Genomic DNA, 56,710 nt, shown 5'->3' on the forward strand with positions numbered 1-56,710 from the left:
TCGCCGGCCCCCCGATCCCCCAGCCACCCCCGGGGCGGGGGGGGGCCCCGGTGGCCCCGGCCCCCCCCCACCCCCCCCCCCCCGGCGGGGGGGCGGCCGGGCCCGGGTCGCGACCCGGGCCCGGCGGCCGACACGCTGGTGCCCGGCACGCCTGCAGCGCACCGGGCACCAGTTTCGACAGTGACGCCGCCGGTCCGCACCGGCAGCGCCGTTCACACCTCGGCTACCGAAGGGCCGGAACCGATCAGGCCTGGGGCGCGCCCGGGCCGGGACCGATCGGGCTCGGGGCGCCGGGGCCGGGGCCGATCGCCACCGCCACGCCCGGGCCGGGACCGATCGGGCTCGGGGCGCCGGGGCCGGGACCGATCGCCGAGACCGTCGCGGCCACGCCGCCGAGACCGAGGGCCAGCCCGACCAGGGCCAGCGCACCGGCCGCCATCGTCTTCCGAACGCTCATCTCTGCTCTCCCCGTGAGTAGGAATCGATGAGATGAGCCTAGGAAGACGGATAATTCGACAAAACCGCCGTTTAGTTACATAAATGTGCGTAAATGCCTCTTGCCCGCCCCGTGCGGCTCGTGCATTGTCTCGGAAATCCGTCCACGGCACTGCCCCGTCCCCGTACGGACGGTGCCGTCAGTGCGTGGACCAGGCGGGGCGCTGGAGCAGCCCGACGAACTCGACGAGCAGGCGCTCCCGCAGCGCCGGCGACACGTTGTCGAGCAGGGTGTTGACCACCGACATCCGCCCGACCGGCCCCTCGGCGCCCGCCGCCTCAGCATCGGCCGACGCCCCGCCGCCGAGGCCGAGGCCGGCGGCCAGCCCGGCGACCAGGTCCGGGGTGAGTGACTCGGGGGTCAGCGAAGCGGCGAGGGCGCGCAGTTCCTCCGGGAGCCGGACCGGTCCGGCCGCCCGGGTGGCGGCGACGGCCTCGGCCAGGTCCGGGCCGAACCGGGCCACCTGTGGCGCGACCGACGCGGTGACCGTGAGGTGCACGCTCGGCGGCAGGTCGGCGTAGGAGAGCTGCGCCTGGGTGTGCCAGCCCCGGGCGGCCAGCTCGTCGACGAGCACGAAGAGGTCCGGGCCGTCCCCGGTCGCGGTGAAGCAGACCACGGTCGACTCGGGCTCGGCCATCAGCCGCAGGCCGGGGGTCGCCCGCACGGCGTCGGCCAGCCCGGCCACCGCGTCCCGGGTCGCCGCCGCCAACCGCAGGTAGCCGTCCTCGCCGAGGTGGCGCAGGGTGGCGTACGCGGCGGCGATCGGCCCGCCGGAGCGGGTGGAGGCGATCACCGGGTTGACCATCGTGTACCCGGGCCAGTCCGCGTACGCGAAGTACTGCGGGGCTCGTCTCGCCGGGTCGCGGTGCAGCAGGACCGAGACGCCCTTCGGCGCGTACGCGTACTTGTGCAGGTCCACCGAGATCGAGGTGACCCCCGGTACGGCGAAGTCGAACGGCGGGACCGGCTCGCCCAGGCGGCGCAGCCAGGGCAGGGCCCAGCCGCCGAAGCAGGCGTCCACGTGGCAGCGCACCCCGGCGGCGGCGGCCGCCTCGGCGATCGGCGCGACGGGGTCGACCACGCCGTGCGCGTACGAGGGTGCGGAGCAGGCGACCAGCACGGTGTCCGGGCCGATCGCGGCGGCCACGTCGGCCGGGTCGGGGCGCAGCGTGTCCGCGGACACGGGCACGGTGTCCACCGCCACCCGCAGGTAGTGCCCCGCCTTGGCGAACGCCGCGTGGGCGCTGGCGGGCACCACGATGCGGGGCGCGGTGATCTCCGGGTGCGCGTCCCGGGCGGCCTTCACGGCCAGGATCAGCGATTCGGTGCCGCCGCTGGTGACACTGCCGACGACGTCCGGCGCGGCGGTGCCGGGACCGCCGCCGAGCAGCCGGGCGGCGGCGCCGACCAGCGCGTTCTCCATCGCCAGCAGGGACGGGAACGCCGTGGGGTCCAGCCCGTTGACGTGCGCGCTCGCCCCGTGCGCGGCGGCGGTGAGGTCGTCCAGCCCCGGCACCGCCGGGTCGTACACGTACGCGAACAGCCGCCCGCCGTGCGTCGGCCGGTCCCGCTCCCGCAGGGCCCGTACCTCCGCGAGCACCTCGTCGGCGGGCACCCCGTGCACGGGCAGCGCGCTCGTCTCGTCGTCGGTCATGAAGTGGTGGTGCCCCTTCCGTGCGGATGCGCGCCCGCCAGGCGGGCCGGGGTCAGGTCGTACGGGCGGAGCAGGAGGACCGCCGCGCCGACCAGGAGGGCGGGAAGGACGGTGAAGCCGAGGAGGATGCCGAGGCGGGCGGTCCCGGACTGGGTCGCCGCCTCGCCGGTGTCCGAGGAAACGTAGCCGGTCAGCTGGAGCATCAGCCCGAACAGACCCGGCCCGAGGGCGAGACCGAACGTCTCCCCCGCCGTCCACAGTCCGGTGAAGACGCCCGCCTGCCGCCGGCCCGTGCGCGCCGTGTCGTACGCGATGCAGTCCGGCAGCATGGCCAGGGCGAAGACCTGCTGGCCGGCGTACCCGACGCCGATCAGCGCCACCAGCAGGTAGACCGCGACGGCCGGCAGGATCGGAGCGGCGACCAGGGCCAACGCACCCACCGCGAAGATCAGCGACGCGGCGACCAGGCCGGCGAGCTTGCCGTACCGCCGGCCGACCCGGCTCCACAACGGCATCACCAGCAGGGCCGGCGCGACGAAGCAGACGAAGAGGACGGTCGGCCCGCCGTCCGGGTTCCGGAGGATCTGGGTCGCGAAGTAGTCGACTCCGGCGAGGATGGTCGCCACCCCGGCGGACTGCACCACGAAGCACAGCAGCAGTGCCCGGAACGGCCGGTTGCGACCCGCCACCCGCAGCTGGGCGCGCAGCGTCGGCTCACTCTCCCCCACCGTGCCGGTCGGTGCCGAGCGGGTGCCCAGGTAGGCGCCGACGGCACCGAGCACGATCAGCCCGGCCACGAACAACCCCATCCACCGGTGCCCCGGCACGCCACCGCCGCCCGCGTCGCGAACCAGCGGGGCCACCGCGCCGGAGACCAGGATCGCCAGCGCCAGCACCGCGATCCGCCAGGTCATCATCCGCGTACGTTCGGCGTAGTCGCCGGTCAGCTCCGCCGGCATCGCCACGTACGGGACCTGGAAGAACGCGAACGCGGTGGCCGTGGCGAGGAAGGCCAGCGCCACGTACGCGCCGGCGGCCGGACCGGTGCCGAACGGTGCGGCGAAGATGGCCGCGAAGAGCACGGCCAGGGCCAGGCCGGCGCCGAGCAGGTACGGCCGGCGGGCGCCCCGGCGCGAGCGGGTGCGGTCGGAGATCCGCCCGGCGACCGGGTTCACCAGCACGTCCCACGCCTTGGGCAGCAGTACCAGCAGGGCGGCCACGCCGGCGGCGACGCCGAGGGTGTCGGTCAGGTACGGCAGCAGCAACAGCCCCGGCACGGTGCCGAACGCGCCGGTGGCCAGCGATCCGAGCGCGTAGCCCGCGTGGACCCCGCGCGGCAGGCGGTCGGCAGCCGGGCCCACGGTCCTGGGCGGCGTGCCGACGGCGGGCGAGCCGGTTCCAGCCGGCGGCGCGTCCATGGGCCCGAATGTTACTCACGTTATGGCGCCGGTCACATCCCCTCTTCGGGGAGCCAGCTCGCCCTGCGCATGTCCACCCCGGGACCGCGCAGCGGGGTGCCCTCGGCGAGCAGCCGGGCGCGGGCCTCCCGCTCGTGCCCCGGCGGCAGCCGGCCGGACGAGGTCACCACCCGGTGCCAGGGCACCCCGCCCCCGTGCCGCGCCATGATCGAGCCGACCAGCCGGGCGGACGCCCGCCCGGACCGGTCGGCCAGCGCGTCGGCGACCGCCCCGTACGACATCACCCGGCCCGGCGGGATCCGCTCGACCAGCTCCAGCACCGCCTCGACGTACTCCTCAGGTCCCACGACGCGCCACGATATGGGAACGCGGCCGGGCGGCGCGGGACCGACCACGCAGAATGGGCAGGTGCGCGACATGGTCACGACGGCCCGGCGGGTCGTCGTCAAGATCGGATCCTCGTCGTTGACCACCGCCACCGGCGGTCTGGACGACGGGCGGGTCGACGCGCTCGTGGACACCCTCGGCGCGCTCGCCGCCGGCGGCCGGGAGGTCGTGCTGGTCTCGTCCGGCGCTATCGCGGCCGGCCTCGCCCCGCTCGGGCTCCCCCGGCGTCCGCGCGACCTGGCCACCCAGCAGGCCGCCGCCAGCGTCGGGCAGGGCCTGCTGATCGGCCGGTACGCGACCGCCTTCGCCCGGCACCGGCTCACCGTCGGGCAGGTCCTGCTCACCGTCGACGACGTGACCCGGCGGGCGCACTACCGCAACGCGTACCGGACGCTGCGCAAGCTGCTCGACCTGCGCGCGGTGCCGATCGTCAACGAGAACGACACGGTCGCCACCGAGGAGATCCGGTTCGGCGACAACGACCGGCTCGCCGCCCTGGTCGCCGCGCTCGTCGACGCCGACCTGCTGGTGCTGCTCTCCGACGTCGACGCCCTCTGGACCGGCGACCCGACGCGGCCCGGCGCCACCCGGATCACCGAGGTACGCGGCGAGGGCGACCTGGCCGGCATCGACATCGGCGGGGCCGGCCGCGCCGGCGTCGGCACCGGCGGCATGGTCACCAAGGTGGAGGCCGCCCGGATCGCCACCGGCTTCGGCATCCCGGTGGTGCTCACCGCCGCGCCGATGGCCGCCCCCGCCCTGGCCGGCGAGCCGGTCGGCACCCTCTTCCACCCCAGCCGGCAACGCCCGGCCGCCCGGCTCTTCTGGCTGGCCCACGCCACCTCGCCCCGCGGGCGGCTGCACCTCGACCCGGGCGCGGTCGCGGCCGTGGTCGGCCGGCGCAAGTCGCTGCTGCCGGCCGGCATCACCGCCGTCGACGGCGCGTTCACCGCCGGGGACCCGGTCGACCTGGTCGACGCCGAGGGCGCACCGGTCGCCCGGGGGCTGGTCAACTACGACGCGGTGGAGCTGCCCGGACTGCTGGGCCGCTCCACAGGTGAACTCGCCGCGGCGCTCGGCCCGGCGTACGAACGGGAGGTCGTCCACCGCGACGACCTGGTGTTGCTGTAAGCAAGGGCCCCTTCTTAACGCCTGGCGTTGTACAAGGGCCCCTTCCTAACACTTCGAGGAGTGCACGATGAGTGTCGTCGAGCAGGCGCGCCGGGCTCGGGTGGCGGCGGAGACGCTGGCGGTCGCCACGCGTACGGCCAAGGACGCCGCGCTGGTCGCGATGGCCGACGCGCTGGTGGCGCGTACGCCGGAGATCCTGGCCGCGAACGCGACGGACCTGGCGGCGGGTCGCGAGGCCGGACTGAGCGCGGCCGTCCTGGACCGGCTCGCCCTCGACGCGGGGCGCGTGGCGGGCATCGCCGACGCGCTGCGGCAGATGGCCGCGCTGCCCGACCCGGTGGGCGAGGTGGTCCGGGGCTCGACGCTGCCCAACGGGCTGGAACTGCGCCAGGTACGGGTGCCGTTCGGCGTGGTCGGCATCATCTACGAGGCCCGGCCGAACGTGACCGTGGACGCCGCCGGCATCTGCCTGAAGTCGGGCAACGCGGCGCTGCTGCGCGGCTCCTCGTCGGCGGCCCACTCCAACGCCGCGCTGGTCGCGGTGCTCCGCGACGCCGTCGCCGACGCGGGCCTGCCGGCCGACGCCGTGCAACTCCTCGACGCCACCTCCCGCGACTCGGTGAAGGAGCTGATGCGGGCCCGGGGCCTGGTGGACGTGCTGATCCCACGCGGCGGCGCGTCGCTGATCCGGACCGTGGTGGAGGAGTCCACCGTGCCGGTGATCGAGACTGGCGTGGGCAACTGCCACGTCTACGTCGACGCCGCCGCCGACGTGTCCAGGGCCGTCGCGATCACGCTGAACGCCAAGACCCAGCGGCTCTCCACCTGCAACACGGCGGAGTCGCTGCTGGTGCACGCCGCCGCCGCGGACGCCTTCCTGCCCCCGATGCTCGCCGCGTTCGCCGAGGCCGGGGTGACCGTGCACGGCTCTGAGGAGGTCGCCCGGTTCTCGGACGCGGTGGTGCCCGCGACGGACGAGGACTTCGCCACCGAGTACCTGTCGGCGGACATCGCGGTCACCGTCGTGGACTCGCTGGACGCGGCGGTCGCGCACATCCGCCGGTACGGCACCGGGCACACCGAGGCGATCGTCACCGACTCGCAGGCGGCGGCGCGGGAGTTCGTGGCCCGCGTGGATGCGGCGGCGGTGATGGTGAACGCGTCGACCCGGTTCACCGACGGCGGCGAGTTCGGTTTCGGCGCGGAGATCGGCATCTCCACGCAGAAGCTGCACGCCCGGGGCCCGATGGGGCTGCCGGAACTGACCAGCACGAAGTACGTGGTCACCGGCGACGGGCACCTGCGCGCCTGAGGTGCGGGAACGGTCAGCGGCAGCCGCGGATCGCGGCGAGGGTGGTGTGCACGTCGAACTGGTGCCCGTCGTCGCTCTCCCAGCCGCCGTCGCTGCGCTGCGTCTCGGTGAGCCGGCGGCGGGCCCGCACCACCACCCAGTCGTTCTCCTCGACCTCGACGCGGCGCAGGGTGGCGGCCAGCCAGGCCACGTCGCCCGGGGACATGTCCGCGACCCGCTCGGCCAGCGCGACCTGGATGCGGGCCGACTCCTGGAACATGTGCTGCCGGTGCAGGACCGCCGCGCTCAGCCAGCCGGCGGCGAGGAAGGACGGCCAACTGCCGTCCGGGTTGAGCCGGGCCACGAGGGACTGCGCGGCGGCGTGCACGACGCCCGCGTACACCCCACCCACCCGGTGGTCCAGCGGCCCGGCGGCCCGGGCGTCGAGGCCGGCGACGGTCAGCCAGAAGCCGGCGTTGGCGGTCAGGTAGAAGCCGGCCTCCGGATCGCCCGGCCGCGCCCACTCCGGCGCGGTCTCGGCCAGGGCGGCGTCCTCGTGCCAGCCGCCGTCGGGAAGCTGTCGGGAGGCCAGCCAGTCCAGTGCCCGCCGGGCCGCGGGCCGGCCGAGCGCACCCAGGTCGTCCAGCTCCGCCAGCCGGAAGCAGGTGGCGTCCACCGACGCCACCGGCCCGTCGAGGTACGCGGGCCAGCCGCCGTCCGGCGTCTGACCGCCCTCGGCCACGTCGAGCAGGTCCGGCGCCGGAGCCGTGCCGCTGCGCAGCCGGGAGAGCCGCGCACGGTCCACCGCGTCTCCGTGTGCCACGACGAACCCGATCGCGGCGTCCATGTCCACCACGGCGGACACGCTACCGGCGGAAATGCGATCCCGCTTCGCTGAATCGGGTACCGGACCGGCCGAGGCGTTAAGAAGGGGCCCCTCCTCTACGCCAGGCGTTAAGAAGGGGCCCTTGCGAACAAGCCGGCGGCGCCTGCTGCGCCGGAGCGCCCCCGGCTCATTCGTCCTTACAGCTCAGTACGCGGGGAGGGAGGGGTCGATCTGCTTGATCCAGGACAGCACGCCGCCCTGGACGTGGACCGCGTCCCGGAAGCCGGCGGTCTTCAGCGCGGCGAGCGCCTCGGCGGAGCGGACGCCCGACTTGCAGTGCAGCACGATCTGCTTGTCCTGCGGCAGCTTCGACAGCGCATCGCCGGAAATGAACTCGCCCTTGGGGATGAGGGTCGAGCCGGGGATGCGGACGATCTCGTACTCGGCCGGCTCCCGGACGTCGACCAGGAAGACGTCCTTGCCGGCGTCCTGCCACTCCTTCAGCTCCAGCGCGGTGATGGTCGCGTCGACCACCGCCTCCTGGGCCTCCACCGACACGGCGCCGCAGAAGTCCTCGTAGTCCTCCAGCAGGTCGGTGACCGTGGGGTTCTCGCCGCAGAGCACGCAGTTCGGGTCCTTGCGCACCTTGATCTTGCGGTAGGACATCTCCAGGGCGTCGTAGACCATCAGCCGGCCGACCAGCGGCTCACCGATGCCGGCGAGCAGCTTGATCGCCTCGTTGACCTGGATCGAGCCGATGGAGGCGCACAGCACGCCCAGGACGCCGCCCTCGGCGCAGGAGGGGACCATGCCGGGCGGCGGGGGCTCCGGGTAGAGGCAGCGGTAGCACGGGCCGTGCTCGGCCCAGAACACCGACGCCTGGCCGTCGAACCGGTAGATCGACCCCCAGACGTACGGCTTGCCGAGCAGCACCGCGGCGTCGTTGACCATGTACCGGGTGGCGAAGTTGTCGGTGCCGTCGACGATCAGGTCGTACCGGGAGAAGATGTCCCGGACGTTCTCCCGGTCCAGCGCGGTGTTGTGGATCTCCACGTTGACCAGCGGGTTGATCTCGCGGATCGAGGCGGCGGCGGACTCGGCCTTGGACCGGCCGACGTCGGAGACGCCGTGGATGATCTGGCGCTGGAGGTTGGACTCGTCGACGGTGTCGAAGTCGATGATGCCGAGGGTGCCCACCCCGGCGGCGGCGAGATACATCAGGGCCGGCGAGCCGAGGCCACCGGCACCGACGCAGAGCACCCGGGCGTTCTTCAGCCGCTTCTGCCCCTCGACCCCGACATCCGGGATGATCAGGTGGCGCGAGTAGCGGCGGATCTCGTCAACGGTCAGCTCGGCGGCGGGCTCGACGAGCGGGGGCAGCGACACGGTGGACTCCCCGGGATCGGCTGATGGCGAACCGAGCCATTGTCACTCGCCGGCCGCACCTGCGGCCATGAGGAGGGACACGTCGTCCGCACTCCGGGAGCGGGAATAACGGTGGCGCGCTCCGGGACCCCTCCGACACCCGCCCCTACACGCCGTCGACCGGCTCGCCCCCGTACCGGCTGCCGTCGACGAAGGGCCAGGCGTTCGCCTCGCAGCCGTCCAGGCCGTACGTCTGCTGCTGCATGACCGGCGCGGGCTCTCCCGGGCCGGGACAGGCCTCGTGCCCCTCGCCGAACTCGTGCCCGACCTCGTGGTTCACCACGTACTCCCGGTAGACCGCGAGCGGCGCGCCGTAGTCCGGTACCGCCTCCATCCACCGGGCCAGGTTGAGGACGACCTGCCCGGGGAGCCGGCAGGAGGTGTAGCCCTCGGTGCTCAACCCGCCCTCGGCGCACATCTGCTCGGAGGTGCCCGGCGTCGCGAGGTAGACGGTGAAGTCGGCGGCGTCGGCGTCGGACACGCGCTGCACCCGGAGCTCCCCGGTGGCGGTCCAGCCGCGCGGATCGGCCAGGACGGCGTCGACGGTGGCGGCGAAGGCGCCGGCATCCTGACCGGTGCCCGCCTCCACCGCGACCCGGTAGCGCCACAGCGGCCCGTCCACGCCGTGCACCGGGCTGTCCCCGGCCGCCGTGGTGAAGCCGCCCCCGCCGGTGTGCGGGTACCGGGCGGGCACGGCGGCTCCGGCGCCCCCCGTCCCGCGCCGCACCGTCCCGTCGTCACCCGCCCGGGCCAGGGTGACCCCGGCGGTCGCGGCCAGCGCGAGGGCCAGAACGAGTCCGACGGCACCGCGGCGACGGCGACGCACGCGGACCGCGCTCAGCCTCGGGACCAGCGGGGTACGGCCCGTCGGATCGGCGCGGGCGGGGCCGGCGGACGGATCAGGCGGGTCGTAAGGGGACGACGACGTCATGGACCCAGCCTGGCAGATCAATCGGGCATTCCCCGCTTACACCCGCAAAAGTGGGTGTTTCAGAGCGGTGGACCGGCGTAGCGGCGCCCATTCCGGTACGGCCACGGGTTGGCCACACATCCGTTGAGGAACAGCGTCTGCTGCATCATGACCGGCGCCGGTCGGCCCGCCCCCGGGCAGCGCTCGTGCCGGTTGCCCAACTGGTGGCCCACCTCGTGGTTCACCACGTACGTCCGGTAGACCGACAGTGGCACCTTCGCCTCGACGTAGTGCGGCACCGACCGCCGCCACCGGTCCAGGTTGACGATGACCTTGCCGGGAGCCCGGCACGACGTGTACGGCCGACCGCCGATCCGGATGTCGACACCCCCTGCCGCGCACATCCGAGCCGCCGTACGGGCCGTCGCGAGGTAGACCGTGAAGTCGGCGGTCGCACCGGGCCCGACCTGCCGCAACCGCACCCGGCCGCTGTCCACCCAGCTCCCGGGCCCGGTGAGCGCCACCGTGACGGCCGAGGCGAAATCGGCGACGTCCTCGTCCGCGCCCACCTCGACCGCCACCCGGTACGGACGCAACGCGCCCGCCTCGCCCAGCACCGGACCCACCCGGTCGTCGTAGGAGAACGTGCCCTCCCCCGCCGACGGCACCGGCCCCGGCATCAGCAGCACGGGAGGCGTCGACGCGGACGGCGCGGCCGTCAGCGAGGGGGCCACCGACGGCTCCACCGCCGGTGTCACCGGCTCCAGCGCCGGCGCCTCCGGCCCGGTCGCCAACACCTCGGCCCCGACCTGCGCGCCGCGCCGGTCGGTGATCACGGCCACCGCCGCACCGATCGCCAGGACCAGCACGGCCAGCTCGACGATGCGCCGTTTCCCTCGACCGGTACGCCGGTGACGCCCGTGCTCCGAACCGGCCGACCGGCGGTCCGCAGCTACACCGGTCGGCGGGGCGGTCCGTGGGGAGGGGACGGAGGCCCGCGCGGCGGCTCGTCCGGTGCCGTCACCCCGAACGTGCGATCGGTGGCCGAGGGTCGGGTCGTCGGTACGGCGGCGGTACGTGGGCATCGCGCTCAGCCTGCCATGTCAGGCCGCTTCGCGGGGTCCCCCGTTTCGGTGAGCAGGCCCAGCACGGCGCGGGCGACCAGGCGCGGCACCTCCAACTGGGCGACGTGGCCGACGCCGTCGAGCATCATCAGGCGGCTGTCCGGGATCACGCGGGCGGTCTGCGGCGCCACCCGGACGTCCACCAGCCGGTCGTGCCGCCCGCCCACCACCAGGGTCGGGGCCTGGATCGAGGCGGCCAGCCGCCACAGCGACCCCGACCCGGGCAGGTACGACCGCAGGAAACTGGAGACCAGACCCCGGAACGTGCGGACGTACGCGGCGGCGTAGTGCGCGGCCTCGTACCGCACCCGGATCTCCTCCAGCGCCTCCTGCCGGCGCTGCTCGCTGATCCGGCTGAGATCGGCGACGCACGCCTCCATCACCTGCTGCGCCATCAGCTCCGGCTCCAGCTGGGCCAGCCGCCAGGCGGCCAGCCGCTCGCCCCGGGGGATCGCCAGCAGCGGCAGCATCCGGCCCTGCAACGACCGCCGGAAGTCCAGGAACGGCAGGGCCGGCGAGACCAGCGTCAGCGTCCGGACGAGGTCCGGCCGAACCCCGGCCACGTGCACCGCGATCGCCCCGCCCAGCGAGTTGCCGAACAGGTGCACCGGTCCCCGGTCGGAGTACTCGATCCAGCGGATGACCCGCTCGGCGAAGGCGGGGATCGTGTAGCGGCGGCCCGGTTCGCTGCGGCCGAACCCCGGCAGGTCGATGGCCTGACCGTCCAACCGGTCCGCGAGGAGGCCGGCCAGGTCGGTCCAGTTCTGCGAGGAGCCACCGAGCCCGTGCACGTAGAGCGCCGGCTCCGCGCCGGCGGCCGTGGCCGGCGTGTCCCGCACGTACGTCACCGTGCCGTCGAGACGTACCGCCCGGCCCGGCCAGGGTGGTGGGACGGAGTGCTCCGGGAGGAGGTGCTCCGGCCAGAGGGTGGCGCGCTTCATCGTTCCAGTCTGCCCAAAGCGACGCGGCCCGGCAGCGCGGCACGGGGCGCCCGCCCCGTGACCGGCACCACCGTCAGGCCAGCAGCGCCTCCAGCCGACGGTTGACCGCCGCGAGGGTGGCCCGTACCACGGCCTGTCGGGGGTCGCCGGCGACCAACGCCGAGCCGGCGAGCTGCTCGACCCAGCCGTCGCACACCAGCAGCACGACCACCGTGGCCACCTCACAGTTGCCGAACGACACCACCGCGGCGTGCTCGACGAAACACCGGCCCCGGTCGGAGTCCGGTTCCGCGCCGCGCAGCAACTCGTCCACGGCCGCCGCGGCGGCGACCGCGCAGAGCCGCAGCACGTAGCCGTCGACCGCCGGCCCGGTGGAGTGACCGGCGGCGGTGCGCCCGCCGGCGATCAGGCGGATCTCCACGGTGGCGTCGAGCCCGAAGGTGCTGACCTGGACGTGGTCGATCACCACCCGGGGCCCCGGCGCGCCACCGGTGTCCAGCGGGCGGGAGGGCGCGGTCTCCGTCGTGGTCACCTGCCCACCGGAGTACGACGTACCGAGCGTCGCCGGGCTGCCGGGCGGCGTACCCGCAGGGGCGGCCGAAACCGAGCCCGGCTCCTCCACGCTGGCCCTGCCGCGGTGCGGGCCGGAAGCCTGCCGGCGACGACGCGGCGTGTCGGGGGCGGAGACCTCCCGCTGCTCGGCACGCGCCGGCAGGGTCTCCGGCCGGCCGCCGGGCGTCCGGCTCCCCGGCACCGGGGGCGCGGCGACCTCTCGGGGCGTCGACGACCGGGCCTCGGGGGCCTGCGAGCGGGCCTCGGGGGTCTGTGGGTCGGCGGAGCGTCGGCGCACCGGCGCGGTCGGCAGACCGGGCACGTTGCGGGGAGCCGCGGCCAACCCCATCCGCTCCTGGAGCAGGCGGGCGACCTGGCGGCTCACCTCGGCCGGGTCGGCACCGTCGGAGAGGTCCAACCGCAGGCTGTGCGCACCGGCGGGGGTACGGCGCAGTTCCGCGTCACGGACACCGGCCACGCCCCGCACGGCGGCGAGGATCGCGTCGACGTCGAAGCCCTCCGGGCGCTCGCGCAGCGGCGCCGGCTCGTCCTCGCGGCGCAGGTGCTTGGCGATCCGGGCGAGTTCCGGGGTTTCGGCGGGTGGCTCCACGGCTGGCGGCTCCGGCACTACGGGCACGTCCGGTTGGGCGGGGACGCGCTGCGGCAGGACCGCCGACGTACCGTCCGGCAGGTTGTCGCCGTCGACCGGCCCGGCCGGGGGCACCGGGTCCGGGGCAGATCGGCGGGCCGCGTAGGGGGGTGCGCTCGTCGGGGCGGGCGCGAAGGGGGTGTCACGGCTACCGGCCACGCTGGTGGCGGGGGCGGTCGCGGGGGCGGTGGGGGCCGGTGGGTCGGCCGGCGGCTCGGGGGCGGCGGGGGCGGGGACCCCGCTGACCGGACGGAGCCGAAAGGGTCGGGTGGCGCCGGCCGTCGTTTCGCCCTCGGTGGTGCCGGGACCGGACGGCGGCGCCTCAGGTGCGGACGGGGCCGGTGGCGCGCTCGCCGGCCGTCCGAGGGCCCACGCGGGCCGGTCGGTCGGGGACGGCCGCTCGACGGGCGCGGCGGCCGGCTCGTACGCCGGGCGGGGCGCGGGCTCGGACCGGGCAGGCTCGTACCGACGGGTCGGCTCGGCACGCAGTTCCTGGTAGGGACGGGCTGACTCGGTGCGTACCGGCTCGTACGGCCGGCCCGGTTCGGTCGCCCACGTGGGCTTCGGCTCCTCGCGGGCGTCGCGCCCGGCGGACTCCGGCTCCTCGCGGACGCCGCGCCCGGCGGACTCCGGCTCCTCGCGGACGCCGCGCGCGACGGGCTCGGGCTCGGCACGGACGCCGCGCCCGGCCGGCTCGTCACGGGTGCGGGCGGGCGGCTCGGGCTCCTCGCGGGCCCAGGGCGGCGCCCAGGCGTTGCCCCAGCTCGGCCGGTTCCAGTTGGGACCGGACCAGTCCGGCTCGGTCCCGCCGGGTCGCTCGTCGGCGGGCGGGAACGCCGGCCGGTCGGCACCGGACTCCCGGTTCGGCGTCCGACCGGGCACGGCCTCCGCGTCGTCCCGGGGCCGGCCCCGCTCGACGCTGACGCCGGACCAGTCGCGTGCCCGCTGAGCTCCGCCGGACCCGCTGGCCGGGTAGGCGCCAGCCGTCGGAAGGTCACCGGCCGTCGGCTCGGGACCGCCCGTCCGGTCGGCGGCCCTCGGCCGGTCGAGGTCGGTCGGGAAGGACCGGTCGGGGGCGAAACGGTCGGCGTAGGACCGGTCGGCAGCGCCCGTGCGGTCCGTGCTCGGGCGGTCGGCGGTGGGCAGCTCGACGGCGGGTGGGAAGGCGCGGGCCTCGGGCGCCGGCGGGTAGGGGGCGGCGGGCGGCGGGGCGTACGGATCGTTCCACCGCGCCTCGTCGCCGACGGGCGGCTCCGCCGGCGAGGACCGGTCGACCGTCGGCGCGTGGAACCCCGGCGGCACCTCGAACCCGCTGGCGGCGGTGCCGACCGGCGGAACCTGCACGGCGGGGGGCGCGGACGTCGGCAGGCCGGGCTCGGCCCAACGGGGCCGCAACGGCCGCTCGTCGGAGGTGTGCCGCGCCGGGCCGGACTCGGTGTCGCCACCCGGTGGGGACTGCTCGGCGTCGGTCGCGGGGCGCTGCGCCGGCACCACCAGTCGATCGCCGTCGGTGTCGCGGTGCGACTCGTCGAAGGGGCCGGGCGGCGCGCTCACCGGTGCGGGTCGCCCGGCCGGCACGTCAGCGCCGGGCCGCGGGACGCCGTTGGTGCGGTGGCCGTTGACCCGGACCGGGGGCTCGGGGTCGCCCGGAACAGCGGGCAGCGGTGACGGCAGGTCACCGTGCCGTGACGATGAGGCGGCCCATCCCGGGTGCGGATCCGGTGTACGCCAGGGGGACGCCGGCTCCCGCGACGGTGGCCGGTCCCCGAGCCGGGGCCAACCGGTCGCCGGGGGCGCCCACCCGTCGCCGGAACGGGCCAGGTCGTCGTGCGGACCCGTCCCGTCACCGTGCTCTCCCGGGGTGGCGGCTCCGGGTTGCCCTGCTTCACTCACCGCGCGCTCCTTGGTCGCCCCCGCTGAGGCTACCGTGTGGTGACAGTGGCGATAAGTTACAGCGGCGGGCCAATTCCGCGACGGGCTACAAGCCCCGACCGGTACGGGTGAAATGCCGGCTCGTACGACGAAACTCGGAGGTTCCCATGACCGCTGTGGGGAACGGTGCACACACTGCCGGCCGGCCCACCCGCCTGCCCCGTTCCGCCCGCCGCAAGCAGTTGCTCGCAGCGGCGCAGGAGGTGTTCGTCGCGCAGGGTTACCACGCTGCCGCGATGGACGACATCGCCGAGCGGGCCGGGGTCTCCAAGCCCGTGCTCTACCAGCACTTCCCGGGCAAGATGGAGCTCTACCTGGCGCTGCTCGACACGCACTGCGACGCGATCGTGGCGAAGGTGCACGACGCGATGCGCGGGACCATCGACAACAAGGAGCGCGTCGGTGCCTCGGTACGGGCGTACTTCGACTTCGTCGACCACGAGAGCGAGGCCTTCCGTCTCGTCTTCGAGTCCGACCTGCGCAACGACCCGGCGGTGCGGCAGCGCGTCGAGCGGGTCGAGCAGGGCTGCATCGCGGCGATAACCGACACCATCATCTCGGACACCGGCGTCAGCCGGGCGCACGCCGAGCTGCTCGCCTCCGGGCTGGTCGGCGCGGCGGAGACGGCCGCGCAGTTCTGGCTGGCCGGTGGACGGCAGGTGCCCAAGGCGGAGGCCGAGGCGCTCGTCGCGGCGCTCTCGTGGCGGGGCATCGCGAGCTTCCCGCTGCAAGGTGAGTCAGCCTGACCGCCACCGGTGTGATCGGATAGCCTTCGCACGGCGGCTCATTCGCCCCAGTTGAGGAGGCACCGTGGAGGTCAAGATCGGCGTGCAGTACGCGCCGCGCGAGCTGGTTCTGGAGAGCGCGCAGTCGCCGGCCGAGATCGAGCAGGCCGTGACCGACGCCTTCGCCAACAACAGCGGGACGCTCTCCCTCACCGACGAGAAGGGCCGGCGGATCATCGTGCCGGTCGACAAGGTCGCGTACGTGGAGATCGCCGAGGCGTCCCCGCGCGCGGTCGGTTTCACCGTCCGCTGACGTTCCGCGCTCCCGACGGCGGTGGTGGCCGCAGCCACCACCGCCGTCGGGAGCCTGGGTCAGTTGTTGAGGCCGACGGCGCCCATCCGCGCGGTGTGCGCCGCGGTCAGCCGTCGGAACAGCCCCGCCACGTCCGCCTGCTCGTCCCGCGCGATCAGCGCGGTGAGTGCCCCGAGGTCGGCGGACGCCACCCGGCCGGCCTGGGACAGCGCCTCGCCGACCAGCCGCCGGGCCCACATCGAGAGCCGGTTGGCGACCCGGGGGTCCGTCTCGATGGCGAGGCGGATCTCGGCGGCGGCGAAGTCGGCGTACCGGGACTCGTGCAGCACGTCGAGGACGAGCCGGCGGTCCGGTTCGGTGAGGGCGCCGGCGATCGCCCGGATGAAGTCGTCGGTGATCCCGTCCCCGACGTACGCCTTGGTCACCGCCTCGGCCCAGTCCCTCGGCTCGGTCGAGTCGTGGAACGCCTGCAGTGGCGCGACGTACGGCGCCATCGCGTCGTCGGGCAGTACGCCCAGCGCGGCGAGCCGGTCGGCCAGCCGGCGGTAGTTGGCGATCTCGGCGGCCGCCATCTCGCCGAGCGCGGCCCGCCGGCGCAGGTCGGGGGCGAGCCGGGCGTCGGCGGCCATCCGTTCGAAGGCCAGCAGTTCGCCGAGGGCCACCAGGCCGAGCAGGTCCACGACGGCACGTTCGGGCGGAATGTCGGCGGTGTGGTCGGACGGGGTGGAGGCGGACATCTGGGCAGGTTACCGCCCGACCTTCCCGGGCGTGGCACGTGGCCCAGGTCACACCGATCGGCCCTGGACGCGGACCGCCATCCGGAATCAGGACGGTGACCGGCCGGTTCAGGTAGACTGGAGCAGTTGCCGTGGGCACCGACCGACGTTCGATCCGGTCGACGTTCCCCCACGGCGCGCGTGCGGCCCGGTCCGGCCCGGCAGTCTGCCGCCGACCGTGTGGCCCGCGCCATACCCGAACAGCGCCCTGAGGACTAAAGGGGCGCACCCACGAGAGGGCACCCCCAAATCCATATGAGCGAGCTGACCCAAGATCTCATGGACGGCCAGGAACTGGCCCCCACCGCTCCGGTACGACCGGAGGCGCCCACGTTCGCCGAGCTGGGCGCACGTCAGGAGACCGTCGACGCGCTGGCCGCGTCCGGCATCACCCGGGCCTTCGCCATCCAGGAGTACGCGCTGCCGATCGCGCTGCGCGGCACCGACCTGATCGGCCAGGCCCCCACCGGCACCGGCAAGACCCTCGGTTTCGGCGTACCGCTGCTGGAGCGGGTGTTCGCGCCCGCCGAGGGCAGCGACGGCGTGCCGCAGGCGCTCGTCGTGGTCCCGACCCGCGAGCTGGGCATCCAGGTCGCCAAGGACCTCCAGGCCGCGGGCCGCACCCGCGGCGTGCGCGTGCTGCCGATCTACGGCGGCGTGGCGTACGAGCCGCAGATCGACGCGCTGCGCAAGGGCGTGGAGATCCTCGTCGGCACCCCGGGCCGGCTGATGGACCTGCAGAAGCAGAAGCACCTGCGACTCGACCGAGTGCGCGCGCTGGTCCTCGACGAGGCCGACCGCATGCTCGACCTGGGCTTCCTCGACGACGTCGAGAAGATCCTCGCGATGCTGCCGGAGGACCGGCAGACGATGCTGTTCTCGGCCACCATGCCGGACCCGATCGTCACGCTGTCCCGGCGCTTCCTGCGCCGTCCGGTGACCATCCACGCCGGGCACACGGCCGAGACCGGTCCGTCGCCGCAGACCCAGCAGCTGGCGTACCGCACCCACTCGATGAACAAGATCGAGATCGTGGCGCGGATCCTCCAGGCCGAGGGGCGCGGGCTGACCATGATCTTCACCCGGACCAAGCGGGCGGCCGACCGGGTCGCCGAGGACCTCGACTTCCGCGGTTTCGCGGTCGCCGCCGTCCACGGTGACCTCGGCCAGGGCGCACGGGAGCGGGCGCTGCGCGCATTCCGGGCCGGCAAGATCGACACGCTGGTCGCCACCGACGTGGCCGCGCGTGGCATCGACGTCACCGGCGTCACCCACGTCATCAACTACGACTGCCCCGAGGACCAGGACACCTACACCCACCGGATCGGTCGTACCGGCCGGGCCGGGGCGACCGGTGTCGCGGTGACCTTCGTCGACTGGGACGACATGCCCCGCTGGCGGATCATCGACAAGACGCTCGGCCTGGACATGCCGGAGCCGCCGGAGACGTACCACACGTCCGCGCACCTCTACACCGACCTGGGCATCTCCACCGACATCTCGGGCACCCTGCCGACGGCCGAGCGCACCCGCGCCGGCCTCGCCGCCGAGGTCGAGGAGGACCTGGGTGGCCGTTCGCGGCGCGGCGAGGGCCGCGGCACCCGGCGCGGTGAGGGTCGGGACGGTCGCGGCGACGCTGGCGGCCGTGAGCGCCGCCGGGGCCGGGGCACCGACAACCCCGCCACCGGGCCGGACGCCGCCGAGGCGCCCGCCGTCGCCGAGGGCGAGGAGGATGCACGTACCCCGCGCCGCCGCCGGCGCCGTCGGGCCGGCGAGACGGTCGCGGGCGAGCCGACCGCGGTGATCACGGCTGAGGCCGGCGACGCCCCGACCGCCGTCGAGGGCGAGGCCACGAAGCCCCGCCGCCGCCGGCGCCGTCGTGGTGGCGGTGGCTCCGCCGCCGGTACGCCGGCCGAGGCGACCAGCGTCGACTGATCGACCGACCACGAACGTCCCCCGCCCCGGTCCCGGAGCGGGGGACGTTCGCTGCGGACGGGCTGTCAGGGACGACCACGCGGCTCGCGTGACGGGTGCGCGGACCAGCAAGGAGGGTGGAGCGGTGCCGGAGTCGTTGGAGGGCGCGCTGGCCGAGGTGCGGGCGTTGCTGCTCGATCCCGCGCTGACACGGGCGGTGGGCGCCGGGCGACGGCGGGGACAGCGCCCCTCGGTGGTCCGGGCCGAACTGCGGCCGGTCACCCTCAAGGCCGGTCCCCGTCTGCAGATCTCCACCTCCGACGGCGCCCGGCCGTACACCCGCAACGTCGCACCCGGTCCCGAGGCGGGCGCCGCCGTGGACGCGCTGCTGGCCGAGCCGTTCGGCAACTGGCACGTCGAGACGGCCGACGCCACACTCCAGCTCCGGGTCACCAAGTCGGGCGAGGCGCAGGTGCACCGCGCCGCCGTGAGCCGTCCCGCGCCGGAGCCCACCGGGCACGACCGCGCCAAGGACTGGCTGCTCGATCCCGGCGACCCGATCTTCGTGGAGATCGGCGGGTCGGCGGCGAAACGGCGGCAGGTCGACGCGTTCCTGCGCGCCCTCGCGGCCACCCTCCCCGAGGAGCTGACCGGCCCGCTCCGGGTGGTGGATCTGGGCTGCGGCAACGCGTACCTGACGTTCGCCGCGTACCGGTGGCTGGCCCAGCGCGGACTCGACGTCGAGCTGGTCGGTGTGGACGTCCGGGAGGACCAGCGGCAGCGCAACACCGAGCTGGCCGAACGCCTCGGCTGGGGCGACCGGGTGCGCTTCGTGGCCGGCACGATCGCCGAGGCGGTCGTCGAGCCCGCCCCCGACCTGGTGCTGGCGCTGCACGCCTGCGACACGGCCACCGACGAGGCCCTGGCCCGGGCCGTGCGCTGGCAGGCGCGCTGGGTGCTGGCCGCACCGTGCTGCCACCACGACGTGGCGGCCCAACTGCGGGCGCGACCGGCCCCGGCGCCGTACGAGCTGCTGACCCGGCAGGGCATCCTGCGGGAGCGCTTCGCGGACGTCCTCACCGACGCGCTGCGGGCCGGGCAGCTCCGGCTGCACGGCTACCGGGCCGAGGTGGTCGAGTTCGTCGACTCGCGGCACACACCCCGCAACCTGTTGATCCGGGCCCGACGCACCGGCGCGGACCCGACACCCGCGCAGCGGGCCGAGTACGAGGCCCTGGTCGACCAGTGGCGCATCACCCCGCGTCTGCAGGCGCTGCTGACCGCCTGATCAGCGGCGTCGGTCCCCGTTGTTCCGCGTGCGCCCGCCGGTCAGCGGCCGCTCGGAGTCCGACGGCACGGACGGGAACGGCACCACCTTTCCGGTGCTCTCGGCGTTGCCGGCGGCGGCGAAGGCATTCCAGGAGATGTCCACGAGCAGTCGCTTGAACTCGGCGTGCCGCTCGGCCGCGTTGCGTTGCAGCGCCATCCGGGCACCGAGCACCACGGCGACGAGCGTGGTGGTGATCGCGCCGGTGGCGGCCAGCAGGTGCAGGCCGGTGGCGGTGTCGCCGCGAACCGCCAGGACGAGCAGCCAGATCCAGAAGCCGGCGGCGAAGACGCCGGCCTTCGCCACGAAGAAGAGACTCACCGCACCCGGGCGGTGCGGCATTGGACGGTCGGGGGCGGCCATGCTGCTCCTCGTGCTGCGGCCGTTCCCGTCGGCGGTCCGGCGCGGTCAAAATGTGTTCGATGGGTGACGAAGCGTCGATTTTAGTTGAGGAATGACAATGATCAAGTGGTCCCGTGCCGCTTCGCGGCATTGATCCACCGGCCGGTCCCGCCGACGGGACGGTCTGGTCGATCAGTCAATTGCTTCCGTGATACCCCGTACTACCCTCGACGATGCGCACCACCGGGTGCCGGTCGGGAGGGACGACCCGCTGGAATGGCTTCGTCAGAGGTATCGCCGCAGGTGGCGTTCGCACGCTTCGTGCGGCGCGCGATCGACGACGCCCGCGAGGAACGCGGCTGGACGGTCACCGACCTGGCGTCCCACACCGGGGTCGGTCGCTCCACCGTGTTCCGCTGGCTCGCCGGCGACTGGCAGGACTACCCGGAACTCGCCAAGGTGCGGGGCTTCTGCGCCGCGCTCGACCTGCCGGTCGCGGCCGCGTTCCGCGCGCTCGGTCTGCCCGACGCCGGGCCCGCGCCGCGCCGCCGCGCGGACGACGGCCCGGTCGAGGCCGACGTCCGGGTGATCCTGCAACGGCTCGCCGACCCCACCGTGCCGGCCGAGGAGAAGCATCACATCCGCGATCTGCTGCGCTACCTGGCCCGCCGGCCGATCCGCCGGGTGGGCTGAGCCGCCCGACCGGGCCCGTCCCGTTCAGGGCACGTCGACGGTGAACTCGGCGGTCCGCACCACTCCGCCGACCTTGAAGTCCAGGTAGAGCCGGTACCGCCCGGTGGCGGGCGTGGTCACCCAGAACGTCGGCGTACCGTCCACCAGTTCCGGCTCGGGGTGGACGTGCAGGTAGCCGAGATCCCCCTCGCGCAGCGCGACGAGGTGCCCGTACGCGCCGAGGTGCCGCTCCAGGGCCGCCGCACCGCCGTCGGACGCGGTGAACCGGAAGGTGAGCGGCGCCGACACGCCGGCCGCCGGATCGCCCCGGCGGGCGACGGTGAACCCGTCGACCGTCGCGGAGGTGGCCGCCGCCGGGAGCCGCCGGGGGGCGTACCCGCCGGGCACGACCAGGTCCACCCCGAGCGTGGCGGCCGTCTGCCGACCGTCGTCGGCCAGGGCGGTGAAGTCCGCGTACGCCCGCCACACGCCGGGCTCCGCCAGGGTCAGCGGCACCGACCAGGTGCCGTCGGCCGCCATGGTCGGGTGCAGGTGCTGGTAGCCGGTCAGGTCGCGGCGGACCACGATGAGGTGCATCGGCTTGTCGTGCACGACGGCGAACCGGGTGACCGGCCGACGCTGCGCGTCCCGCACCTGGAACCGCAGCTCGCCCGGCCGTCCGGGGGCGAACTCCACGCCGGCCGGTGCCAGCGTGTAACCCGCCGAGCTGACCGAAAGTCCCCGCGTCTCCGCCGCCACGCCCTGGTCGCCACCGTGCTCGTGGGCGCCGGTGCCGGCCGGGTGGCTGTGGTCGCCCGGGACGCTCGCCGCGCCGGCGGCGGTCGACGGGCCACCGTTGATCCGGCCGAGGCCGAAACCGAGCAGGACGGCGAGCACCAGCCCGCCGACGACCAGCGCCAGACGCAGGGTGCTCCGGTCCGGCACGGCGGAGACCTGGTCAGCGGGCTGCCGGTCGGTCATGGCCTCCACGCTACCGGCGAACCCGGGTGCTCCGGCCCGGCGGCGCCGCGGCGTGGCGACCGTCGCAGTCCGGCCCGGCCGGGAACTTTCCCGCCCCGCCGGACGACGGAACGGGCAGCTCGGCCGGAACGCCGCCGGCCCGCTCAGCCCGCGACCGCGAGGGCGAGCGGCAGCACGTCCGGCGCACCGGCCCGGCGCAGTTCCCGGGCGACCATCGTCATGGTCCAACCCGAGTCGACCAGGTCGTCGACGAGCAGCACCGGCCCGGCCAGCCCGCCGAGGGCATCGGCGACCTCGTCGGGCACGGTGAAGGCGCCGTGCAGCGCGCGTACCCGCTGGGCGCTGTTGCCCCGCGCGCCCCCGGCGCCGGACGGGCCCACCGGGGTCACGTGACCGAGCAGGGGCAGCCGACCGACCGTGGCGATGCGCTCGGCCAGCGACCCGACCAGCCGGGGCCGACGCCGCGACCCGACCGCCACCACGCCGACGGGACGACGCGGCCATGGGTCGTCGCCGTGCGCCCACGCCTTCAGCACCTCGACCACGGCGGCGGCCACGTCGTCGGGCACGGGCGCGTCCGCCGCCTCCGGCCCGACCAGGGTGCGCAGCCGCCCACCCCAGCCGAGGTCCGACAGGCGGCCCACCGCCCGCCCGGGCAGCGCCTGCTCCGTCGGGGGGATGCGGCCCTTCAGGGGTACCCCGACCGCGTCCAACCCGGTCGGCCACAGCTTCTTGGGCGCGACCTCCACACCGGGCCGCCCCAGGAAGGTCTGCGCGGCGGTCAGCGCGGCCTCGGACACCTCGGCCGGGAAGAGCGGGCCGGCGCAGCGGTCGCACCGCCCGCAGTCGGCCGCCCCGGTGTCGTCCAGGCACTCGCGCAGGTAACGCAGCCGGCAGCCGGGCGTGGTCGCGTACTCCCGCATGGCCTGCTGCTCGGCGGTGCGCGCGGCGGCGACGCGGCGCAACCGGACCTCGTCGTAGGCCCACGGCTCGCCGGTGGCGAGCCACCCACCGCGCACCCGGCGGACCGCGCCGTCCACGTCGAGGACCTTGAGCATCAGCTCCAGCCGGGCGCGGCGCAGGTCGACGATCGGTTCGAGGGCCTGGGTGGAGAGCGGCCGATCGGTGTGCAGGGCGGCGAGCACGGCCCGGACCTGCTCCTCCGGCGGGAAGGCCAGCGAGGCGAAGTAGCGCCAGATCGCCGCGTCCTCGGCGCCCGGCAGGAGCAGCACCTCGGCGTGGGCGACGGCGCGACCGGCGCGGCCGACCTGCTGGTAGTACGCGATCGGCGACGGCGGCGCGCCCAGGTGCACCACGAAGCCGAGGTCGGGCTTGTCGAAGCCCATCCCCAGCGCGCTCGTCGCGACCAGTGCCTTGATCTTGTTGTCCAGCAGGTCCTGCTCGGCGGCGCGGCGGTCGGCGTCCTCGGCCTGCCCCGTGTACGACGCGACCGGGTAGCCCCGCGAACGGAGGAACTCGGTGGCCTCCCCCGCCGCGGCCACGGTGAGCGTGTAGACGATCCCGGAGCCGGGCAGCTCGTCGAGGTGGTCGGCGAGCCAGGCCAGCCGGTGCGCCGGGCTCGGCAGGTCGAGCACGCCCAGCCGCAGGGACTCCCGGTCCAGGCTGCCACGCAGCACGAGGGCGTCGCCCAGCTGCTCGGCGACGTCCTGGGTGACCCGGGCGTTCGCGGTGGCCGTCGTGGCCAGCACCGGCGTGTCCTCCGGCAGGTTGCCGAGGAAGGTACGCAGCCGGCGGTAGTCCGGCCGGAAGTCGTGCCCCCAGTCGGAGACGCAGTGTGCCTCGTCGACCACCAGCAGACCGGTGGTGGCGGCGAGCTTCGGCAGCACCGTGTCCCGGAAGTCCGGGTTGTTCAGCCGCTCCGGGGAGATCAGCAGCACGTCCACCGCACCGGCGTGGATCTCGGTGGTGATCTCGTCCCACTCGTCCAGGTTGGCGGAGTTGATCGTGCGGGCGCGGATGCCCGCCCGGGCAGCCGACTCCACCTGGTTGCGCATCAGCGCCAGCAGCGGCGACACGATCACCGTCGGACCGACCGGCCCGGCGTCCGGCGCCGGGCCGGCTACGTCGCGGTCGCGCAGCAGCGCGGTGGCGACGAAGTAGACCGCGGACTTGCCCCAACCGGTGCGCTGGACGCAGAGCACCCGGCGCCGGTCGACCACCAGCGCCTCGATCGCCCGCCACTGGTCCTCGCGGAGCCGGGCGTGCTCGCCGGCCAACCGCCGCAGCACCGCCTCGGCCCGCTCCCGTACCGCCGTCCGATCCACACCCATCCGGCATTTCTACCAGCGCCGGACGACACCGGCGGTGTTCCCCTCCCGACACCCGCCGGGGCCCCGATCGGCAGTGCACGGCGGTCGGACGGCAGCATGACGGTGTGCTCGTGTCAGGATCGGCCTCGGCATCAAGCCCCGTGAGAGAGAGACAAGCGACATGACGCAGCGAATCGGCACCGCTGGACTGCTCCGGCGGGTCGCCGCCGGCGCGACCGCCGTGCTGGCAGCCACCACCCTGCTGGCCGGGTGCAGCGGCGACACGGGCGGGACGTCCGCGCCGTCCAAGAGCCCGGACCCGAAGACGGACCTGCTGGCCGCCGTGCCGGACGAGAAGGACCCGGCGTTCCGGTTCAGCGGCACGGACGAGACGGGCTCCGCCGTCTCCGGGCTGGTCGACCCGGCCGCGAAGGGCACCGAGCTGACCGTGATCGAGAAGGACGCGGAGGCGGGCTTCACCATGAAGCTGTCGTTCCGGGTCGTCGAGGAGCGCTCCTTCATGAAGGTCGACTTCGACGGTGCCGACGAGCTGGCCGCCCTGCTCAAGCTGCCGAAAAAGTGGATGGAGCTGGACGAGACCAAGATCGAGGACCCGGAGGGCGTGCCCGGGTACGAGGGCGCCGACCCGGGCAACACCGGCGTCATCCTGCGCGTCGCCGACGGCGTCGCGAAGCAGGCGGACGGGTCGTACACCGGCACGGTCGACCTGACCGGCGACCCGGCCGTGGCCGAGGCGATGGAGGGCCTGGACCTCGCCGCCCTCGCCGACAAGGCCAAGGCGGTGCCGTTCACCGCCACGGTCGGGCCGGACGGGAACCTGGCCACGCTCACCCTGGACATCCCGGCGGCGGGCAAGAAGAAGGCCGCGAAGTACGCCGTCAAGTACTACGACTTCGGCACGGCCCCGAAGATCACCGCGCCGACCGGCGACGACGTGCAGGCCGCACCGGCTTCGGCGTACGAGATGTTGAACGGCTGACGCACGACGCACAGCGACGGAGCCGCGGCCACACGGGGCGCCGCGGCTCTCGCCCCCGGTGCCCCCCACCCCGCCCCGCCCCCCGCCCCCCACGCCGAACCCGTCGATCATGAGGTTGGCGGGGCGACACGCCGGTGTGCCGCCCCGCCAACCTCATGATCGACGCGGGTCAGCGCTCCCGGGGGCGGGTGCGGAGGGAGTTGCGGAGCAGGGTCAGGCGGGGGGCCAGGCTGGCCAGGCCGCCGGGGAAGAAGTACACGGCCAGGATGAACACCGTGCCGAGCACGAACAGCGGCTGGGACAGCGGGCGGCTGAGGAACGCCGGCAGGGCGTCCACCGCGTCGCTGGTGCCGAAGGCGACCAGCCGGTGGTCCAGGTACATGTAGAGGATGCCCCCGATGACCGGCCCCCAGCGGGTGCCGGGGCCGCCGAGCACCACCATGACCAGCAGCGACAGCGTCAGCTCACTGGACGTGATGTGCGGCGAGGCGCCGCCGACGATCAGGCAGTAGACCACGCCGCCGGCCGCCGCGAGCCCGCCGGCCAGGGTGAACGCCACCAGCTTGAACCGGTACGGGTCCAGCCCCAGCACCCCGATCCGCCGCTCGTCGTCCCGCAGGCCGGCGAGCACCCGGCCGGTCGGCGAACCGGACACCCGGTGCACCACGAAGACCACCACGACCAGGTACGCCAGGGCCAGCCAGTAGAGGTTGACGGTGTTGGTGACGCCGACCAGCCCCTCCGGCAGCCCGGACACGTCCAGCGGCAGGCCCTCCTCGCCGCCGGTGAGCCCGCCGAAGTCGCGGGCCACCAGGATCGCGCCGACCTGGGCGAAGGCGAGGGTCACCATGGCGAAGGCGATCCCGACCGTACGCAACGCCACCGCGCCGAGCAGGGCGGCGAGGATCGTCCCGCCGGTGATGGTGAACAGCGCCGCCTGCCACAGCGGGAGCCCGGCCCGGGTGACGAGGATGTCCGTGCCGTACACCCCGGCGGCGAAGTAGAGCGCGTGCCCGAAGGAGAGCATGCCGGTCCGCCCGAACAGCAGGTCGTAGCCGGCGGCCAGCCCGCCGAACACCAGGCAGACGGCGAGCAGTTGCAGGGTGCCGGGCGAGTTCAGCGGACCCTCGAAGATGCCCGGCAGCTCCAGCTTCGAGTACGGCAGGGCCAGCGCCACCAGCAGCGGGATCAGGGGCAGGAACGGGCGCACCCGTCCCCACCGGTCTCCGGGGGTCAACTCGGCAGGCACCGCCGCCGGGGGCGCGGGAACCTCGGGACTCTTGACCTCGGTCATGCCGTTGCCACCTTTCCGGCGATGCCCTGCGGGCGCAGCAGCAGCACCACGGCGAGCAGCCCGACCACGCAGACGTCGCCCAGCCCGGAGGTGCCGTAGTAGTTGACGAACTGTTGCAGCAGCCCGACGGCGACGGCCGCGTACGCGGAACCGACGACCGACCCCATCCCGCCGATGACCACCACGATGAAGGCGAAGATCAGCAGGGAGCCGCCCTGGCCCGGCGAGACGGTGCCGAAGTAGACGCTGCCGAGCGCACCGGCCAGCGCCGCGGCGGCCCCGCCGATCGCGAAGACCAGGGTGAACGCCTTGCGCACGTCGATGCCGAGCGCGGTCACCATCTCCCGGTTCTCCACCCCGGCCCGGATCACCAGGCCGTAGCGGGTCCACCGGAGGAACGCGAGGATCGCGCCGAGCACCACCACCGCCGCGATGATCAGCAGCAGGCCGCCGTTGGGGACGTTCGCCCCGAGGACCGAGGTGACCTGGCGGGTCCACTCGGGCCGCGGGAAGGTGCGCGCGTCGGCGCCCCAGGTGGCCTGGAGCAGTGCCACGCCGGCCAGCGAGAGACCGACGGTGACCAGCACCTGCTCGATGGTGCGGGAGTACAGCGGCCGGATCAGCACCAGCTCGACGAGCACCGCGACCAACGTTCCGGCGGCGACGCCGAAGGCGACCGCGACCACGAAGCCGAACCCGTCCGGCCCGGCACCGGGCAGGTTGCCCGCCGCCCACCACGTCGCGTACGCGCCGACGCCGAGGAAGAGGCCGTGCGCGAAGTTCAGCACGTCGGCGAGGCCGAAGACCAGGGAGAGTCCGGAGGCGACCAGGAAGTAGAGCGCCGCCAGGCCGAGCCCGGTCAACGTCAGGAGAACGATCGTGTCCATCTAGTGATGCACCTCCGCCGAACCGACACCGAGCAGGGACTTGGTCAGGCCCGTCTCCAGCAGCAACTCCTGCGCGTTCCCGGTCCAGGCCACCTGCCCGGAGGAGAGCACCACGGCGTCGCGGGCGAGCCGCCGGACCACCGCCAGGTTCTGCTCGACCAGCAGCACCGGGACGGACTCGGCGACCCGTTCCAGCACCTCGGCCACCTCGGTCACCACCTTCGGCGCGAGGCCCTTGGTCGGCTCGTCGACCAGCAGCAGCCGGTTGTCGTTGAGCAGCACCCGGCCGATGGCGAGCATCTGCTGCTGCCCACCGGAGAGCGAGCCGGCCCGTTGCCGTCCGCGCCGGTCCAGCTCCGGGAAGAGCGCGAAGACCCGGTCGTACGCGGGGGTGGTGCCCCGCCGCTCGGCGAGCCGCAGGTTCTCCGCGACGGTGAGGCCGGCGAAGACGCAACGGTCCTCGGGCACGTAGCCCAGCCCACCGCGGACCAGCCGGTGGGTGGGGCGCGCGAGGAGGCTCTGCGCGCCCATCCGGACGGCGCCGCGCACCTCGCCGTTGCGGGGGGTGAGCCCGACGATCGCCCGCAGGGTGGTCGTCTTGCCGACGCCGTTGCGGCCGAGCAGCACGGTGACGCCGGTCGGCGCGACCGTGAAGGACACCCCCTGGAGGATGTGCAGCCCGGCGATGCGGACCGACAGGTCCTCCACACTGAGTACCGGCTCAGTCATAGCGATTCCCCCAGGTAGGCCTCTTGCACCGTCGGGTTGGCCATCACCGTCTCCGGGGTGTCGCAGGCGAGCAGGGCACCGTGGTGCATCACGGCGATCCGGTCGGCCAGTTCGAGGATCACGTCCATGTGGTGTTCGACCATGAGCACGGACCGGCCGCTGTCGCCGGTCAGCGAGCGGATCACCTGCACCAGCTCGGGCACGTCCTCGGCGCTGACCCCGGCCATCGGCTCGTCGAGCAGCATGACCCGGGGTTCGCCGGCGAGCAGCAGGGCGATCTCCAGCTTGCGCTTCTCGCCGTGGGCGAGGGTGCCGGCGAGCGCCGTACCCCGGTGGGTGAGGCCGACCCGGTCGAGCGCCGCGTCGGCGGCGGCGGCGACCTCCCGGTCGGCCGCCGCCCGCCGCCACAGCTTCATCGAACCCCCGCGGTACGCCTGCACGGCGAGCCGGACGTTCTCCCGCACGCTGAGCGAGCCGAAGACCGAGGACGCCTGGAAGGTACGACCCAGCCCGAGGCGGGCCCGCCGGTGCGGCGGGAGGGCACTGATGTCCTGCCCGTCGAGGGTGATCCGACCTTCCGTGGCCCGGCGCAGGCCGGTGATCAGGTTGAACAGTGAGGTCTTGCCGGCGCCGTTGGGCCCGATGACGCCGAGGAACTCCCCGGGCGCCAGGTCGAGGTAGACGCTGTCGACGATGGCGACCTCACCGATCCGCCAGGTCAGACCGCGGGTGGTGAGCATTCTGCGTCAGCCCTTCATCGCCACGGCCGGCGGCGCCGTCTCGTCGCTGGTCAGGCTCTTCTGCGCGCTGGCCGTGAAGGCCTGGCCGCTACCGGTGAGCTTGGCCTGGAACATCGGCTGGAGCAGGGCGTGGTCCTCCTTGCGGATGGTCATCTTGCCCTTGATCCCGTCGAAGCTCCAGCCCTCCAGGGCGGTGATCATCTTGTCCACGTCGTCGCCGCCCTCCTGGGCCGCACGCACGACCATCTGCGCCGCGGCGAACCCGTCCGGGTGGAACAGGTCGAGCGTCCCGCCGGGGATCTTGGCCTTGGCGGCCTTGGCGGCCTCGGTGTCGCTGGCTCCGTCGAAGTAGTGCGACAGGAAAGAGATCTTGCTGCCGGCGGCGCCGAAGGTGGGCCACGAGGCGCGGATGTCGAGCCCGGTGACGACCGTGGTCGAGGACAGTACGCCCTGCTGGTCGAGGGTCTGCCACATGGCCGGGGCGGTGGTGCCGGCCCACGCCACGAAGAGCAGGTCCGGCTTGGCGGCCTTGATCTGGCTCGCGAACGGGGTGAACTCGGTGGCGCTCGCCGGAGCCCGGACGCTGGTGACGGTCGCGCCGGCACCGCCGATGACGTTCTTGACGGCCGCCTCGTTGGCGTCGCCGAAGGCACCGTCCTGGGCGAACACCACGACCTTCTTGCCCGCCGGGTCGCCGATGAACGACCTGGCGGTCACCACGTCCTGGTACGACTGCCGGCCGGAGCGGAACGTGTACTTGTTCGCGCCGGTCACGCCGTCGGTGGCGGCCGGACCGGAGATGAAGAGGACCTTGTTCTGGGCGGCGATCGGGGCGACCTGGAGGGCCACGCCGGACGACGTCGAGCCGGCGATGATCTTGTGCCCCTTGCCGATCAGGTCCTTGGCCGCGGAGACGGCCTTCGCCGGGTCACCGGCGTCGTCGACCTCGGTCAGCTCGATGGCCCGCTCGCCCACCTTGTTGGTGCCCTTGGTGGCGTAGTCGAGGCCGGCCTTGAACCCCTCGATGTACTGCTTGCCGTAACTGGCCAGCGCTCCCGACTGGGAGTACACCAGGCCAACCTTGACCGGTGCGGCGCTGTCGCCGCCGCCGGAGGCGGTTTCCTGCGGGCTGCCACAGGCCGTGGCGGCGAGCGCCGCGGCCATCATCGTGGCGGCGGAGAGGAACACCCGCCGCGTCGTCCGGACCGTCATTGCGACTCCACGTGAGGACTCGGAGGAAGGGGAACTCATTGTCGGCTCACGCTAGAAGTGACGTCACCCACGGGCTATGTGGCGGAAACACACAAGTAACAGGAGCGGGGTGGCGCACGGTTACAGCGGCCCGCGCCGGGCAGTGACGGCGTACGGAGGCGATGGCCCTCGTCGCCACCGCCAACCCCGGCCGTGTGTCGCCCCCCGCCACCAGTGCACCACCCGTCGCCGGTCTACGGTCCGCGCCGCGCCACCCGTCACGCCTTCACGCCGCCGCCCTCCGTCCGTGCGCGACGGGTGGAACACCATTGCTGTCTCCGGCGGGCGGTGACGTACATGGTGTTCCACTCGACCGCGTCGGCGGGACGCACGCGCCGTCGCGGTCGGCCGGAAGCGGACACCACAGGCTCCCACCGAGACGGTGCCGGGCGCGAGTCGGGGCGCCCCCCCCGCCCCGGGGGGGGGGGGGGCGGGCGGGGGGGGGGCGGGGGGGGGGGGCCCCCCCCCCGGGGCCGGGGGGGGGGGGCCCGACGGGCGGGCCAGGTGGTCAGCGGCGGGGCAGGCCCGCACGGGCGGCGACGGCGGTGTCCGGGTGGTCGGTGAAGACACCGTCCAGGCCCAGGCCGTAGAACAGTTCGTACTCGGCCTGGATGTCGCCGCGGGCGACCGGGTCGGTGCCGATCCGGAAGTCGGCCGGCAGGAACTGGTTCTCCGCCCGGAAGGTCCAGGCGTGGACGATCAGGTGCTCGGCGTGCGCGTCCCGCACCAGGGTGGTGGGGGCGAGCAGCCGGCCGGTGGCGTCCCGGGGCACGATCAGGTTCTTGTTCGCCCCGATCCCGTCGGCGTACGTGGCGATCCACGCCAGGCCGGCCGGCTTCGCCAGGTCGGCGTAGGTGCGGGTGTCACCGGCGACGGCGAAGTCGTACGGGCGGCCTGCCGCGTCGAGCAGCTGGGCCAGCTTGACGTCGACGACGCGGTTCAGCTCACGCAGGTTCGCCGTCTCGAAGGACTGGATGATCACCGGTGAGTTGCGGTGGGTCAGCTTGTTGCGCCGCAGCACCTCGACCAGGGGCTTCTCCAGCGGCAGGCCGATGGAGGCGAAGTACGTCGGGTGCTTGGTCTCCGGGTAGACACCGATCACCCGTCCGCGCGCCCGACCCTCGGCCCGGGCAAGGTCGATGACCTCCTGGAGGGTGGGCACCTCGAACCGGCCGTCGAAGGCGGTGTTGGCGACCCGCACCTGCGGCAGCCGCTCCTTGGCGCGCAGCGTCTTCAGCTCGGTCAGGGTGAAGTCCTCGGTGAACCAGCCGGTGACGGACACCCCGTCGATGGTCTTCGTGGTCCTCCGGGCGGCGTACTCGGGGCGGGCCGCGACATCGGTCGTACCGCTGATCTCGTTCTCGTGCCGGGCGACCAGGACGCCGTCGCGGGTGGCGACCAGGTCCGGCTCGATGTAGTCGGCGCCCTGGCGGATCGCCAGCCGGTACGCCTCCAGCGTGTGCTCCGGCCGGTACCCGCTGGCGCCACGGTGACCGATGACGATCGGGCGGTGGGTGGCGCGGTCGCGGTCGGCGTGCTCGGGCCGGTCGTCGCGGGCCGCGGCCGCGGTCGGCACGGCCACCGCCGCCGCCAGCAGCGCGCCGGCCACACCGAGCACGGAAAGGGTACGTCGCAAGGCCGTCTCCTGTCGTCGAGGGGATCGACGACAGCAGACCCTCGTTCCCTGGCCGGCAGTTGGTCGGGGTCTGGCGACCGGGTGAACACTTGCGGGGTGCCGGCGGACCGGTCGCGACGGACCGGGCTGGCAGCGGGCGTCGTCGCCGTTTCCGCACCACGGCTGGGGCGGAAAAGGAAGATTGTCTGGTGCGCCGGCTTCTTCGTCACCCAGTACGGCTGGTGCCGCTCGCCTTCCTGGTGCTGATCCTGCTCGGCACCGGGCTGCTGATGCTCCGTCCGGCGACCATCGTCTACGAGCGCACACCGTTCGCCACCGCGCTGTTCACCGCCACGTCGGCGGTCTCCGTCACGGGCATGGCCGTCAACGACACCCCGAACTACTGGTCCGGTTCCGGGCTGGCGCTGATCACCGTCCTCACGCAGATCGGCGGCCTGGGAATCCTCGCCGGCGCCGCGCTGGTCGTCCTCGCGGTGTCCCGCCGGCTCGGGCTGCGCAACCGGCTGCTGGTGCAGGCCGAGACCGCCGAGTACGGGGTCGGCGACGTGCGGAGGCTGCTGCTGCGCATCGTGACGACCGTCCTGGCGTGCGAGGCGGTGATGACGCTGGTCGTCGCGGGTCGCCTGTCGCTGGCCTACGACTACCCGGTGGGCCGGGCGCTGTGGTCCGGCGCCTTCCACTCCGTGCAGGCCTTCAACAACGGCGGCTTCTCGCTCTACACCGACGGCCTGCTGGCCTTCTCCCTGGATCCCTGGGTCTCGTTGCCACTGGCCGTCGGTGCCATCGTCGGCGGCCTCGGCTTCCCCGCCCTGTTCGAGGCCGTGCGGGAGTGGCGGCGACCCCGCCGCTGGGCCGTGGCCACGAAGCTGACCATCTGGGGCAGCGTCGTGCTGCTCGTGATCGGCTTCGCCGCCCTGCTCGCCGCCGAGTGGACCAACGTCAGGACCATCGGCCAGTACGACGTCCGGGGCAAGATCCTGGCCTCGTTCACCCAGGTCGCGCTGAGCCGTACCGGCGGGTTCGCGGTGCTGCCCACCGCGTCGCTGAGCGAGGAGAGCTTCCCGCTGCTCACCGGTCTGATGTTCATCGGCGGCGGCAGCGCCAGCACCGCCGGCGGAGTCAAGGTCTCCACGTTCTTCCTGCTCGCCTTCGTCATCTGGGCGGAGCTGCGCGGTGAGCCGGACGTGCGGATCGGGGACCGCCGGGTGGCCACCGCGAGTCAGCGGCAGGCGATCACGATCGCCCTGCTCAGCGTCGCGTTCGTGGCCGCCGGCACGACCGCCCTGATCGTGCTCACCGAGGGCGTCCTGTTCAACCAGGCGCTGTTCGAGGCGACCTCGGCGTTCAGCACCACCGGCCTGTCCGTCGGGATCGCCCAGTCGCTCTCCGACGGCGGCCAGTACCTGCTCACCCTTCTGATGTACATCGGCCGGATCGGGCCGCTGACCCTCGGCTCCGCGATCGCGTTGAACACCCGACGGTCGCGGTACCGATACCCGGAGGAGCAACCCATTGTCGGCTAGAGGAACGAACTCCGGCGCCGTCCTGGTGATCGGCCTGGGACGGTTCGGCCACCACCTGGCCGGCGCGCTGGCCGCGCAGGGCCACGAGGTGCTGGCCGTCGACCGCAACGCGGAGCGGGTGCAGAGGTGGGCGGACCGGCTGGACCGGGTGGTGCAGGCCGACGCCACCGAGGAGGGGGTCCTGCGCCAGATCGGTGTGGCCGATCTGCAGCGGGCGGTGGTGGCCATCGGGGCCTCGGTCGAGGCGAGCGTCTTGAGCGTCCTGGCCCTGGTCGAGCTGGGGGTGCCGCAGATCTGGGCGCGGGCCACCTCGGCGAAGCACGCCAAGATCCTCGGGTCGGTCGGCGCGCACCACGTCATCTTCCCCGAGGCCGAGACCGGTGAACGGGTGGCCCACCTGATCGTCAGCCGCATGCTGGACTTCATCGAGTTCGGCGACGACTTCGCCATCGCGAAGATACCCACCCCGAAGGGCCTGACCGGACGTTCGCTGCGCGAACTGGCCCCGGTCGAGCACTACGGGGTGCGGGTGGTGGGCGTGAAGGACCCCGGGGAACGATTCCGGTACGCCACCGACGACCGGGTTCTCGTGCCGGGCAGTGTGCTCATCGTCGAGGGCAGCATCGACCAGGTGCAGCGCTTCGCCGCCCTGACCTGACCCGCGTCACTTTCCCTTGCCCTGGCCTCCCCGGCCGCCGTTGCCCGGCTTCACGCTTTTCCCTTACCACCGCCCTTGCCCTTGCCGGCGTTCTCCGACCTGCCGCTCTTCGTGCCGTCGCGGGAGCCGCTTTCGTCACGGCCGGACGAGGTCGTCGTCTTCCTGGGCGGCGCCTTCCGCACCGAAGGCTTCGGCGCCGGGGCGGTGCTGGGGACCGATCCGGCGACGCCCGAGACCTGCACCGCGCAGACCTGGTCGCCCACGCGGAACTCCACCGGCAGTGGGTTGGCCCCGGTGTACCGGCCCGCGAGGGAGACCTTCTCGGTGACTCCCGGCGCCAGGGCGGCCCGCTGGGGCGCCGGCTCGACCTGCACCGTCGAGCCCTGCTGACGTACCGTCGCCGGCTCGGCCTTCGTCACCGTCTGCTGCCCGGGGAAGGTGAAGCTCATCCGCCAGTCGCGCAGCTCGGAGCCGCCGGTGTTGGTCAGGGCCACCTCGGCGGCGAAGTCCTTCCCCGAGTCGGCGCGCAGGGCGTACGCGACCTGGCAGGAAGGCTTCTTGTCGGCGCCCATCCGCGCCTCGGTGGGCTGGTCGACACCGCCACTGGCCGAGCTGCCGGAGGTCACCCCCCACATCGCCGCCGTCACCGCCACGAGGCCACCGGCGGCCACGAGCGCCTCGGCCCTTCGGCGCCGGCGGGTCGACCGGCGGTTCCGGGCGACGGAGAAGGGCAGCGCGTCGGTGGCCACCGACCAGGGCAGGATCGTCGTGCCGGCGTTCGCCAGCTCGACCGAATGGTCACCGACCGGGGCCGGGGACACCGGCACGGCGGGGATCATGCCGGCCGCCTCGGCGAGCGTACGGGCCACCTCGGCCGTGGTCGGCCGGTCCGCCGGCCGCTTGGCCAGGCACCGGTGCGCCAGGTCGCGCACCTCGTCCGGGAGCCCGGTCACCGGTGACATCGGATCGGGGTCGGTGTACATGTGCGCACGCAGCATCTGGGTGGTCGTGTCGGCCTGCCAGGGCAGCCGGCCAGTGAGCATCCGGTAGAGCAGCAGGCCCATCGCGTACACGTCGGTGGCCGGCGAGACCTCGCCGTTGTCGAGCCGCTCCGGGGCGAGGTACGCGGGCGTGCCGAGCAACGCGCCGTCCGGGCCCTTCTCCTTCTCCCCCACCAGCGCCGAGATGCCGAAGTCGACCACCTTGACCCCGGTGGCCGTGATCATGACGTTGCCCGGGGTCACGTCGCGGTGCACCACACCACGCGCGTGCGCGGTGGCCAGCGCCGAGGCGACCTCCGCACCGATGGACACGGCCTCCCGCCAGGGCAGCCTGCCCCGGCGCAGCCGGCCGTTCAGCGACTCGCCGTCGACCAGCTCCATGACGACGTACGGCACGGTCAGCTCACCCTGCACGGACTCGCCGTAGTCGTACACGTTGGTGATGTTGGGGTGACAGAGCCGGGCGGCGGCCTGGGCCTCCACCCGGATCCGGTGCCGGAACGCCCGGTCGCTGGCCAGCCGGGACGCGAGCACCTTGACCGCCACCTGGCGGCCGAGCACCTCGTCGTAGCCGCGCCACACCACGGACATGCCGCCGGCACCGAGCTGTTCGATCAGCCGGTACCGCTCCCCGAGCAACTGCGCGCCGTCACGGACTCCTCCACCCATGGGAGTCGTTGTTGCCCGGGACCGTCCCGGCTACACCTGGAAGGTCGGAATCGGTCAGCGATGTCACCCGATCAGGCGGTGGCGAGCAGCTGGTCCACCGGGGCGTAGTCGTCGGTCAGCACCAGCGCCTCGCCGACGAAGTCGTCCAGGGCGGCCCCGGACAGCAGGGCCGCCGTCGGGTCGGCCCGGGTCAGGCGGGCCTGGATCGCCGGCAGCGGCAACGGGGCGTCGGAGGCGACGATGAGGAAGTTCGCGCCGTCCTCCCCGGCCAGCGCGGCCGCCGGGGCGATCAGCGCGAGGTGCCCGAACTCGGCGGCGACGGTGGCCAGCTCGCTGCGGATGAAGCGCAGCGGCGGGTAGTCGATGACGTTCTGCACGTAGACGCCGCCGGGCCGGGTCACCCGGCGGATCTCCGCCGCCATCTCCCGGGTGGCGAGGTGCCAGGGCACCACCAGGTGGCCGAACGCGTCACCCACCACGAGGTCACGGCTGTCCGTGCCCTCCCCCGCGACCAGCATCCGGGCGTCGCCCACCACCGCCCGCAGGTCCGGTCCCTGGCGTACGCCGAGCTTCCGCTCGCCCAGCTCGACGAGCCCGCCGTCGATCTCGAACACCACGTTGTCGGTGCCCGGCCGGGTGGCGGTCAGGTAACGGGGCACGGTGAACCCGCCACCGCCGAGGTGCAGCGCGTCCAGCCGGCGACCGGCCGGGGCGGCCACGTCGGCCACCGCCCCGATCCACTTCGTGTACGCGTACTCCAGGTACGTCGGGTCGGCCAGGTCCACGTACGAGTGCTGGGCCGAGTTGAGCAGCAGCGTACGTCCGGTGTCGCGGTTGGGGTCCGACGTCACCCGGGCGCAGTGGTAGGCCGTCTCGATGTCGCACGGGGTCGGCGCGACCGTGGTCAGGCCGGCGCCGACCAGACCGAGCACCGCCAGGGCGGCCTTGGCACGGGCCGGTCCGGGCAGCTCGGTGCGGTCCTGCCGGCGCAGCCACACGCCGAGGGCGATCCCGCTGACCCCGAGGGACACCGCCAGACCGAGCAGGATCACCGTGCTGGGCAGCGCCGCGACCAGGACGAACCCGGTGACCAGGGTGGCCGTGACCGCGCCGAGCGTGCCGATCGAGGAGAGCCGACCGACGACCTGGCCGGTGCGGCGCAGGTCGGCGAGCTGGAGCTTGACCACCAGCGGGGTGACCGCCGCCAGCAGCATCGCCGGCACGAACACGGCCAGAGCGACGAGCAGCAGGATGGCGCTGGCCGCGCCACCGCGCAGCACCTCACCGGCGTACCGCACGACCGGCAGGGTCACCGCGGTGGCGATGCCGGCCAGCACCAGGGCCGGAGCGATGAGGGTGCGCGGGTCGCGGCGGTCGGCCAGCCAGCCGCCCGACCACGCGCCGTACGCGATGGCGGCCAGCGCGATGCCGATCACCGAACTGGTCACCTGGAGGGTCACCCCGACGTACGGGCCGACCAGCCGCAGCGCGGCGGTCTCCAGCACCAGGACGGCGCCGCTGGCGAAGAAGACCAGGAACGCGGCGAGGCCGTTGGGCAGCGCCCGGGAGGGCACCGGCAGGTGCCCCGCCGGCGGGACCGTGACGTCGGAGGTTGGGGAGCTCACCCGCGCGATGGTACGCAGTGAACCTGGGGCCCCGGGTCAGTACATCGAGAGATGAACATGGTTCGTGTGGTCCGCCGCCGGGCTGCCACTGCCGCCGTACGACCGCCAGCCGGTGCCGGGATGCCAGATCTGCCGGTACCAGATCACGTACAACACTCCCAGTCGGCCGGCGTTGCGCACGTGCCAGGCGGCCAGGGCGTCACCGTACGCCTTGTCCCCACCGGTGGCGGTCCGGTCCTCGAACCCACCGGCGGCGGCCGAGAAGTCGCAGGCCCGGCCCTTGGGGTGCTCGCCGGAGCCGCCGCTCCGGTAGCAGGAGACGTAGCGCTTGTAACCGGCGGCCTGGGTCTGCTGGAGGGCGTTCAGGGTGCGCGGCGTGATGCAGCCGGAGGTCGTCGGGTCGTTCACCGAGCAGGACTCCGACGGCCACGACCCGTCGGAGTTGCGCGGCGCCGGCCTCGCCGACGTGGAACTGCCGCCGCTGAAGCCGCCGCTGCTGCCGGAGCTGACCGCGGCGAGCGCCGCCTCGGCCTCCCGCTTCCGCTTGGCCATCACGAGCACCTGCTTCTGCTGCTCGCGGATCTCGCCGTCGATGGCGATCTTCGCCGCGCGGGCCTCCTCGCGGACGTCGGTCAGCTCCCGGATCTTCTTGCCGTCCCGCTGCGCCATCGTGTCCAGGTTCGCGGCCCGCTCCAGGAACGCCTCCGGTGAGGTGCTCTCCAGCAGCATCGCCGCCGCGCTCAGCCGCCCCAGCCGGTACGACTGCGCGGCCACCTCGCCCACCTGCTCGGTCAGGTCGACCAACCGGACCTCGACCGCGGCGAGCTGGCTGGTCAGCTCCTTCTGCCGACGCTTGGAGTTCGTCAGCTTCGCCTGGGCCTCGATGTGGGCCTTGGCGGTGGCCTCCAGCGTGTCCCGCAGCTTCTTCGAGCCACCCTCGTTCGGCTCCGCGTACGCCGGCACCGCCCCGACGCCGAGGAGCATCGCGATGGCGGCGAGGACAGCGATCAGCGGGCTGCGACGCCCGGAGGGCATGGTCGTACGCACGAGAGCATCCTTCCGTCGACCGCCGACCCCCCGGTGACCCCTGCGCGGCGGCGGCCCCCGTCGGGGCCGGTCGACGACCGGCCGGTGGAGACCGCGGGTCAGGATACCGGAACGGCCGCGTGTGACCAGGCCCGCGACCCTCTCCGACATCGAACGTCGACGGTGCGTCGTACCGGTGCTCACGCTCCGCCGAGCAACGCCTCCCGGACGTCCGCCCAGATCCGCTCGTTCGCGGCGACGAGCAGGCCGCGACCGTCGTCCGTCGGGTCGTAGTCGGTGCCGTCGAAGCGGCGCGCCACGCCGCCGGCCGCCCGCACCAGCGCCGTGCCGGGGGCGTGGTCCCACGGGAGGGTCCGCCAGAAGAGCACGAACTGCTGCGCGCCGGTGAGGATGTCCAGGTACTCCCGGCCCGCGCAGTGCTGGCCGGGGAGCAGCTCGCCCAGCCGTTCCCCGCCCGTCTCGACGCTGGCCCGCTCGCGCGGCGGCAGGAAACGCGTCATCGCCGCGCCCCGCAGCCCGCCGACCGCGGGCGCGGCGTCCGCCGCCGTCACCGCCCGGCCGTCGACGTACGTCCCCTCGCCCGTCCGCCCCACGGCCAGCGTCCCGGCGAGCGGGTCGTACACCCAGCCGGCCGTCGGCACGCCGTCGGTCAGCAGGGCCACCATCAACGCGAACGGCCGGCGCCCGGCGGCGAAGTTCGACGTGCCGTCGATCGGGTCGACCAACCAGACCTCGCCCGCCTCACGCAGGTGGCCCAGCAGCCCCGGATCCTCCGCGACCGCCTCCTCACCGACCACCACGGAGCCGGGGCGCATCCGCCGCAGGGTCGCGGAGATCAGCTCCTCGGCCTGCCGGTCGGCGACGGTGACGATCTCGCCGGGCGCCTTCTCCTCGACGTCGGCGTCGTCCAGCTTGCGGAACAGCGGGACCACGACCCGGTCGGCGGTCTCACGCAGCAGCCCGGCGACGTCGTCGAGCAGGGTGTCAGCCACGCGGGGGCAGCTTGACCACGCTGACGAAGAACTCGTCGATCTGCCGGACCACCGAGATGAACCGCTCGAAGTCCACCGGCTTCGTGACGTACGCGTTGGCGTGCAACTGGTAGCTGCGGAGGATGTCCTCGTCGGCCTGCGACGTGGTCAGCACGACCACCGGGATCCGGCAGAGCTGCTCGTCCTTCTTGATCTCCTTCAGCACCTCCCGCCCGTCGCGCCGGGGCAGGTTGAGGTCCAGCAGGATCAGGTCGGGTGTCACCGCGTCCGTGTAGGGCGCCTCGCGCCGCAGGTAGGCCAGCGCCTCGGTGCCGTCGGAGACGACGGTCAGCCGGTTGCGGAGCTTGTGCTCCTCGAAGGCCTCCTGGGTCATCAACACGTCACCCGGGTCGTCCTCGACCAGCAGGACCTCGATCGGGCTCTTGCCGTCCGCCGGCGCGGTCATCCCACCGTCTCCTTCATTGCACCCGTTCTACCGCCTACCGACGCCGCGTCGGGGCGTTCCGCGCTCTCGGGGCCCGCGGTGGCGCCCACGTCCTCCGCCTGCCCGTCGATCCCGGCGGGCTCGCCGGTGGCCGCCGTACCGTCCGCCGCCTCGGCCTGCGCCGCCGCCTCGGACTCCCGGGTCGCGGCCTCGACGTCCTCGGGCAGCGCGGGGAGGGTGAAGCGGATCGCGGTCCCCTCCTCGGTGCCGGTGTCCACCCAGACGTGGCCGCCGTGGTACTCCACGATCTTCTTCACGATGGCCAGGCCGATCCCGGTGCCCGGGTACGCGTCCTTCGCGTGCAACCGCTGGAAGATGACAAAGATCTTGTCGGCGAACTCCGGCTCGATCCCGATGCCGTTGTCCTGGCAGCTGATCTCCCACTCGTCGCCGACCAGCCGCGCCGAGACGTGCACCTTCGGCGGGACGTCCGGGCGGCGGAACTTGATCGAGTTGCTCACCAGGTTGGCGAGCAGGTTGGTCAGCAGCGGCTCCTCGCCGCGGATCACGGGCAGCTCGCCCCAGGTCAGCTCGGCGTCGGCGTACTGCAGGGCGGCCTCGGTCTGCCCGGCCACGTCACCCATCACCTTGTTCAGGTCGACCTCGGTGAAGCCGGTCGTGAGACGACCGATCCGGGAGAACGCCAGCAGGTCGTTGATCAGGCGCTGCATCCGCTGCGCGCCGTCCACGGCGAACGCGATGTACTGGTCGGCCCGCTCGTCGAGCTGGCCGGCGTACCGGCGCTGGAGCAGCTGGCAGAAGCTCGCCACCTTGCGCAGCGGCTCCTGGAGGTCGTGCGAGGCCACGTACGCGAACTGCTCCAGATCACGGTTGGACCGGGTCAGCTCCTCGGCCTGCTTCTGGAGCTGACTGTTGACCCACTCGATCCGCTCGCGCGCCTCGCGTACCTCGTCGAGGTCCTTGGCGATCTTGCGGCGCATCGCGTCGACGTCGTCGCTGAGGTGGATGAACTCGGGCGGACCCGACCCGGCGATCCGGTGCTGGTAGTCGCCCTCGGCCACCTCCCGGACCTGGGTGGCCAGGTCGGTCAGCGGGCGGATCACCATGCGGTCCAGGGAGAGCACCAGCGCGATGCCGGCGACCGCGACCACCGCGGCGGCGACGATCAGGAGGACGGCCAACTGGTTGCTGCTGCGCCGCACGTCGGCCGCGCTCCGCTCGCGGGTGGCCAGGATCTCCGCCTGCAGGTCGTCGGCCGCGGCGCGGACCTGGTCGAACTGCTCGCGGGCCCGGTCGGTGACGAGGGCCTGCCCGGCGTCCGGCCCGTCCTCGCCGGTCGCGGTGATCACCGGGACGGCGACCTTCTCCCGCCACTGCGCCGCCCGGGCCTCCACCCGGTCGAGGTCCTCGGCGATGGCCGGGTCGCCGTCCAGGAGCGCCCGCATCGAGGCGATCCGCTCGCGCTCCAGCTTCACGCCGTCGTCGTACGGGGTCAGGTCGGCCAGGTCCCCGCTGACCGCGTAACCACGGATCGCGGTCTCCTGGTCCAGCAGCGCGCTCAGCAGTTCCTGCGCCTGCACGCGCAGCGGCCCGGTCTTGTTGAGGATCGCGTCGATCTGGTTGCGGTTCTGCGCGGCGACGGCGGCGGCCGTGCCGGCCAGACCGACCAGGATCAGCGTGACGACGGCGAGCAGCAGGGCCACCTGCCGCCGTAGCGTCCAGTTGGGGTTGCCGAGCCTCACCGGCCACCACCGCGGCTGACCAGCAGCATGGCGACGTCGTCGGCGAGCGGGCCGCCGTTGATCTGCTCCGCACGCCCCACCAGCCAGGCCGGCAGTTCCGCCAGCGGCACCGCCAGGTTGGCCGGTTCGGCGAGCAGGCCGGACAGGCCGGGGACGTCGAGGCGCTCGTCGCCCTCGCCCACCCGCCCCTCGATCAGGCCGTCGGTGTACATCAACAGGGACCAGTCATCGGTGTCGAACTCCAGGTCGTATGCCACAGGTCGGCGGGGCCGTACGCCGAGCAGCAGGCCGCCCGGCGCCGGTACGGGCACCACCTTGCCGCCGGCGAGCAGCAGCGGCGGCGGATGCCCGGCGAGCCGGACGGTGGCCCGGTTGACGTCGAGGTCCAGCCGGGCGGTGGCCACCGTGGCGAAGATCTCCTGGAGCCGCCGCTCACTCATCAGCACCTGCTCCAACGCCGGCAGCACCTCGTCGTCGGGGACTCCGGCCAGGATCAACGCCCGCCAGGCCACCCGCAACTCGACGCCGAGCGCCGCCTCGTCCACACCGTGGCCGCAGACGTCCCCGACGATCAGGTCGACCCGGTCCGGGCGGGTCTGCACCACGTCGTAGAAGTCCCCGCCGATCAGGGCGGCGTGCCGGCCGGGCCGGTAGAAGGTGTGCACCGCCACCTGGTCGGTCGACATCAGTGGCTGCGGCAGCAGGCCCCGCTCCAGGCGGGCGGACTCGGCCTGGCGCAGCTCGACCTCGCGCAGCCGGCGGGCGTTCTCGTCGGCGCGCTTGCGCTCCACCGCGTACCGGAGCGCCCGGGTCAGCAGCACGCCGTCGACCTGACCCTTGACCAGGTAGTCCTGTGCGCCCTCGGCGACCGCCACGATGCCCAGGTGCTCGTCGGAGCGCCCGGTGAGGACGCAGACGGCGGCCCCGCTGGCCATCTCCAGGACCTGACGCAACCCGTCGAGGCCCTGCGCGTCGGGCAGGCCGAGGTCGAGCAGGACGCAGTCGACGCCCATCACGCGCTGCCGGGCCTCGCTGAGGCTGGTCGCCACCAGCAGGTCGATCATCGAGTTCGTCTCGGCGAGCAGCTCGCCGACGAGGAACGCGTCGCCCTCGTCGTCCTCCACCAGCAGCACCCGCAGCCGCTCGCCCGGAGGCAGGTTGGGGTGGTGCCCGAGACCGGCGTGCGGAACCGCCCGGGGTGCCACGGAGGGACCGGCATGGCCGGACCCCCGGTGCGGCCGGGTCACCGCCGCGAGACGCGGGAGTTCGCTGGTGATGTCGGGCTCCTTCCGAGTGCCCTGCTGATCCTGTATTAGACAACGGTCGCACACAACACGACGGCCACCCCGCCCCCACCCCCGAGGAGTCCCCGTGGGCGCACCTCCCCTCCCGGCCGACCGCGCGCCGGCCGGCCCGACACCCCACGTACCGGCCCGGGACCGTGCCTTCGCCCGGCCCCGTCGCCGGCTCGCCGCCGCGGCGGCCGCGCTGGTCGCGCTCGTCGCCGTCGGCGCCGGCACCCTTCTCGACCTGCGCAGTCCCGCGCCGCGGCCGGCTGACGCGCCGCCGGGCGAGTTCAGCGCGACCCGGGCGTACGAGCACGTCAAGGTCATCGCGGCCCGCCCGCACGTCGCCGGCAGCCCCGCCAACGACCAGGTACGCGAGCACCTCGTCACCGTCCTGCGCGGCCTCGGCCTGTCCCCCGAGGTGCAGGACACCGTGGCACCGGAGGCGGGGCAGCTCAGCGGCGCGGCCGGCGGGGCGACGCTGGCCCGGGTCCGCAACGTGGTCGCCACGGTCCCCGGGACCGATCCCACCGGGAAGGTGTTCCTGGTGGCGCACTACGACTCGGTGCAGTCCGGGCCGGGCGGCAACGACGACGCCGCCGGGACGTCGGCGATCCTGGAGGTGGCCCGCGCGTTGACCGCCGGTCCCCGGCCGCGCAACGACGTCGTCCTGGTGCTCACCGACGCCGAGGAGGCGTGCCTGTGCGGCGCGTCGGCGTTCGCGTCCAGCCACCCGCTCGCCGCCGACGGCGGCGTGGTGCTCAACCTGGAGGCGCGCGGCTCCACCGGGCCGGTGATCATGTTCGAGACGTCCCGGGACAACGCCGCCCTGGTGGCCGCCTTCGGTCGGGCCGCGCCGCACCCGGTGGGCACCTCGTTCGCGGTGGAGATCTACCGGGCCCTGCCGAACGACACCGACTTCACGGCGTTCCTCGACGCCGACGGCTTCGTCGGGCTGAACTCGGCCTACATCGACGGCGGAGCGATCTACCACACCCCGCTGGACACGCCGGCCGCGATGGACCGGGCCAGCCTCCAGCACCACGGCGACAACGCGCTCGGCCTGGCCCGGGAGTTCGGCCGGCTCGACCTCGCCGCGCTGGAGTCCGGACACGACTCGACGTACTTCCCGGTCCCCGGTGGCCTGGTCCGCTACCCGGGCTGGCTCACCCTGCCGCTGGCCCTGCTGGCGCTGGCCGGCGTGGTCGCCCTCGGCTGGCTCGCCCGCCGACGCGGCCGGGCCACCACCGGGCGACTGGTCGCCGGCTTCGGTCTGGCGCTGGTGCCCGTGCTGGCCGCCCCGCTGGGCGCGTACCTGCTCTGGACGGGCATCACCGCGCTCCGGCCCGGATACGCGGAGCTGCTCGACCCGTACCGGCCGACCTGGTACCGGCTGGCCGTGGTCGCGCTCGCCGCCGCGGTGCTGTTCACGTGGTACGCGCTGGCCCGCCGCCGGATCGGCCCGGCCGCCCTGGCCGTCGGCGGCCTGGCCTGGCTGGCCCTGTTCGGTGTGCTGCTCGCGGTGCTGGTGCCCGGCGGGGCGTACCTCGCGACCCTCCCGGCCCTGGCCGGCGCGGCGGCCGGGCTGATCGCGCTGGCCACCCCGGTCGACGGCCCGTGGCCGGTGGTCGCGACGACCCTGGCCGGCGCGGTCGCCGTGGTGATCCTGCTGCCGACGGTCGTGCTGCTCTTCCCGGCGCTCGGCATGGCGATGGGCGGGGTGGCGGCGCTGTTCGCGGTGTTGCTCGGCCTGGCCGCGCTGCCCATGGTCGATCTTCTGCACCCGCAGGCCGGCGGTCAACGGGGCCTGGTCGCGCTCCGGGCCCGCCGGCTCGGCGCGCTGCCGGCCGTCGCGGCGGCGCTCGCGGCGGCGGTGTTCGCCGGGGTCGGGCTGGCCGTCGACCGCTTCGACGCCGCGCACCCCGCGCCCACCCACCTGATGTACGCCCTCGATGCCGGTACCGGCCAGGCCCGCTGGCTCAGTCACGAGGCGTCACCGCAGCCCTGGACCGACGCCTACGTCGACTCCCGGGTCTCCGTCGCCGACGAGTTCCCCGGCATCGGCGACGAGGACCTGCTCTCCGGGCCCGCCCCCGTCGCCTCCCTGGCTGCACCGAAGCTGGACGTGCTCGCCGACACGAAGGCGGGCGCGGAGCGCACCCTGCGGCTGCGGCTCACCCCGCAGCGCCCGGTGCGGCTGGCGACCCTGCACGTCGACACCGGCACCGCGACCGTGCTGCGCGCCGAGGTGGCCGGCCGGTCCGTGCCGGTGGAGCCCCGCGAGGGTCGCTGGGGCTTCGGGGTGGTGTTCCACGCCCCGCCCGGCGAGGGCATCGAGGTGACGCTCACGCTCATGCCGAAGGCGGGTCAGGTGGGCATCCGGGTGATGGACGCCAGCGACGGCCTGGACGGGCTGCCCGGCTTCCGCCCCCGCCCGCCCGACGTGGGCGTGGTCGGCTCCCACAGCTCAGAAATGCTGGCGGTAGCCCGCACCTACCCCCTGTAACCCCGCCCCCCGCCCCCGCCCCCGCCCCCGCCCCCGGCTTCCGCGATCTTGCACTTTGTGCCCCGGCAAAAGGGGCGAAGGGTGCAGAGCAGCGGCCGAAAGTGCAAGATCGTGGGGGTGGGGGTGGGGTGGGGGTGGGGTGGGGTTGGTTACTTCCAGCGGAAGTGGACGAAGAGGCGGCCGAAGTTCTTCGAGTCCTTCTCGACGCGGTGGTAGAGCTGCTTGACGTCCTTCTGGTCGAGGAACCGCAGCACCCGCTTCTTGAGCTGGCCGGACCCCTTGCCGGGGATGATCTCGACGAGGGTGGCCTTCTTCGCCACCGCCTCGTCCATGATCCCGCGCAGCGCACGGTCGATGTCCTGGCCCTTGTTGAAGATGTCGTGCAGGTCGAGCTTGAGCTTCACGCCGTACCCACCTCCGGTCCCATCGTACGAAGGGGCGGGGACGCGTCACCACGTCCCCGCCCCTCGCACGGTCAGCGACCTGCGCCGACCCGGCCCTCCACCCGGCGCAGCGCCGTGGTGTAGTCGTCGTTGTGGCTGTGCATGGCCGCCGCGATACGCAGGTGGCGCAGCGCGTCGGCGTGCCGGTTCAGCCGCTCCAGCGTCCGGCCCAGCACGTGGTGGGCGTAGTGGTCGCTGGGGTCGCGGTCGACCAGCTCGCGGAGCTGTTCCTCGGCCCGGTTGAGCTGGGCCGACTGGAAGTACGCGCGGGCCAGCAGCTGCCGCACCGACGCGTTGGCCGGCTCGGCCTCGACGATCGGCTCGAGCAGCCGGGCCGCCCCGGTCGGGTCACCGGCCTCGAAGAACATGGTCGCTCGCCGGTACTCGGCCAGAAGATCCATTCGACCCACCCCCTCGTGTCACGCCGTCACTCCCCCGACGCTGGCACAACACCGGCCGTACCGCGACTGTTCCCCCGACCGGGGTTGCCCGTCAGACGGGCCGGGCGGCGGCCAGGTCCCAGGCGCGTACGCCGCCGACGATCCCGGCCGTGTTCGGCACCACCACCACGTCGTCGCCCATCCGGGCCAGCTGTTCGGGCCGGATCAGCCGGGAGTTGCCCCCGCCGAGGTACAGCCGGTCCCAGCGGAACACCGGGCGCAGCCCCTCCACCACCTGTCGGATCCGCCGGGACCAGAACGCGTCGCCGAGGCGGCGCCGCTCGGGCTCACCGACGTACGTGTCGTAGGTGGTGCCCCACCGCACCGGGGCGTGCGACAGCTCCAGGTGTGGGGCGAGGACCCCGCCGTCGAAGAGCGCGCTGCCCAGCCCCGTGCCGAGGGTCAGGACCAGCTCGCAGCCGGTCCCGGCGACCACCCCCGCGCCGTGCACCTCGGCGTCGTTGAGCACCAGCGCCGGGACACCGAACGCGTCGGCGAGGGCGGTGCGGGCGTCGAACCCCGACCACTGGGCCACCAGATCGGCGTCGACCTTCGTCCGAGGGCCGGAACGGGTGACGTAGTGCGGGGTGGCCACCACCACACCGTGCCGGATCATGCCGGGCAGGCCGACCGTCAGGCGGTCCGCCGCCGGCAGCCGGCCACCCAGGTCCACCAGCGTCTTGACGAAGAGGTCGGGCGGGAGCGGGTACGGCGTGGGCACCCGCAACGGGCGGGCCCGCATCGTCCCCGCGGCGTCGAGGACGGACGCCTTGATCCCACCGCCCCCGCAGTCGATCGCCAGAGTGGTCACCACCCGAGTGAGTCTGCCTCGTGTTCCCGCCGCCGGCCCGCCGGACCCCGGTGTTAGGAAGGGGCCCTTTTACAACCCCAGGCGTTAACGGGGGGCCCTTCCTTCGCCGGATAGGGTCGGCGGCGATGAGTGGGACGTTGGTGGTCAAGGGGCTTGCGGCCGGGCACGGGGATCGCGCGCTGTTCAGCGGGCTGGACCTGGTGGTCGCGCCGGGCGATGTGGTCGGGCTGGTCGGGCCGAACGGGGCCGGGAAGTCGACGCTGCTGCGTACGCTCGCGGGGCTGGCACCGGTCGAGGCCGGCGGTGTCACGCTCAGCCCGCCGACCGCGAGCGTCGGGCACCTGCCCCAGGAACCGGAGCGGCGGCCCGGCGAGACGGTCCGCGCGTTCCTGGCCCGGCGGACCGGGGTGACCGGCGCGCAGGCCGCGATGGACGCGGCGGCCGAAGCGCTGGGCGCCGGGGTGTCCGGCGCCGACGACGCGTACGCCGAGGCGCTGGAACGCTGGCTCGCCCTCGGCGGGGCCGACCTCGACGAGCGGGCCGAGCAGGTCGCCGCTGAACTGGGCCTCGCCGTCGACCTGGGCCAGGAGATGACCGGGCTGTCCGGCGGCCAGGCGGCCCGTGCCGGGCTGGCGTCGTTGCTGCTCAGCCGGTACGACGTCTTCCTGCTCGACGAGCCCACCAACGACCTCGACCTGGCCGGCCTGGAGCGGCTGGAGGAGTTCGTCACGGGGCTGCGCGCCGGCACGGTGCTGGTCAGCCACGACCGGGAGTTCCTGACCCGCACGGTGACCCGGGTACTGGAGCTGGACCTGCACCAGCGGCAGGTCAACCACTACGGCGGTGGCTACGCGGGGTACCTGGAGGAGCGCGAGGTGGCCCGCCGGCACGCCCGCGCGGACTACGAGGAGTACGCCGACACCCGCGCCGACCTGGAGGCGCGGGGCCGCATGCAGCGCGCCTGGATGGAGAAGGGCGTCCGCAACGCCCGGCGCAAGGCCGGCGACAACGACAAGCACGCGAAGAACTTCCGGGGCCAGACCTCGGAGAAGCAGGCGGCGAAGGCCCGGCAGACCGACCGGATGATCGAGCGGCTGGAGGTGATCGAGGAGCCGCGCAAGGAGTGGGAGCTGCGCATGGAGATCGCCGCCGCGCCCCGCGCCGGCGCCGTCGTGGCCACCCTCCGCGAAGCTGTCGTACGCCGAGGAGGCTTCGCCCTCGGCCCGGTGACCCTCCAGGTCGACTGGGCCGACCGGATCGCGGTGACCGGGGCGAACGGGTCGGGCAAGTCGACCCTGCTGGCCGCCCTACTCGGTCGGCTGCCGCTGGACGCCGGGCAGGCCGCGCTGGGCCCCGGGGTCGTGGTCGGCGAGGTGGACCAGGCGCGGGGACTCTTCCTCTCCGACGTCCCCCTGATCGACGCGTTCTCCGCCGCCGTACCGGATCTCCCACCGGCGGACGCGCGCACGCTGCTGGCCAAGTTCGGCCTGCGGGCGGCGCACGTGACGCGGCCCGCGGCGACCCTCTCCCCCGGCGAGCGGACCAGGGCCGCGCTGGCCCTGCTGCAGGCGCGGGGGGTCAACCTGCTGGTCCTGGACGAGCCGACCAACCACCTCGACCTGCCCGCCATCGAGCAGTTGGAGTCGGCTCTGGCCGGGTACCCGGGCACGCTCCTGCTGGTCACCCACGACCGGCGGATGCTGGACGCGGTGGCGACCACCCGGCGCCTGCGGGTGGACGCCGGACGGATCGCCGAGGATTGATCCGTGCCGACCCGGCCGCGCCGGGTGAGAATGAGCCCATGCTCAAGTGGGAGTACGCGCTGCTGGTTCGCCGTCGCCAGGCCGCCACCAACGACATCGGCTGGGAGGTCGTCTTCGTCTGGTACGGGCCGGACGGCTCGATGGTGGACGTGACGGCGTACGGCGACACGGCGCTGGCCCACCTGAACCGGGCCGGTGACCAGGGCTGGGAGCTGGTCGCCATGAGCGAGGACCCGTCCCTGCCCGGCAACAACGAGCTGCACCGGTACCACCTCAAGCGGCCCAGGGCGGCCACGCCCCAACCGCGCCAGCGGATGCGCGCCGCCGGCCGCCCCCGGCGCACCATCCCGGGGTGAACGACCCCTTCGGGCGACCGACGCATGACGGGCGCGGATGCGGGTAACGGGCGGCCGGAGGTGGGCCGATGGTCGCGCTGGCACAGACTCCGCCCTCGGCCGAGCGGCTGCGGGCGGTCGACGGGTTCCTCGCCGAGGCATGGACCGACCAGGCCCGGCACGACGACCGGCTACGGGACCTCGCGGTCGAGGTCCGCTTCGACCGCGGGGTGGCACACCTGAGCGGGGAGGTCTCCGACCCGGGTGAGCTGCGGCTGGTCCGGGACCGGGTGGGCCGGCTCGCCGGGGTGCTCGCGGTGTGGTGCCGGGTACGGGTCGGCGGCCGGGATCCGGTGGTGGTCGACCTGGGCTGCGGTGCGACCAAACAGTGGCCGGGCAACCTCGGGTTGGACATCTTCCCGGCGCCCGGCGTGGACGCGGTCGCCGACCTGTCCGGGTCGCTGCCACTGGCCGACGACTCGGTGGATGTGTTCTTCGCGGTGCACATCCTGGAGCACCTGATCGACTTCCTGCCGCTGGTCGACGAGGCGCACCGGGTGCTCCGGCCCGGCGGCGTGCTGCACGTGATGAGCCCCTGGTGGGGTCACGTCAACGCGGTGGCCGACCCGACCCACGTACGGCTGCTGGACGTGCAGACGTTCAAGGGAATCTGCCTCCAACGCCCCCCGGGCACACCCCGTTGGTACCCCCTGCACGCCGGCTGCGACGGCGCCTCCATCTTCGCCGACCTGACCCCACTCCCCCCGGATGCCGACGGCCCCACCCCCGCCCACCTGGCCCGCTTCTTCGACTGACCCCCCTCGGGCGTGTTGATCAAGGAGTTTGCGTCAGATCGAGGCGGAATCCTGACGCAAAGCTCTTGATCAACCGCGGGTGGGGCGGGGGGCGGGGGGCCGGGGGCCGGGGGCCGGGGGGGGGGTTAGGGGCCTTGGGTGCTTTCGCGTAGTTCGAGGTGGTAGGGGGCGGGGAGTTCGCGGGGTGGGGCTGTGCGGTCGCCGTCGATGCGGTTGGCGAGGAGTTCCACCGCGAGGCGGGCGATGCGCTCCTTGTCCGGCGCGACGGTGCTCAGGGTGGGCACCGAGTACCGGCCGTCCTCGATGTCGTCGAAGCCGGCCACCGCGACGTCGTCCGGCACCCGCAGGCCGGCCTCGTGCAAGGCCCGCAGGGCGCCCAACGCCAGGGTGTCGTTGAAGCAGAAGACGGCGTCGGGGCGTACCGGAAGGGACAACAGGGACCGCATCGCGACCGCGCCCTCCGCGCGGTGCCAGGCCGGCGCGGGCGCCACCAGGGCCTCGTCGACGTCGAGGCCGGCGTCGGCGTGCGCGGCGGCGTAGCCGGCGAGCCGGAGCCGGGCGCTGGCGCCCTCGGGGGTGCGCTGCGAGCCGATGGCGGCGATCCGGCGGCGGCCGAGGCCGATCAGGTGGGCGGTGATCTCCCGGGCGGCGGCCACGTTGTCGATGCCGACGTGGTCGTAGGGGCCGTGGTCGACCCGCTCGCCGAGCAGGACCATCGGTGTGCCGTCGAGACCGGCGAGGTCCCCGGCGGTGAGCGCCAGCGGGCTGAAGATCAGCCCGTCGATGAGGTGCTCGGTGATGCCGCTGGCGACCACCCGTTCCTGCTCCCGCCCACCGCCGGTCTGGTCGATCAGCACCGTCCAGCCCAGCTCCGCGGCGGCCGTCACGACGTGCCGGGCCAGCTCGGCGAAGTACGGGATGTCCAGCTCCGGCACGGCCAGGGCGATCACCCCGGTCCGCCCCTTGCGCAGGTTGCGCGCGGACAGGTTCGGCCGGTAGTTCAGCTCGGCGATCGCCTCCTCGACCCGAGCCCGGGTGTCCGGTTTGACGTGCACGTAGCCGTTGACCACGTTCGAGACGGTCTTCACCGACACGCCGGCTCGCTCCGCCACATCCTTGAGCCTGTGCCGCACTGACGCCTCCCCGATCTAGCTGGACCGAACCCTACCGTGTCACGGCCAGATCACGACCTCTTTACAACGTTGCTTACAACGTTGTAGAAATCAAGGCAGAAGGGTGACTCCGGTCACCCCGATCGGCAACAGGAAAGGTGGCACCCCCTTGCGGACCGCGCAGCTCACCATCGACCCGGCCTTCGCGATCGGCCCCGCCGACCGGCGCCTCTTCGGCTCCTTCGTCGAGCACATGGGCCGCTGCGTCTACGGCGGGGTCTACGAGCCGGGACACCCCACCGCGGACGCCCGCGGGCTGCGTGGCGACGTGCTGGAGCTGACCCGCGAGCTGGGCGTCTCGGTGGTCCGCTACCCCGGCGGCAACTTCGTCTCCGGCTACCGCTGGGAGGACGGCGTCGGCCCGGTCGGCGACCGCCCGCGCCGGCTCGACCTGGCCTGGAAGACGATCGAGACCAACGCCTTCGGCCTGCATGAGTTCATGACCTGGGCCGACGAGGCCGGCGTCGAGCCGATGATGGCGGTCAACCTCGGCACCCGCGGTGTGCAGGAGGCCTGCGACCTGCTGGAGTACGCCAACCACCCGGGCGGGACGCAGCTGTCCGACCTACGGCGCAAGAACGGCGCCGAGGACCCGTACGCGGTGCGGCTCTGGTGCCTCGGCAACGAGCTGGACGGCCCGTGGCAGGTCGGGCACAAGACCGCCGACGAGTACGGCCGGCTCGCCGCCGAGACCGCCCGGGCGATGAAGATGATCGACCCGTCGATCAGCCTGGTCGCCTGCGGCAGTTCCAAGCGGGCCATGCCGACCTTCGCCTCGTGGGAGGCGACCGTGCTGGAGCACACCTACGAGCACGTCGACTACATCTCCGCGCACACCTACTACGACCCCTCCGACGGCGACCGGGCGAGCATCCTCGCCTCCGCCGTCGACATGGACAGCTTCATCGCCGACGTGATCGCCACCGCCGACCACGTCGCGGCCAAGCAGCGGCACCGCCGCAAGCTCAAGATCTCCTTCGACGAGTGGAACGTCTGGTACGAGTCCCGCCTCAAGGCCGACCTGGACCGGCGCGGTTGGGTCGAGGCGCCGGCGCTGATCGAGGACGACTTCACCGCGGTCGACGCGGTGGTCGTCGGCGACCTGCTGATCACCCTGCTCCGGCACGCCGACCGGGTCGGTGTGGCCTGCCAGGCACAGCTCGCCAACGTGATCGCCCCGATCCGCACCCGCACCGGCGGCCCCGCCTGGCGGCAGAGCATCTTCCACCCGTTCGCGCTGACCGCCCGGTACGCGCGCGGCACCGTGCTGCGGACCGAGCCGGTCGGTCCGACGTACGAGACGAAGCGGCACGGCGAGGTTCCGGTGCTGGACACCGTCGCCGTGCACGACGAGGAGTCCGGCGAGCTGACCGTCTTCGCGGTCAACCGGGGCGAGACCGACCTGCCCCTGGACCTCGACCTGCGCGGCCTGCCGGCCCTGCGCGCGCTCGAGCACCTGAGCCTCGCCGCCGGGGACGACCCGACGGCGACGAACACCGAGGCCGAACCCGACCGGGTGACGCCCCGGGAGATGAACACCCCCACCACCGACAGCGGCCGGTGCTCCGTGCTCCTGCCGGCCGCCTCCTGGAACGTGCTGCGCTTCGCCCCCGTGAACGGCTGACGTCGTACCGGCTCCGACCAGGCACAATTCATCCCGTCCCCCAAGGAGTGAAAAGGCATGATCCACAACGAAATGAGCCGGCGGCGCCTGCTCGGCCTCGGTCTGGGCCTCGGCGCAGCGGCCTCGCTGACCCTCGCGGGCTGCGGTGGCGACGACGACGCGGGTCCCGCGGCCGGCAACGGCGGCAAGGACTACACCGGCCCGAAGGTGGACCTGAAGCTCTGGAACGGCTTCACCGGCGGTGACGGCGACATCTTCAAGTCGCTGGTGAACCAGTTCAACACGGAGCACCAGAACATCGCGGTCAGCGTCGCCACCTACCAGTGGGAGGACTACTACAACAAGCTCCCCGGCGCCGCGTCCAGCGGCAACGGCCCGGACATCGCGGTCATGCACATGGACCAGCTCGCCACCTTCGCCGCTCGCGGCGTGATCACCGAGCTGGACGACGTGGCGAAGACCCTGGAGCTCTCCGAGGGCGACTTCGCCCCCACCGTCTGGAAGGGCGGCCTCTACAACGAGAAGCGGTACGGCATCCCGCTGGACATGCACCCGCTGGGCTTCTACTACAACAAGTCCGTCATGCAGAAGGCCGGCCTGGACCCGAACAAGCCGCCGACCACGCGCGAGGAGTACACCGCCGCGCTGACCGAGCTGAAGAAGTCGGGCGTGCAGGGCTTCTGGGTCAGCCCGTTCCAGTTCACCGGCGGCATGACCTTCTACTCCCTGCTGCACCAGTGGGGCGGCAGCGTCTTCGACGCCGAGGCCAAGAACGCGACCTTCAACTCCGACCAGGCGGTCGAGGCGTGCACCTGGCTGACCGACATGGTCAAGCAGGGGTTCTCCCCGGCGAACGTCGGCCAGGACGCGGACTACCTCGCCTTCAAGAGCGGGAAGAACGCCTTCAACTGGAACGGCATCTGGCAGATCAACGACCTGAAGAAGAGCTCCGAGATCCAGTGGGGCGTGGCCCCGCTGCCCCAGATCGGCAGCCAGCAGGCCGCCTGGGCCAACTCGCACAACTTCACCATCGTGAAGGGCCGGGCCAACGATGCCAACAAGGTCTCCGCGTCGAAGGTCTTCATCAACTGGCTCAGCGAGCACTCGCTGGACTGGGCCAAGGGCGGCCAGGTGCCGGCCCGCAAGACGGTCCGCGAGGACGCCGGTTTCAAGGCCCTCGCCGAGGTCAACGCCCTGGCCCCCGAGCTGGAGTACGCGGCCTTCCCGCCGGCGGCCCCCGGCCTGGGCGAGGTCATGACCACCTTCTACAACTCCTTCAACGAGGCGGCCCTGGGCAAGAAGTCGCCGAAGCAGGCGCTCGACGACGGCGTGGCCAAGGCCAACAAGCAGCTGGAGGACAACCGCAAGAAGTACGGGAGCTGATTCCCCGTGGCGGACGTGATCGAGGTCGGGGCGGCGCGTGGTGACGCGCCGCCCCCGGCGGCCGACCCGGCGGGGCGGGGTGCCCGGGCGAACCGGGCCGGGAGGGCGACGCCCTACCTCTTCCTCGCCCCGTACCTGATCCTCTTCGGGGTGTTCGGCCTGCTGCCGATCGTCCTCGGCCTCTGGCTCAGCGTGCACCAGTGGGACTTCCAGCTGCCCAACCGGCCGTTCGTCGGGCTCGACAACTACAAGGACCTGTTCTCCAGCGACTCGGCGGTCTACGGCGACTGGTGGCAGAGCGTACGGGCCACCGCGATCTTCACCCTCTTCTCGGTGCCCCTGCTCGTGGTGCTGCCGCTGGGGCTCGCGCTGCTGCTGAACCGCTCGTTCCCGGGCCGCACCTTCTTCCGGGCGGTCTACTTCGCCCCGTACGTCCTGGGTGTCGCGGTCATCGGCCTGCTCTGGCGGTTCCTGCTCGACGCCAACCTGGGCCTGGTCAACCGGCTCGCGGCGCTCGTCGGGCTACCGGCGGACACGCCGTGGGTGACCAGCACGCCGTGGGCCTGGGTCTCCCTGGTCGGCGTGACCGTCTGGTGGACCTCCGGCTTCAACGCGGTGATCTACCTGGCCGGTCTCCAGGACATCCCGCAGGAGCTGTACGAGGCGGCGAAGGTCGACGGCGCGACCGCCTGGGAACGGTTCCGTCACGTCACGCTCCCCGGCCTGCGCCCGGTCATGCTCTTCGTGATCACCACGACCGTGCTCGCCTCGGCGAACGTGTTCGGCCAGTCGTTCCTCATCACGCAGGGCGCGCCGGGCACCGAGACCCGCACGGTGGTCTGGTTCATCGTCGAGGAGGGGCTGCGGGACAACGACGCCGGTCGGGCCGCCGCGATGAGCATCGTGTTCGCCCTGATGCTGGCGGTCGTGAGCATCGCCAACTTCCGCCTCTTCCGCTACCGGGAAGACTGAGGGGACCGCCATGACGACGCCCACGAGCGACACCCGGCCCGCCCCGCGCGCCACCACCCCGAGCCCGGCGGAGAGGCCCGCGACCCGGGCACCGGGCGCCACGCTGCGGCGCACCGGGCTGTACGTGGTCGTGGTGGCCCTGGCCCTGGTCTTCCTGGCCCCGCTGGTCTGGATGGTCATCACCTCGCTGAAGACCTACACCGCCGCCCAGCAGATCCCGCCCTCCTGGCTGCCCAACCCGTTCTCCGGGTACGGCTACGAGCAGATCCTCAACAACACGGCGAACCCGGTGCTGCGCTGGTTCCTGAACAGCATGGTGGCCGCCACGCTGCACGCGTTCCTCGTGCTGGTGACCGCCTCGATGGCCGCGTACGCGCTGGCGCGGCTGCAGTTCCGCGGCCGCAAGGTGCTCTTCGCGCTGATCGTCGGCACGCTCTTCATCCCGCCGACGTCGCTGATCATCCCGAACTTCCTGATCGTCGACTCGCTGGACTGGATCGACACCCTCGCCGTGGTGATCGTGCCCGGCGCGGCGAGCGCGTTCGGGGTGTTCTTCCTGCGGCAGTTCTTCCTCTCCCTGCCCCGGGAGCTGGAGGAGGCCGCGACCCTCGACGGGGCCAGCCAGTGGCAGATCTTCTGGAAGGTCGTGCTGCCGCTGTCGAAGCCGGCCCTGTCGACCCTCGCGGTGCTGTCGTTCCTCACCAACTGGAACGACTTCCTCTGGCCGATCTTCGTGCTGTTCAGCCCGGAGATGCTCACCCTGCCGCCGGGCCTGGGGCTGCTGCAAGGCTCCTACGTCACCGACTACCCGGTGATCATGGCCGGTGCGGTGCTGGCGAGCGTGCCGGTGCTGATCCTCTTCGTCCTCGCGCAGCGGCACATCATCCAGGGTGTGTCCCGCAGCGGCCTGAAGGGATGAGGGCGGGAACGTCCCGGCGACGCGGCGCGGCGGCGGTTCTCGCCGCCGCGCTGCTCGTCGCCGGTTGCGGACCGAACCCCACAAGCACGAGTACGGGAGACGACGTGTCGACGTTCACCAACCCGGTCGTCCGGAGCGACAACCCGGATCCGCAGGCGATCCGGGTGGGCGACACCTGGTACCTCTTCTCGACCAACGCCGGTGGGCGTAACGTCCCGGTGCTCACGTCGCCGGACCTGGTGGAGTGGTCCCCGGCCGGGGACGCGCTGCCGGACCTGCCGGCCTGGGCGCTGACCGGGAAGACGTGGGCGCCGGAGGTGATCGAGCTGGCCCCGGACCGGTTCGTCCTCTACTACACCGTGGCCGACAAGGAATCCGGCCGGCAGTGCGTCGGGCGGGCGGTGGCGAGCGCGCCGCAGGGGCCGTACCGGGACGACTCCACCGGGCCGCTGATCTGCCAGGCCGAGACGGGCGGGTCCATCGACGCCAGCCCGTTCCGGGACACCGACGGCAGTCTCTGGCTGCTGTGGAAGAACGACGGCAACGCGGTCGGCGTGGACACCTGGCTGTGGTCGCAGCGCCTCGCCGACGACGGCCTGACCCTGGTGGGCGAGCCGACGAAGCTGCTCAAGCAGACCGAGCCGTGGGAGGGCACCCTCATCGAGGGGCCGTTCCTGCACCGGCAGGACGGGAAGCTGTACCTGTTCTTCGCCGCCAACGCGTACGACCGGGCGGAGTACGCCCAGGGCTACGCCGTCTGCGAGTCGCCGGCCGGCCCGTGCGTGAAGGCGCCGGAGAACCCGATCCTGAAGAGCAACGACGTCGCCTCCGGCCCGGGTCACGCGAGCATGGTGGTCGCCGACGGCCGCACGTGGCTGCTCTACCACGCCTGGCCGCCCGGTCAGGAGGGCACGGTCGACCCGGGTCGCCAGGTCTGGCTGGACGA

At 73.5% G+C, this 56,710-nt stretch carries 50 protein-coding genes (1 of these 50 cut by a window edge); 19 read left to right on the forward strand and 31 right to left on the reverse strand.

Annotation, left to right across the window (positions count from 1 at the left end; translation table 11 throughout):
• Positions 1-244: 244 nt before the first annotated feature.
• The 4 genes from ACIBR0_RS24115 to ACIBR0_RS24130 all read right to left on the reverse strand — a co-directional run bounded on the left by ACIBR0_RS24115 (position 245) and on the right by ACIBR0_RS24130 (position 3,915).
• Positions 245-457, reverse strand: a complete 213-nt coding sequence (locus ACIBR0_RS24115) for a hypothetical protein (protein WP_396719264.1) — start codon at positions 455-457, stop codon at positions 245-247.
• Positions 458-635: 178 nt separating this feature from the next.
• On the reverse strand, positions 636-2,150 hold the full coding sequence (locus ACIBR0_RS24120; protein ID WP_396719266.1) for a pyridoxal phosphate-dependent decarboxylase family protein: 1,515 nt from the start codon (positions 2,148-2,150) through the stop codon (positions 636-638).
• Positions 2,147-3,568 carry an MFS transporter gene (locus ACIBR0_RS24125; RefSeq protein ID WP_396719268.1) on the reverse strand — a complete coding sequence of 474 codons (1,422 nt, stop codon included), beginning with the start codon at positions 3,566-3,568 and terminating at the stop codon, positions 2,147-2,149. The genes ACIBR0_RS24120 and ACIBR0_RS24125 overlap by 4 nt, the downstream gene beginning before the upstream one ends.
• 32 nt (positions 3,569-3,600) lie before the next feature.
• Positions 3,601-3,915 carry an MGMT family protein gene (locus ACIBR0_RS24130; protein WP_396719270.1) on the reverse strand — a complete coding sequence of 105 codons (315 nt, stop codon included), beginning with the start codon at positions 3,913-3,915 and terminating at the stop codon, positions 3,601-3,603.
• A gap of 13 nt (positions 3,916-3,928) precedes the next feature.
• Here ACIBR0_RS24130 and proB point away from each other — a divergent pair, with 13 nt between their 5' ends.
• Both proB and ACIBR0_RS24140 read left to right on the forward strand, forming a co-directional pair.
• Positions 3,929-5,086, forward strand: coding sequence for a glutamate 5-kinase (gene proB / locus ACIBR0_RS24135; RefSeq protein ID WP_396719272.1), 1,158 nt, complete (start codon positions 3,929-3,931; stop codon positions 5,084-5,086).
• A gap of 67 nt (positions 5,087-5,153) precedes the next feature.
• On the forward strand, positions 5,154-6,398 hold the full coding sequence (locus ACIBR0_RS24140; RefSeq protein WP_396719274.1) for a glutamate-5-semialdehyde dehydrogenase: 1,245 nt from the start codon (positions 5,154-5,156) through the stop codon (positions 6,396-6,398).
• A 13-nt stretch (positions 6,399-6,411) separates the two neighbouring features.
• On the opposite strand, the gene ACIBR0_RS24145 is transcribed toward ACIBR0_RS24140, so the two are convergent.
• From ACIBR0_RS24145 to ACIBR0_RS24170, 6 genes are all read right to left on the reverse strand, one after another.
• Positions 6,412-7,224 (reverse strand): prenyltransferase/squalene oxidase repeat-containing protein, encoded by an 813-nt coding sequence (locus ACIBR0_RS24145; protein ID WP_396719389.1) that lies wholly within the window; start codon positions 7,222-7,224, stop codon positions 6,412-6,414.
• Between the two features lie 183 nt (positions 7,225-7,407).
• Complete coding sequence (moeZ, locus tag ACIBR0_RS24150; protein WP_396719276.1) at positions 7,408-8,589, reverse strand: adenylyltransferase/sulfurtransferase MoeZ; 1,182 nt, start codon at positions 8,587-8,589, stop codon at positions 7,408-7,410.
• Between the two features lie 145 nt (positions 8,590-8,734).
• A complete protein-coding gene (locus ACIBR0_RS24155) occupies positions 8,735-9,559 on the reverse strand; it encodes a DUF3152 domain-containing protein (protein ID WP_396719278.1) in 825 nt (274 codons plus the stop codon).
• 59 nt (positions 9,560-9,618) lie between these two features.
• The gene (locus tag ACIBR0_RS24160) at positions 9,619-10,623 is read right to left on the reverse strand and encodes a DUF3152 domain-containing protein (RefSeq protein ID WP_396719280.1); all 1,005 of its coding nucleotides are present in this window, start codon (positions 10,621-10,623) and stop codon (positions 9,619-9,621) included.
• Between the two features lie 5 nt (positions 10,624-10,628).
• Entirely contained in the window at positions 10,629-11,603 is a 975-nt protein-coding gene (locus tag ACIBR0_RS24165) for an alpha/beta hydrolase (protein WP_357040878.1), read from the reverse strand.
• 73 nt (positions 11,604-11,676) lie between these two features.
• Positions 11,677-13,686, reverse strand: a complete 2,010-nt coding sequence (locus ACIBR0_RS24170; protein ID WP_396719391.1) for a hypothetical protein — start codon at positions 13,684-13,686, stop codon at positions 11,677-11,679.
• Between the two features lie 1,157 nt (positions 13,687-14,843).
• Between ACIBR0_RS24170 and ACIBR0_RS24175 the strand changes: the two genes are divergently transcribed.
• The gene (locus tag ACIBR0_RS24175) at positions 14,844-15,482 is read left to right on the forward strand and encodes a TetR/AcrR family transcriptional regulator (protein ID WP_357039934.1); all 639 of its coding nucleotides are present in this window, start codon (positions 14,844-14,846) and stop codon (positions 15,480-15,482) included.
• Between the two features lie 64 nt (positions 15,483-15,546).
• Positions 15,547-15,774, forward strand: coding sequence for a DUF3107 domain-containing protein (locus tag ACIBR0_RS24180; protein WP_357039937.1), 228 nt, complete (start codon positions 15,547-15,549; stop codon positions 15,772-15,774).
• A gap of 59 nt (positions 15,775-15,833) precedes the next feature.
• On the opposite strand, the gene ACIBR0_RS24185 is transcribed toward ACIBR0_RS24180, so the two are convergent.
• Entirely contained in the window at positions 15,834-16,511 is a 678-nt protein-coding gene (locus ACIBR0_RS24185; protein ID WP_396719283.1) for a ferritin-like fold-containing protein, read from the reverse strand.
• Positions 16,512-16,805: 294 nt separating this feature from the next.
• Between ACIBR0_RS24185 and ACIBR0_RS24190 the strand changes: the two genes are divergently transcribed.
• On the forward strand, positions 16,806-18,485 hold the full coding sequence (locus ACIBR0_RS24190) for a DEAD/DEAH box helicase (protein ID WP_396719285.1): 1,680 nt from the start codon (positions 16,806-16,808) through the stop codon (positions 18,483-18,485).
• A 124-nt stretch (positions 18,486-18,609) separates the two neighbouring features.
• Positions 18,610-19,752: a class I SAM-dependent methyltransferase gene (locus ACIBR0_RS24195; protein WP_396719393.1), complete on the forward strand. Its 1,143-nt coding sequence runs from the start codon at positions 18,610-18,612 to the stop codon at positions 19,750-19,752.
• Here the strand turns inward: ACIBR0_RS24195 and ACIBR0_RS24200 are convergent, their stop codons facing one another.
• A complete protein-coding gene (locus ACIBR0_RS24200; RefSeq protein WP_396719287.1) occupies positions 19,753-20,154 on the reverse strand; it encodes a hypothetical protein in 402 nt (133 codons plus the stop codon).
• A 255-nt stretch (positions 20,155-20,409) separates the two neighbouring features.
• On the opposite strand from ACIBR0_RS24200, the gene ACIBR0_RS24205 reads away from it, so the two are divergent.
• Positions 20,410-20,826, forward strand: coding sequence for a helix-turn-helix domain-containing protein (locus ACIBR0_RS24205; RefSeq protein ID WP_357035641.1), 417 nt, complete (start codon positions 20,410-20,412; stop codon positions 20,824-20,826).
• 24 nt (positions 20,827-20,850) lie between these two features.
• Here ACIBR0_RS24205 and ACIBR0_RS24210 read toward each other — a convergent pair whose 3' ends face one another.
• Positions 20,851-21,786, reverse strand: a complete 936-nt coding sequence (locus ACIBR0_RS24210; protein ID WP_396719289.1) for a hypothetical protein — start codon at positions 21,784-21,786, stop codon at positions 20,851-20,853.
• A gap of 143 nt (positions 21,787-21,929) precedes the next feature.
• A complete protein-coding gene (locus tag ACIBR0_RS24215) occupies positions 21,930-24,077 on the reverse strand; it encodes a DEAD/DEAH box helicase (RefSeq protein ID WP_396719291.1) in 2,148 nt (715 codons plus the stop codon).
• A gap of 160 nt (positions 24,078-24,237) precedes the next feature.
• Between ACIBR0_RS24215 and ACIBR0_RS24220 the strand changes: the two genes are divergently transcribed.
• Entirely contained in the window at positions 24,238-25,056 is an 819-nt protein-coding gene (locus ACIBR0_RS24220) for a hypothetical protein (protein ID WP_396719293.1), read from the forward strand.
• 169 nt (positions 25,057-25,225) lie between these two features.
• On the opposite strand, the gene ACIBR0_RS24225 is transcribed toward ACIBR0_RS24220, so the two are convergent.
• The 6 genes from ACIBR0_RS24225 to ACIBR0_RS24250 all read right to left on the reverse strand — a co-directional run bounded on the left by ACIBR0_RS24225 (position 25,226) and on the right by ACIBR0_RS24250 (position 31,593).
• The gene (locus ACIBR0_RS24225; RefSeq protein ID WP_396719295.1) at positions 25,226-26,350 is read right to left on the reverse strand and encodes a branched-chain amino acid ABC transporter permease; all 1,125 of its coding nucleotides are present in this window, start codon (positions 26,348-26,350) and stop codon (positions 25,226-25,228) included.
• A complete protein-coding gene (locus ACIBR0_RS24230) occupies positions 26,347-27,237 on the reverse strand; it encodes a branched-chain amino acid ABC transporter permease (RefSeq protein ID WP_396719297.1) in 891 nt (296 codons plus the stop codon). Before ACIBR0_RS24230 ends, ACIBR0_RS24225 begins: the two co-directional genes overlap by 4 nt.
• A complete protein-coding gene (locus ACIBR0_RS24235) occupies positions 27,238-27,966 on the reverse strand; it encodes an ABC transporter ATP-binding protein (protein WP_357038313.1) in 729 nt (242 codons plus the stop codon).
• Entirely contained in the window at positions 27,963-28,706 is a 744-nt protein-coding gene (locus ACIBR0_RS24240) for an ABC transporter ATP-binding protein (RefSeq protein WP_357038316.1), read from the reverse strand. The genes ACIBR0_RS24235 and ACIBR0_RS24240 overlap by 4 nt, the downstream gene beginning before the upstream one ends.
• A gap of 6 nt (positions 28,707-28,712) precedes the next feature.
• Entirely contained in the window at positions 28,713-29,918 is a 1,206-nt protein-coding gene (locus ACIBR0_RS24245) for a substrate-binding domain-containing protein (protein WP_396719300.1), read from the reverse strand.
• A 547-nt stretch (positions 29,919-30,465) separates the two neighbouring features.
• Positions 30,466-31,593: a glycerophosphodiester phosphodiesterase gene (locus ACIBR0_RS24250; RefSeq protein WP_396719302.1), complete on the reverse strand. Its 1,128-nt coding sequence runs from the start codon at positions 31,591-31,593 to the stop codon at positions 30,466-30,468.
• Positions 31,594-31,781: 188 nt separating this feature from the next.
• On the opposite strand from ACIBR0_RS24250, the gene ACIBR0_RS24255 reads away from it, so the two are divergent.
• Positions 31,782-33,116 carry a TrkH family potassium uptake protein gene (locus ACIBR0_RS24255; protein WP_396719304.1) on the forward strand — a complete coding sequence of 445 codons (1,335 nt, stop codon included), beginning with the start codon at positions 31,782-31,784 and terminating at the stop codon, positions 33,114-33,116.
• Between the two features lie 25 nt (positions 33,117-33,141).
• Entirely contained in the window at positions 33,142-33,774 is a 633-nt protein-coding gene (locus ACIBR0_RS24260; protein WP_396719395.1) for a potassium channel family protein, read from the forward strand.
• Positions 33,775-33,824: 50 nt separating this feature from the next.
• On the opposite strand, the gene ACIBR0_RS24265 is transcribed toward ACIBR0_RS24260, so the two are convergent.
• The 7 genes from ACIBR0_RS24265 to ACIBR0_RS24295 form a co-directional block, all read right to left on the reverse strand.
• A complete protein-coding gene (locus tag ACIBR0_RS24265) occupies positions 33,825-35,444 on the reverse strand; it encodes a serine/threonine-protein kinase (protein ID WP_396719306.1) in 1,620 nt (539 codons plus the stop codon).
• A 71-nt stretch (positions 35,445-35,515) separates the two neighbouring features.
• Complete coding sequence (locus ACIBR0_RS24270) at positions 35,516-37,069, reverse strand: fused MFS/spermidine synthase (protein ID WP_396719308.1); 1,554 nt, start codon at positions 37,067-37,069, stop codon at positions 35,516-35,518.
• A gap of 36 nt (positions 37,070-37,105) precedes the next feature.
• Positions 37,106-38,116 carry a coiled-coil domain-containing protein gene (locus ACIBR0_RS24275; RefSeq protein ID WP_396719310.1) on the reverse strand — a complete coding sequence of 337 codons (1,011 nt, stop codon included), beginning with the start codon at positions 38,114-38,116 and terminating at the stop codon, positions 37,106-37,108.
• A 179-nt stretch (positions 38,117-38,295) separates the two neighbouring features.
• Positions 38,296-39,108 (reverse strand): inositol monophosphatase family protein, encoded by an 813-nt coding sequence (locus ACIBR0_RS24280; protein WP_396719312.1) that lies wholly within the window; start codon positions 39,106-39,108, stop codon positions 38,296-38,298.
• Positions 39,101-39,553 (reverse strand): response regulator, encoded by a 453-nt coding sequence (locus ACIBR0_RS24285; protein WP_396719314.1) that lies wholly within the window; start codon positions 39,551-39,553, stop codon positions 39,101-39,103. The genes ACIBR0_RS24280 and ACIBR0_RS24285 overlap by 8 nt, the downstream gene beginning before the upstream one ends.
• Complete coding sequence (locus ACIBR0_RS24290; RefSeq protein ID WP_396719316.1) at positions 39,550-41,295, reverse strand: ATP-binding protein; 1,746 nt, start codon at positions 41,293-41,295, stop codon at positions 39,550-39,552. The genes ACIBR0_RS24285 and ACIBR0_RS24290 overlap by 4 nt, the downstream gene beginning before the upstream one ends.
• Positions 41,292-42,542 (reverse strand): PP2C family protein-serine/threonine phosphatase, encoded by a 1,251-nt coding sequence (locus ACIBR0_RS24295; RefSeq protein ID WP_396719318.1) that lies wholly within the window; start codon positions 42,540-42,542, stop codon positions 41,292-41,294. The genes ACIBR0_RS24290 and ACIBR0_RS24295 overlap by 4 nt, the downstream gene beginning before the upstream one ends.
• A gap of 124 nt (positions 42,543-42,666) precedes the next feature.
• On the opposite strand from ACIBR0_RS24295, the gene ACIBR0_RS24300 reads away from it, so the two are divergent.
• Positions 42,667-45,087, forward strand: a complete 2,421-nt coding sequence (locus tag ACIBR0_RS24300; RefSeq protein WP_396719320.1) for a M28 family peptidase — start codon at positions 42,667-42,669, stop codon at positions 45,085-45,087.
• A gap of 149 nt (positions 45,088-45,236) precedes the next feature.
• Here ACIBR0_RS24300 and ACIBR0_RS24305 read toward each other — a convergent pair whose 3' ends face one another.
• From ACIBR0_RS24305 to ACIBR0_RS24315, 3 genes are all read right to left on the reverse strand, one after another.
• The gene (locus tag ACIBR0_RS24305; protein ID WP_088987488.1) at positions 45,237-45,491 is read right to left on the reverse strand and encodes a Smr/MutS family protein; all 255 of its coding nucleotides are present in this window, start codon (positions 45,489-45,491) and stop codon (positions 45,237-45,239) included.
• A gap of 71 nt (positions 45,492-45,562) precedes the next feature.
• Positions 45,563-45,931, reverse strand: coding sequence for a tetratricopeptide repeat protein (locus ACIBR0_RS24310; RefSeq protein ID WP_357041002.1), 369 nt, complete (start codon positions 45,929-45,931; stop codon positions 45,563-45,565).
• 91 nt (positions 45,932-46,022) lie between these two features.
• Positions 46,023-46,784: an ROK family protein gene (locus ACIBR0_RS24315; protein ID WP_396719323.1), complete on the reverse strand. Its 762-nt coding sequence runs from the start codon at positions 46,782-46,784 to the stop codon at positions 46,023-46,025.
• Between the two features lie 122 nt (positions 46,785-46,906).
• Between ACIBR0_RS24315 and ACIBR0_RS24320 the strand changes: the two genes are divergently transcribed.
• The 3 genes from ACIBR0_RS24320 to ACIBR0_RS24330 all read left to right on the forward strand — a co-directional run bounded on the left by ACIBR0_RS24320 (position 46,907) and on the right by ACIBR0_RS24330 (position 49,694).
• Positions 46,907-48,544: an ABC-F family ATP-binding cassette domain-containing protein gene (locus tag ACIBR0_RS24320; RefSeq protein ID WP_396719324.1), complete on the forward strand. Its 1,638-nt coding sequence runs from the start codon at positions 46,907-46,909 to the stop codon at positions 48,542-48,544.
• Positions 48,545-48,582: 38 nt separating this feature from the next.
• Positions 48,583-48,900, forward strand: coding sequence for a hypothetical protein (locus ACIBR0_RS24325; protein ID WP_396719326.1), 318 nt, complete (start codon positions 48,583-48,585; stop codon positions 48,898-48,900).
• 68 nt (positions 48,901-48,968) lie between these two features.
• Positions 48,969-49,694 (forward strand): methyltransferase domain-containing protein, encoded by a 726-nt coding sequence (locus tag ACIBR0_RS24330; RefSeq protein ID WP_396719328.1) that lies wholly within the window; start codon positions 48,969-48,971, stop codon positions 49,692-49,694.
• 125 nt (positions 49,695-49,819) lie between these two features.
• On the opposite strand, the gene ACIBR0_RS24335 is transcribed toward ACIBR0_RS24330, so the two are convergent.
• Complete coding sequence (locus tag ACIBR0_RS24335; protein WP_396719330.1) at positions 49,820-50,827, reverse strand: LacI family DNA-binding transcriptional regulator; 1,008 nt, start codon at positions 50,825-50,827, stop codon at positions 49,820-49,822.
• 148 nt (positions 50,828-50,975) lie between these two features.
• Between ACIBR0_RS24335 and ACIBR0_RS24340 the strand changes: the two genes are divergently transcribed.
• From ACIBR0_RS24340 to ACIBR0_RS24360, 5 genes are all read left to right on the forward strand, one after another.
• Positions 50,976-52,490 carry an alpha-N-arabinofuranosidase gene (locus tag ACIBR0_RS24340; RefSeq protein ID WP_396719332.1) on the forward strand — a complete coding sequence of 505 codons (1,515 nt, stop codon included), beginning with the start codon at positions 50,976-50,978 and terminating at the stop codon, positions 52,488-52,490.
• A gap of 57 nt (positions 52,491-52,547) precedes the next feature.
• On the forward strand, positions 52,548-53,873 hold the full coding sequence (locus ACIBR0_RS24345; RefSeq protein ID WP_396719334.1) for an ABC transporter substrate-binding protein: 1,326 nt from the start codon (positions 52,548-52,550) through the stop codon (positions 53,871-53,873).
• Between the two features lie 6 nt (positions 53,874-53,879).
• Positions 53,880-54,845: a carbohydrate ABC transporter permease gene (locus tag ACIBR0_RS24350; protein WP_396719336.1), complete on the forward strand. Its 966-nt coding sequence runs from the start codon at positions 53,880-53,882 to the stop codon at positions 54,843-54,845.
• A gap of 10 nt (positions 54,846-54,855) precedes the next feature.
• Positions 54,856-55,764 carry a carbohydrate ABC transporter permease gene (locus ACIBR0_RS24355; protein ID WP_396719338.1) on the forward strand — a complete coding sequence of 303 codons (909 nt, stop codon included), beginning with the start codon at positions 54,856-54,858 and terminating at the stop codon, positions 55,762-55,764.
• 104 nt (positions 55,765-55,868) lie between these two features.
• A protein-coding gene (locus ACIBR0_RS24360; RefSeq protein ID WP_396719340.1) for a glycoside hydrolase family 43 protein crosses the window boundary here: on the forward strand, positions 55,869-56,710 show its 5' portion. The gene runs 67 nt beyond the window's last position; 842 of the gene's 909 nt are visible here — the first part of the coding sequence; the start codon lies at positions 55,869-55,871; the stop codon falls past the right edge of the window.

Source organism: Micromonospora sp. NPDC049497, from assembly GCF_044465805.1.
Taxonomy (GTDB): domain Bacteria; phylum Actinomycetota; class Actinomycetes; order Mycobacteriales; family Micromonosporaceae; genus Micromonospora.

What these genes read in the sequence shown, in the direction of transcription:
- ACIBR0_RS24115 (WP_396719264.1), bottom strand. Translation starts at nt 457, where the DNA reads ATGAGCGTTCGGAAGACGATGGCGGCCGGTGCGCTGGCCCTGGTCGGG.
- ACIBR0_RS24120 (WP_396719266.1), bottom strand. Translation starts at nt 2,150, where the DNA reads ATGACCGACGACGAGACGAGCGCGCTGCCCGTGCACGGGGTGCCCGCC.
- ACIBR0_RS24125 (WP_396719268.1), bottom strand. Translation starts at nt 3,568, where the DNA reads ATGGACGCGCCGCCGGCTGGAACCGGCTCGCCCGCCGTCGGCACGCCG.
- proB (WP_396719272.1), top strand. Translation starts at nt 3,929, where the DNA reads ATGGGAACGCGGCCGGGCGGCGCGGGACCGACCACGCAGAATGGGCAG.
- ACIBR0_RS24140 (WP_396719274.1), top strand. Translation starts at nt 5,154, where the DNA reads ATGAGTGTCGTCGAGCAGGCGCGCCGGGCTCGGGTGGCGGCGGAGACG.
- ACIBR0_RS24145 (WP_396719389.1), bottom strand. Translation starts at nt 7,224, where the DNA reads ATGGACGCCGCGATCGGGTTCGTCGTGGCACACGGAGACGCGGTGGAC.
- ACIBR0_RS24155 (WP_396719278.1), bottom strand. Translation starts at nt 9,559, where the DNA reads ATGACGTCGTCGTCCCCTTACGACCCGCCTGATCCGTCCGCCGGCCCC.
- ACIBR0_RS24160 (WP_396719280.1), bottom strand. Translation starts at nt 10,623, where the DNA reads ATGCCCACGTACCGCCGCCGTACCGACGACCCGACCCTCGGCCACCGA.
- ACIBR0_RS24165 (WP_357040878.1), bottom strand. Translation starts at nt 11,603, where the DNA reads ATGAAGCGCGCCACCCTCTGGCCGGAGCACCTCCTCCCGGAGCACTCC.
- ACIBR0_RS24175 (WP_357039934.1), top strand. Translation starts at nt 14,844, where the DNA reads ATGACCGCTGTGGGGAACGGTGCACACACTGCCGGCCGGCCCACCCGC.
- ACIBR0_RS24185 (WP_396719283.1), bottom strand. Translation starts at nt 16,511, where the DNA reads ATGTCCGCCTCCACCCCGTCCGACCACACCGCCGACATTCCGCCCGAA.
- ACIBR0_RS24190 (WP_396719285.1), top strand. Translation starts at nt 16,806, where the DNA reads ATGAGCGAGCTGACCCAAGATCTCATGGACGGCCAGGAACTGGCCCCC.
- ACIBR0_RS24200 (WP_396719287.1), bottom strand. Translation starts at nt 20,154, where the DNA reads ATGGCCGCCCCCGACCGTCCAATGCCGCACCGCCCGGGTGCGGTGAGT.
- ACIBR0_RS24205 (WP_357035641.1), top strand. Translation starts at nt 20,410, where the DNA reads ATGGCTTCGTCAGAGGTATCGCCGCAGGTGGCGTTCGCACGCTTCGTG.
- ACIBR0_RS24210 (WP_396719289.1), bottom strand. Translation starts at nt 21,786, where the DNA reads ATGACCGACCGGCAGCCCGCTGACCAGGTCTCCGCCGTGCCGGACCGG.
- ACIBR0_RS24215 (WP_396719291.1), bottom strand. Translation starts at nt 24,077, where the DNA reads ATGGGTGTGGATCGGACGGCGGTACGGGAGCGGGCCGAGGCGGTGCTG.
- ACIBR0_RS24220 (WP_396719293.1), top strand. Translation starts at nt 24,238, where the DNA reads ATGACGCAGCGAATCGGCACCGCTGGACTGCTCCGGCGGGTCGCCGCC.
- ACIBR0_RS24225 (WP_396719295.1), bottom strand. Translation starts at nt 26,350, where the DNA reads ATGACCGAGGTCAAGAGTCCCGAGGTTCCCGCGCCCCCGGCGGCGGTG.
- ACIBR0_RS24230 (WP_396719297.1), bottom strand. Translation starts at nt 27,237, where the DNA reads ATGGACACGATCGTTCTCCTGACGTTGACCGGGCTCGGCCTGGCGGCG.
- ACIBR0_RS24235 (WP_357038313.1), bottom strand. Translation starts at nt 27,966, where the DNA reads ATGACTGAGCCGGTACTCAGTGTGGAGGACCTGTCGGTCCGCATCGCC.
- ACIBR0_RS24240 (WP_357038316.1), bottom strand. Translation starts at nt 28,706, where the DNA reads ATGCTCACCACCCGCGGTCTGACCTGGCGGATCGGTGAGGTCGCCATC.
- ACIBR0_RS24245 (WP_396719300.1), bottom strand. Translation starts at nt 29,918, where the DNA reads ATGACGGTCCGGACGACGCGGCGGGTGTTCCTCTCCGCCGCCACGATG.
- ACIBR0_RS24265 (WP_396719306.1), bottom strand. Translation starts at nt 35,444, where the DNA reads ATGGGTGGAGGAGTCCGTGACGGCGCGCAGTTGCTCGGGGAGCGGTAC.
- ACIBR0_RS24285 (WP_396719314.1), bottom strand. Translation starts at nt 39,553, where the DNA reads ATGACCGCGCCGGCGGACGGCAAGAGCCCGATCGAGGTCCTGCTGGTC.
- ACIBR0_RS24310 (WP_357041002.1), bottom strand. Translation starts at nt 45,931, where the DNA reads ATGGATCTTCTGGCCGAGTACCGGCGAGCGACCATGTTCTTCGAGGCC.
- ACIBR0_RS24320 (WP_396719324.1), top strand. Translation starts at nt 46,907, where the DNA reads ATGAGTGGGACGTTGGTGGTCAAGGGGCTTGCGGCCGGGCACGGGGAT.
- ACIBR0_RS24325 (WP_396719326.1), top strand. Translation starts at nt 48,583, where the DNA reads ATGCTCAAGTGGGAGTACGCGCTGCTGGTTCGCCGTCGCCAGGCCGCC.
- ACIBR0_RS24330 (WP_396719328.1), top strand. Translation starts at nt 48,969, where the DNA reads ATGGTCGCGCTGGCACAGACTCCGCCCTCGGCCGAGCGGCTGCGGGCG.
- ACIBR0_RS24345 (WP_396719334.1), top strand. Translation starts at nt 52,548, where the DNA reads ATGATCCACAACGAAATGAGCCGGCGGCGCCTGCTCGGCCTCGGTCTG.
- ACIBR0_RS24355 (WP_396719338.1), top strand. Translation starts at nt 54,856, where the DNA reads ATGACGACGCCCACGAGCGACACCCGGCCCGCCCCGCGCGCCACCACC.